The following is a 57,671-nucleotide window of genomic DNA, read 5'->3' on the forward strand; positions in this document are numbered from 1 at the left end:
TTTTAGTAGGCATTGACTTTTTCTAAATATCATCATATTATACTATGCAATATGCGTTTTAGATGCTGAACAGCTTATGTTTATAGATACCATAAAATATAATTTATGGCAATAGCCAAGACATTCTCCAGAATCAGTAGTAGTATATCCCAAATGGTTAGAATTGGGGGATATACCGCAAAAATATTGTTTAGTTAGTGTGAGTTTGAGTCTGCCTTGGCGGCCGGATGATTGGGAGGGAGATGACCATTGTTGGAAGTTGATTGCGGGCGTGATAGAGTTGCCGGAAAATCTGGTTCATGATGAAGTTTTGTTTTGACCAAAATGGGCTATCGATTATTTATTTATTTATTTTTATTTCCCGCACAAAGTCTGTTCGTGCTATAATTCTGCGGGACTATAGCAGAAAGGGGTGCTTTTTTATGAAAGCAGAATTTTATTTTGACTGTCACAAATATATTTGCAGTTTAGTTCAAGTGGATTTTGTCAAGGAATTAAAAATAAAAAATCATCAAGGTTTTGTTTTGGCTGTTAAGCAAGGAGAAAAAATTGGACTTTTGGGGAAAAGTCGCCATAATGCTAAACAAGTTGATGTATCTAAACCGCATTTTTATAATGTGATTAAAGCAGCTATGAGCGCTTTGGAATTAGAAACTAAAAATGAGGTGATCTTAGATAGAAATCGAACTATTGCTGATGCCGAAGAACTGATTCAGCAGCAAAACCGAGAAATTCGCGTTCTCAACGAACAGATTAGAATGCTTGGAACTAAGGTTGAGGAATTGTCAAGGGAAAAGCAGCAGTTATCAATGCAGCTAGTAGACAAGGAAATTAGAGAAACTGAAATTAGTCAAGAAATTGATAACTTTCCTGTTACCGAGGAAGATTTAGCGGCGGCGGAAATTGAGCAGCGGATTGGAGAAGCTGAAATTAGTCAAGAAATCGCACAATTGCCAGTTCAAGCTTCTGGGTTAGCCGTGCAGTTAATCGCAAATCAACAGAATGCGGAGGAGGCTGAGGAAGAGGAAGAAATCAGCGGGGGCGAGGTTGAAATTGGTGATTTAGAAATTATAGAAGAAGTAGAAGAAAATGTAAAAAAAGTAGAAGTCCAAGGAGGAGAAGGTGAAATTAAGCGACTGCCTAAAAGACCTTCCAACAGAAAAATGAGAAAGAAATCTTAATGCTTTAGTTATAGAGCAATTTTCGCATCATTTGTGAATTTATTACGGACTCCCAGCGGGTTCGGGGAGGGTTGGGGGGGGTAAAAATTTACGAGTCATTTAGGATTGCTATATAACTCGTTTAATTGTGGCGATCGCATTTGCGCAAAATAGGTCAGCAGTTAAGCGAAAAAATCCCTCGCAACTCGCCTGTTTTCCCCCCGCAGCCTCGCCCGCAACAGAATTTTGACAATTATCCAGGGCGATCGGTAAAATTACAGGTACGATCGAACTATTGTCAGCAGCATTAAATCCTTCAGTAATTAGTCGTTTGCCAACAGTCACATAATTGTTGACAATATTGCACAATAGATAAAATTGTAAATATATAGCACCAGCGTTTTTTTTGACCGCTTATGAATAGCAGATTCCTCGATCGACTCCACCACCCCTCACGCCCCGTCATCGTCTTCGACGGCGCCATGGGAACCAACCTGCAAGTCCAAAACCTCACCGCAGAAGACTTTGGCGGCAAAGAATACGAAGGCTGCAACGAATATCTCGTCCACACCAAGCCGGAAGCCGTCGCCAACGTGCACCGGGGATTCCTCGAAGCAGGGGCCGATGTCATCGAAACAGACACGTTTGGCGGGGCTTCCATCGTTCTCGCCGAGTACGATTTGGCAGACAAAGCATATTATCTCAACAAAACTGCCGCCGAACTTGCCAAGGGTATTGCCGCCGAATTTTCCACGCCAGAAAAACCTCGATTTGTCGCAGGATCGATCGGGCCAGGCACCAAATTGCCCACATTAGGACACATCGATTTCGACACACTCACCGCCGCTTTTACCGAACAAGCAGAAGGACTTTATGACGGCGGCGTTGACTTATTTATTGTCGAAACTTGTCAAGATGTGCTGCAAATTAAATCAGCATTAAATGCCATTGAAGAAGTATTTAAGAAAAAAGGTGCGCGGATTCCGTTAATGGTATCAGTCACAATGGAAGCCACCGGCACAATGTTAGTCGGTTCCGATATCAGCGCCGCCCTCGCAATTTTGCAGCCGTACCCGATCGACATTTTAGGCCTCAACTGCGCCACCGGGCCCGATCGCATGGCCGAACACGTCAAATACCTTTCCGAACATTCACCCTTCGTCGTTTCCTGCGTTCCCAACGCCGGTTTACCCGAAAACATCGGCGGCCACGCGCACTACAAACTCACGCCAATAGAATTAAAAATGGCCTTGATGCGCTTTGTCGAAGACTTAGGCGTGCAAGTCATCGGCGGCTGCTGCGGCACCCGCTACGATCACATCCGCGAACTATCAGAAATTGGCAAAACTCTTAAACCCAAAATCCGCGAATTTACTTGGGAACCTTCCGCCGCTTCAATTTATAGCGCCCAACCCTACGAACAAGAAAATTCCTTCTTAATTGTCGGCGAAAGACTCAACGCCAGCGGTTCCAAAAAATGCCGCGATTTGCTAAACGCCGAAGACTGGGACGGTTTAGTAGCAATGGCCCGGGAACAAGTGCGAGAAGGCGCGCACATTCTCGATGTCAACGTTGATTATGTCGGCCGCGACGGCGTGCGAGACATGAAAGAATTAGTTTCCCGCGTTGTGACTAATGCAACTCTCCCTTTAATGCTGGATTCCACCGAATGGGAAAAGATGGAAGCCGGCTTAAAAGTTGCGGGTGGCAAATGCTTGCTGAATTCCACTAACTACGAAGACGGAGAACCGCGTTTTTATCAAGTTTTGGAGTTGGCGAAAAAATACGGCGCGGGCATAGTTATCGGGACGATTGACGAAGACGGAATGGCGAGAACCGCAGACAAAAAATTTGCGATCGCCCAGCGCGCCTATAACGCCGCCGTCGCCTACGGCATTCCCGCCGAGGAAATCTTTTTTGACACCCTAGCATTGCCAATTTCGACCGGGATTGAAGAAGACAGAAAAAACGGCAAAGCTACCATCGAATCCATCCGCCGCATCCGCCAAGAATTACCAGGCTGTCACGTAATTTTAGGAGTTTCTAATATTTCCTTCGGCTTGAATCCGGCGGCGCGGCAAGTTTTGAATTCCATGTTTTTGCACGAAGCAATGCAAGCCGGGATGGACTCGGCCATTGTCAGCGCCAATAAGATTTTGCCCCTCGCCAAAATCGACCCCAAACACCAAGAAATCTGCCGTAAACTGATTTACGACGAACGGGAGTTTGACGGCGAAATTTGCGTTTACGACCCCTTGGGCGAGCTGACAACGGTGTTTGCGGGCAAAACCACCAAGCGCGATCGTACAGAAGACGCAAACCTCCCCGTCGAAGAACGCCTGAAGCAGCACATCATCGACGGCGAACGGATAGGGCTCGACATCCAACTCGCCAAAGCATTAGAAAGCTATCCGCCCCTCCACATTATCAATACCTTCTTGCTAGACGGCATGAAAGTAGTCGGAGAATTGTTCGGTTCGGGACAAATGCAACTGCCATTTGTATTGCAGTCAGCAGAAACCATGAAAGCGGCAGTTGCCTATTTAGAACCGCACATGGAAAAGTCCGAATCTGGGGACAACGCCAAAGGCACATTCATCATCGCTACTGTCAAAGGCGACGTTCACGACATCGGCAAAAACTTGGTTGATATTATCCTATCAAACAACGGCTACCGAGTGATTAACTTGGGTATTAAACAGTCGGTTGACAATATCATCGAAGCTTACGAGAAGCACAAAGCCGACTGTATAGCGATGAGTGGCTTGCTGGTAAAATCCACCGCATTCATGAAAGAAAATCTGGAAGTATTCAACCAGAAAGGAATCACCGTTCCAGTAATTTTGGGGGGCGCGGCTTTGACTCCCAAGTTTGTACATGAAGACTGCCAAAATACCTACAAAGGTAAAGTAGTTTACGGCAAAGATGCGTTTTCTGATTTGCACTTTATGGACAAACTGATGCCAGCAAAATCTGCTGGAAAATGGGAAGACTTGCAAGGATTTTTAGATGAACTAGAGGATGAGAATGGGGCGGTTAAAGAAGTTAAAGCTGTGCCAGAAACTTCTGTAGAAGATGCCAAGAAAGCAGACACTCCTGTGGTGATAGATACCAGGCGATCCGAGGCAGTTTCAGCAGATATCGATCGCCCGACTCCTCCGTTCTGGGGTACGAAACTGTTGCAGGGAGAAGACATCCCCTTTGAGGAGATTTTCTGGCACTTAGATTTGCAAGCCTTAGTTGCCGGCCAGTGGCAGTTCCGCAAGCCGAAAGACCAATCGCGGGAAGAATACGATGCTTTCTTAGCTGAGAAAGTTTATCCGGTATTGGAAGAATGGAAACACAAAATTATCGCCGAAAAGTTACTGCAGCCGCAAGCAATTTACGGGTATTTTCCCTCTCAAGCTGAAGGCAATTCTTTGCATTTGTACGACCCGGAAATTATGAAGGGCGGGCAAAATGTATCGACACCCGCTGCAACATTCACATTTCCCCGGCAAAAATCGGCGCGCCGGCTGTGCATTGCCGACTTCTTTGCGCCCAAAGAATCCGGTAAAATCGATGTATTTCCGATGCAAGTAGCGACAGTGGGAGAAATTGCTACAGAGTACGCGCAAAAGCTATTTGCTAACAATCAATATACCGACTATCTCTACTTTCACGGATTAGCGGTTCAAACAGCGGAAGCAATAGCAGAATGGACTCACGCGCGAATTCGGCGAGAATTGGGCTTTGGTAGCGAGGAACCGGACAACATTCGCGATATGCTAGCCCAAAGATATCGCGGTTCGCGGTACAGTTTCGGCTATCCCGCTTGTCCGAACATGGCGGATCAGTACAAGCAACTGGAATTGTTAAAGTGCGATCGTATCAACCTCTACATGGATGAAAGCGAACAACTTTATCCCGAACAATCAACAACCGCAATTATCACCTATCACCCAGCCGCCAAATACTTCAGCGCTTAATTTGTGGCTTAATTTGTAGGGTGCGCCTCGCACTTTTTTCAGTCGTTTTTCTCGTTCTTATACTCGTTACCAGGCTCTGCCTGGAAACAAAGATCCGGAGGCTCTGCCTCCATTTAAGATCAATTCCGGTTGCACTCATACATGATATAGAGGACACGGCACTGCCGTGTCCCTACCGCGATTAATTGTAGGGACACTCTTGCTCTCGCGGTCTCGAAAGCTGTGGAGAATATTAATTCTACCGCGATTAATTGTAGGGAAACGACAGTGCCGTCTCGAAAGCTGTGGGTAATATTAATTCCGATGCTACCGGATTCGATCTTCCCAAGTAGAACCTGGCAACGAGAAAAAAAATAGTTCGCGAATTAAACCAACAAAAAAGCACCTTAAAAATAGTGCTTTCATGAATGTGAACTTTCCTTGTCTTACCAAACTTTTACGAGTGATGGCGAGGGGTGCGCGCGCCCGCAGATGCTCCTACCATCGAAGCAACTAAACCCAATAGCGAGCCGAACAAAAATGACCAACCAGCTTTCGCAGCATTACCAGCAATATCGCGAGCGTTCTGAGCAGATACGTTAGGCGCTTGGTTCGGCAAATTCACCCCGCCCTGCTGCGCTTGATTAATCGCTTCTCCAGCATTAGCGGCGATTACGCCAAAAGTACCGGCCACGCCATTTGCTAACAGCCAAGAGCCAATAGTTAGCGTAGTTGCCCACAAAATTGCTCCATTTAAAAGCGCTGTGTTGCGGTTCATCGGGCCGCAAGCGCGAGCAGTTACCCAACCGCCAACAGCCAAGCTAATTAACAAACTAATAATTGACCAAATTCCGACGCCCGTACCCACGTCCCCTGCAATAGTGCGCGGAGCTCCTGAATTAGCAATATTGCTCAACCCGATCGCAGCGCCCAATGCACTTAACACCAGTTGTGTGCCGATCGCAATTACCAAACCCGAAAAAATCGGGCCCCAACGTACTCGATCGTGGTATTCCATCATTGAATTCACAACCACGGGTTCGTTAACAATGTTATCTACAGGTCTATTTACGTATGACATAGGTTTTTCTTTCCTCTTAGAGTTGCTTTAATTTTTAACAATCTTTCACCTAAGCATTGATTGTGGCTGAGATTGATAGAAACTATATCTGCCTGGGGAAATAACCAGTATCTATGTCTGAAGAAAGAAACGAAAAAGTCATCAGCCCTCAGCCAGCCGCTATTAACTAATGACTGATGACTGATGACTGATGACTGATAACTATTTTATCCCGTTAGAAAAGTTCCCGGATGTATACAGGAAATGCGGACGTATACAGAACATACAGCTTAACGCAATCTTACAGCCGTTCCAACGGCAGTAATCAGCAGCAAAGCTCCGCTCGAGTCTACATTAATCGTGCCGGTGTCAACTTCCACGCCGATTACGGCATTGGCGCCCAGGCGCTGAGCCCGTTTTTCGAGTTCCGCGAGGGCATCTCGCTGTCCTTTGAGAAACACTTCCTCGTAACTGCCCGTGCGCCCGCCGATGATGTCGCGAATGCCCGCGAAGAAATCTCGCAGGGCGTTGGTGCCGTAGACCACCTCAGCAGTTACTATTCCCAGGTAAGATTGAATTTCTGCTCCTTGGATGATATCAGTTGTTGTTACAATCATCAGTTGGCCTCAGTCGCGAAAATTTTGAGTGGGTCTTGTTCTGTAGATTTACTACATCTCGCCGTTCAAAGATTCCCGGCAAACCCTAAGCTGTCAGCTTGGCAGGCTGACAGTAACTCGCTCTTTCATTCCACACACTCTTTGAAACAAATGGCCGTATACAAACAAAGTCTCTTGGTATTCAGTACGCTTTTGGTAGCGGGATTCGCTGTCGCTACGCCGCAGATAGCGTTCTCAGCGGAAACGTCAGTTCAAGTCAATCCTCAAAATAATTCAAATTTAGATGCTCTGCTGCGACAAGGACGGGAATTTGTTGATTTAGGGGACTACAGTAAGGCGATCGCCATTTATCAGGAAGCGGCGCGTTTAGATACAGAAAACCCGCGCATTTTTTCTGGTATTGGCTATTTAGAAGCGCGTCAAGGCAACTATCAAGCCTCAGTGGAATTTTACCAACAAGCGATCGGTCTCGAACCGAATAATGCTGACTTCCAATACGCATTAGGATATGCTATGGCGAATTTACAAAACTATCCCGCTGCAGCCACAGCTTATCGCCGCGCCGCTGTGCTCGATCGCAAAAATGTCAATGCCCGAATCGGTCTGGGAGTGGTACTCTTTCAGCAAAAAGATTACAGCGGTGCTTTTAAAGCATATCAAGAGGCGATCGCCCTCGATCCGAAAAATTGGCAAGCTTATTCTTCAATGGGTTTAGTATTGATCCAGCAGGGAAGTTTTGCCAGTGCAGTCACCGTGCTCCAACAAGCAGCCGAACTCGCTCCCAAACAAGCAGGTGTACAGTTAAAATTAGGCACTGCTTTGCTGCGTGCCGGCTATACTTCCGAAGGGCTAGCAGCTTTTGAAGAAGCTGCCAAATTGGAACCCCGGAATCCAGAAGTGCAGTTAGAAATTGGCGAACTTCTCCAGGCTCAAAATGACTTAGACGGAGCGCTGGTAGCTTATCAGCGCGCTGTTGCGGTGCGACCGAATTTAGTGGAAGCGTACTCCGGGATCGGGGAAATTCAACTCGAAAAACAAGATTTTTTAGGAGCGATTACCACTTTTGGGCGAGTCATTAAGCTCGATCCAGACCGGGCTGAAGCTTATTACAATATGGGTACGGCACTCAAAGCGCGCGATCGCAAATCCGAAGCAATTGAAGCTTTTCAACAAGCCCTCAACACTTACCGCCAGCAAGGAAACAATGATGGTGCCCAAAAAGCTGAGGCGGCATTGCGGCAACTTAAGTAACGGGTAATTGGTAATGGGTAATGGGTAATTTGTAATTACATCGTTCCCATACAAGCCCGGAGAGGGCGGGTTTATGTGTTGTTTCAATTACCTCAAAGATGGCTGGTAAAACCCGCCCCTACATCTCTTGCAAACTGCCAAATGCCAATTCACAACTGACAACTGACTTATGAGTTCAAGTGATTCTAGACCGCCGCTTTACGAGATGAATCCGCTAGGTCGATTTGACGATCGCGCCGCCGATTATGTCAAGTACCGACCGAGTTATCCAGCCGCTGCGATTGATGCGATTTTAGAAGGACTTGGGGAACCTTCGCGGTTAGCAGCAGCGGATGTCGGTGCTGGAACGGGCATTTCTTCGCGTTTGTTAGCAGAAAGAGGCCTTCGAGTATTAGCAATCGAACCCAATGCCGAGATGAGACAAGCGGCTGAAATTCACCCTTTGGTAGAGTTTAGAGAAGCAACTTCCGAAGCAACTAATTTGTCTGAATCGTCAATCGATTTAGTAACTTGCTTCCAGTCTTTCCACTGGTTCAATCCTGTTTTAACTTTACCCGAATTTCGGCGAATTCTCAAGCCTTCGGGAAGGTTGGCTGTAGTTTGGAATTTGCGCGATCGCGCGGATGAATTGACACTATGCTACACCCAAATAGTCAAGACCGCTTCCAATAACCATCCTGCTGAAAGACGAGAGAGAGCGATAGAACCTCTGCTAACAAGTTCGGATTTTATTAATATCCAAAGCCGGGATTTTGTGAACAAACAAGATTTAGATTTACAAGGACTTATTGGACGGGCTCAGAGTTCATCGTACATTCCGAACTCTGGGCTGCAATTGCAGCAACTTATCTCGGATTTGACCGAACTTTATGAAGCTCACTGCGGCGATCGGGGCTTTGTTTCATTGGTTTACAAAACTAGGGTTTATCTGGCAGCTCGTTCTGATTATTAATATTTTTTACCGCAGATGAAGGCGGATTGACGCGGCTTTATGTGATATAATCTCGGGGCGAGTTGGCATAGGCGATCGCTCTGTAAATTCAAGAGGAAATAAGCGCGATCGTACAGTAGCATTTGGTAAAAACTCCATCTTTTGTAAGATGCTAAAACAGCTTCCTGAAGGTGAATCTATTTCTATTGGTAGAGTCGGCCAACTTGTTAACATTTGTAAAATGAGCAAAATATCCTATCCCCAGAGCTTCATCTATGCAAACGTATGATGTGATTATCATAGGAGCAGGTCACAACGGACTGGTCTGCGCCTCTTATCTCCTCAAAGCTGGATATACTGTCCTCTTGTTAGAAAAACGTTCGGTTCCCGGCGGTGCGGCCACTACCGAAGCTGCGATTCCCGAATTACCCGATTTTAAATTCAATTTGTGCGCGATCGACCATGAATTTATCCATTTAGGGCCTGTTGTAGAAGAATTAGAACTGGAAAAATACGGTTTAGAATATCTTTACTGCGATCCAGTTGCCTTTTGTCCGCATCCAGACGGTAAATATTTCTTAGCGCACAGTTCCGTAGAAAAAACTTGTGCAGAAATAGCCCGCTACAACGAGCGCGATGCTAAAAAATATGCCGAATATACAGACTTTTGGCAGCGGGCTTTAGGTGCAATGGTTCCGATGTTTAATGCGCCACCAAAATCTATCATAGATATCGCAGGAAACTACGATATTGCCAAACTAAAAGATTTATTTTCAGTTATCGGTTCACCCGACAAAACCCTGGACTTTATTCGCACGATGATCACCAGCGCTGAGGACATTCTCAACGAGTGGTTTGACGAGGAATTTATTAAAGCACCCCTGGCCAGATTGGCCTCCGAACTCGGCGCGCCTCCTTCGCAAAAAACCATTGCTGTAGGCGCAATTATGCTGGCAATGAGACACAATCCCGGCATGGCCAGGCCGCGGGGGGGGACGGGTGCATTAGTGCAAGCGCTTCTCAATTTAGTGAAAAGCTATTCGGGTGTGGTACTTACCGACCAGCACGTCGAAAAAATATTAGTTGATGACGGTCGCGCTGTGGGAGTTCGAGTTGCAGGTGGCACGGAATACCGCGCTACTAAAGGTGTCATTTCTAATATTGATGCTAAGCGCTTGTTTCTGCATTTAATGGATGACAGCGATGTCGATGCTGCTGACCAGAATTTGCGGGAAAGATTGGAGCGGAAAATTGTTAATAATAACGAGACTATTCTCAAAATAGACTTAGCTCTCAATGAAATGCCCAAGTTCGATCGCTGGAACCATCGAGACGAGTATTTAATGGGTTCTGTGTTGATTGCCGACTCGGTGAAACACGTTGAAATTGCTCACAGCGAGCCTTCTATCGGCAGAATTCCTGACTCCGATCCGTCGATGTATGTGGTGTTTCCGACGGTAAGAGACCCGTCAATGGCTCCCCCAGGACACCATACAGCTTGGATTGAATTCTTTGCTCCTTACCAGATCGAAAATGCTGAAGGAACCGGCCAGCACGGTACGGGGTGGACGGATGAGCTGAAAAACAAAGTTGCCGATCGCTGCATTGACAAATTAGCCGAATACGCGCCAAATATCAAGAAGTCAATTATCGGCCGCCGCGTGGAAAGTCCGGCGGAATTGGGAGAGCGTTTGGGGGCTTTGAAAGGAAATTATTATCACGTTGACATGACGTTGGATCAGATGATATTTTTCCGTCCTTTGCCGGAGTTGGCGAATTACAAAACGCCGATCGACGGTTTGTTTCTGACGGGGGCGGGAACTCATCCGGGCGGGTCGATTTCGGGTATGCCGGGACGCAATACCGCTCGCGTTTTCCTGCACTCGCAGCAGCCTTTCGTGCAGACTTTGGCAGATGCGGCTAATTCTCTGAAAGCGAAGGGTAAGTCGGTATTTCGGAGTAATGAGAAGTAAGATTTTTAGCAACCGCAGATGAAGGCAGATTAACGCAGATGAACGCAGATCAATTACATCTGCGTTTGTTTGTATTGATTTATCAGTGGGCGAGTGCGATAATTTTTTCTGGTTGATTTCCTGTGAAGGGAAAACGATTTGCGATCGCCCTCAATACCCTTTCTAAATCGGGAGCATCTTTCGCCAATGTTGGCTGCTCCTCCCGTTCTGTCAAATCTGTTAAAATATTCAGGATGATCGTTACTAAATGTTCATCAGCATTATCCAACAAACTCAATAGCTTTTCGATATCTTCTTTCGCGCCCAACCAGTACCTCGCTCCCAGCAATTCAGCTTTTACTGATAAAGGAAGCTCTAATTTTAGATACTCTTCCAGTTTTGGCAATAGCTGCGGCGTACCTAAAAGCCCGATCGAATTAGCAGCATACCCTCTCACGGCTTTATCTTCATCAAAATCAAGCAGTGAAAGCTCCAGAGTTTCTATAGCTGATGGTTCTTCTAAATATCCAAGAGTTTCTGCTGCTGAAGCGCGAACCAGTGCCGAAGGGTCGTGTCTGAGAATATATTCTATTGGTGCAACCGCAGGAGTATAACCAAGTTCTCCCAATGCCTCAACTGTTTCAGACCTAACCAGTTCTTCAGGATCGTTTAGCAAAGGCATTAATGCAAGGCCAACTGTCTCTACTTCCTCTGAACCGAGATAACCTAATGCCTCGGCTGCATCGGCTCTAATTGATTCATCGGCGGATTTTAGCAATCTTAATATTTTCGGTACAGCTTCATAAACTTCTGCATCTACAAGCTGTATCAATGCTTCTGTTTGCAGGGTATAATCATCTGAATCGCAATAATCTAGCAGTGTTTCAGTTGTCAGCTTATCCATAATTTTTGCACCTCCCTAAATTTTAGTGCTTCCAGCCTAGGTTATTTTCACACTTAGTCAGTTAGATTGAATGGCATTACGCAAGTATCAAAATGACTAAGTGTGAGTAATTCGACATCCCCCAAAACTCTCTGATTTTCGTGGTACTACACTAATTGCAGGCTAATTTTGGGAGAGGTTTCTTTGAACAGCTTACCTTTTGGCTTTCTTCTTTTTGCCGCTGGATCGGCTATGTCTCTCACCAAAGGCTTTCTGGGTTCTTTTAATTTTTTCCATTTTTTCTTTATCTTTATCGCGTTTAGCTTGCTGTTTCAATATTTCGAGTGCTTCAGGCATATTTGAGGCTTTTTTTTCGGCGATTAGTTCCTTAGATTCTTCTACAATACCTGTATCAGCTACATTACCTTCTGCTGTCATAGTGTTTAATTTGTGGTTTATTATACTGCTGTCATGGTGTTTGATTTTTGGTTTATTATAAGGGAGTATTAAAAATATTAGGTACTGTTCATATTCTTATAGTCTAACTCAGACATCCCAACCTTGTCAATACTTGGGTGGGGCTTTATTGAACTTGTCTGCAATTAGTTTGATTTATTGGTTTTCCCCACCCCTCTGGGGTTATGGACATTGGTGCAAGATATGAGTTATCACAAATTCATCCTTTGTGCAGATGCAAGTTATGCGCGAAAATATAGAAACTCAGATTAGCGTTACCCTTTTTTGAGCCATGGCAAACCGAGTTTTGATTGTCGGCGGGCGGGGACGAATTGGCAGCAGCGTTGCCCAAGACCTTGTTACCCACACCGACGCGGAAATTACTGTTACCGGACGCAATTCTGAAGCCTCTCTTGGATCGGGATTGCCACCGGATCGGGTGCAGTATCAAGCTTTAGATTTAGCAGACAGTGCAGCCCTGCACCAAGCGGTTTCATCCTCTAATCTCGTCGTTCACTGTGCCGGACCTTTTCATTACCGAGACGCTAGTGTATTGAAAACTTGCATAGAAGCAGGTGTTAATTATACTGATGTCAGCGACAGCCGCAGTTTTACTCGCAGAGCTTTAGCATTGCGCGAAACTGCTAACAATGCTGGGATTACGGCTATTATTAATACGGGCATTTTCCCCGGCGTTTCTAACAGCATGGTGCGCAGAGATGTGGAACAATTAGATGAAGCAGAACACATTCATTTGAGTTATGTTGTCGGAGGTTCGGGCGGCGCTGGCGTTACCGTCATGAGAACCACTTTTTTAGGTTTGCAAATACCTTTTGAGGTTTGGGAAAATCGCAAGTGGCAGCAAGTAAAACCCTACAGCGATCGCGAAACAATTGAATTTCCCGCGCCCTACGGCAACACAGGGGTTTACTGGTTCGATATGCCGGAAGCAATTACTTTGCCCGAAACTTTCCCCGTCAAATCAGTTGTGACTAAATTCGGTACGTCTCCCGACCTTTACAATCACCTTACCTGGTTTGTTGCCAAGTATTGGCCCGCTAGCTGGCTCAAAAATAACTCCGTGATTGAATTTCTCTCCTATGTCAGTTACGGGATGACCAGTGTTACTAATAGTTTTAGCGGGGTTGGCGTGGCAGTGCGATCGCAAGTGACAGGTCTCAAAAACGGTCAACCCGCTAAAGTTTGCTCGACAGCGGTACACCCCAATGCTGCCGCCGCTACTGGCATCGGTACTGGCAGCATAGCTCAATTAATGTTAGAAGGAGAACTCAAAAAACCGGGCGTTTGGTCGGTCGAACAAGCTCTTTCAACTGAGCTATTTGAACGAGCTATGCAGAACCGCAACCTCAACATAGAGCAGGTTTTTTTGTAGTTTTCTAGGTTATTTGTAGCAATTTTAGATGTGTGGTGAACGGGCTTTTTTTGATGAACCGCGAAGATGCGAAGGAAGAAAGGAGAAGAGTCAGGGTTCGCAATTGACGGGAGAACCCCTAGATAGGGTTCATCGCAGGAATTGCGATCGCGTCGCGGCTCATAGGAGATGAGTTGCGCTTGTCTAACGAATCTATCTTTTGGTAGAAGTAATAGTAACAAGCAGGCGCTTAAGATATTGGACATCACGGGAAACATCCCTTTTCGCTCGCTCTAGATGCGGTAGCTGCGACAAAGATTGCGCTTTAACCAAGGTTGTAAATGTGCGATCGCAGTGAAGGGGCGACAAACACCATAATTTTTGCGAAAAAATACCAGGAGAAGTTGACATGAAGCGGGTTTTAAAAGCTCTCGGACAAACATTGATTCAAAGCATTTTGCTGGTCTGTACGCTGGCTTTCATTAGTTTGGCAGGTCTAGCCTTAGCACCAAGTCAGGCTGCTCACGCTGCGGGTCAATACAGCACTCAGGCGCAGCCGGAAGCTAAAATTACTGACCCCGCAGAAAGTTTCGAGGATCTGAATCCCCAAGCAGCTTACGAATCAATAGTCAAAACTGCTCAAAATCCTGCAAAGGTCGAGAAAGTTTACGACGAAAGCTTAAAAGAGTACAAGGAAGAACACCCGCAAGAAAGCTTAGTTCAAAAAGCTGAAGATTTGATTGAAAAGGTAACTGGCAAGGAATAAATCAACCGATTTTTATCTAAATCAATTTGCTGGTGTAAATACAGAGCTTCTGCAAGTACACAATTGAGCATAGCTCTGGACTTACTTTAACCTAATTCTGTAGGGTGCGCAGTGCGCACCTTATCGCGTTAGAATAGGGCGTAAAACCACTTTTTCCGTTGAAATAATTTCCGGTTTCCCCTTCTTATTAAGCTAGCAGATTCATCCTGAAGGCAGATGAATAGAGAGCAATTTAAAAGGTAAATTGATTAATAGTTACAGTTAAATAAAAGGAAAAAAATATCATGAGCGATGACAAAAAAACGGTAAAGGAACCTGATGCTAACCTCGACCCGCTTTCTGGAGAAACGGGGGCTCATCCACTGGAAACGGGTATCGGTGCGGCGAGTGCCGGTGCTGCGGGTGCGGCGATCGGCGGTGCGATCGGCGGGCCTGTAGGAGCAGTTGTGGGCGCTGTTGTGGGTGCTTTTGGCGGCGGTTTGGCGGGCAAAGGTGTGGGCGAGGCGATCGACCCCACGGTAGAAGAGGCTTACTGGCAAAGCAACTACAGTTCCCGTCCTTACGCGGACACGAGCGCGACTTACGACGACTATCAGCCTGCATACCGCACCGGTTATGAGGGATACAGCCGCTATGGCGGTACTGGTAAGAGCTTCAACGAGCTCGAAAACGATTTGCAACGCGACTACGAAACAAATCGCGGTAAGTCTAATGTGGCTTGGGAAAAAGCGAAGCACGCCACGCGCGACGCTTGGGATCGGGTGGAACGCGCTGTTCCTGGCGACATTGACAAAGACGGCCGCTAAGTATTGGTGACAAGTTAAGACTTAATTGCATTTATCAATCAGTAATATTACTCAAAAAAACTGCTTTTTTAGGAGTGGAAAATTCACGATTTGAGAGGGAGTAAGTATAAATATCACCCTCGGCACGATCGCACGATCGCCCAAATCTCAGTTTTGGGCCCAAAATCCGAGTAAATCTCGAGCATAATTGCTGATTGACAAATGCTTTCTTAGCTTAACTTGTTACCAATGGCCGCTAAGGGCTGACAGCAAGTATTTCTCAGTCTGGGACGCACGCAAACTCCAGCGTTCCGGGTTTTTACCCCAGGTGGGGAATGCAGCGAAGTGTTTTGATAAAAAAACCCGGTTGCTGCGTCTTGGACTGTTATTGATATCTGGGACTATTTTTAACGCGAGTTTAGCTAAGTTTTTGGGGATTTTCAGCCCCTCTCTACATCGGAGAGGGTATTTTTATGCTCCGTTGAAATCGCGTTTTTCAGGAAGATTTTTATTTCACAGGAGTGTTTGCTGCGAGAGCACGAAGCCAGACGTAGGGGCTTTGCTGTGCGGGACGATCGCACTCCTAAAAAACGCTTTTTACAAAATCGGGATGCTTGCGTTTGAGATTAACATTTTTTTTTGACTGTTAGCCTTAAAATTAAACTAATTCAGGACTGAGGCATCGATCGCATATTTCTGTCCTTGTTCGCCATGCGCTTTCTTCAATCGCAGCCGCAGTGCGTCGGTTGCTTCAAGTCCGATAATTGTTAAAAATCTAAATCCTCTCATTCAAAATCGGTATAAATTGTGGATGAAATGTTGGAAAGAGCTTGGACACTCAAGCAAAATTTAATTGACTTTGTGCTGGATGCTGAAGGAGAGTTGGCGGTAGCTTTGGAAGCTTATGCTGCAGCTCGATCGACTGGCGAGCGCTACGATATTGCTCAGCAAAATCAAGTGATTGACAGTTTTACAGTTGAAGGCAAAGTCGGAGAGAAAACGCCGATCGACCTATTTGTCGAAAGTCAGCCGGATTTAACCCCGGGCGATCGCAGTTTGCTAGAAAGTTGGCAGCAAAGAAGCTTCACGGGCTTATTTGAAATCACTAAACTTTTCCCCGACAGGTTTGAACTGATGAACTGGCTGACGGCGAAGCACTACGTTGTCAAGCCCAACAGCCCTAATTTCCTGCAAGAAATGTCTCGCTTTAAGTTAGGAGAAATCTTGCGGGCTCGGATTGCTCCTCTCACCGATGACTGGTGGATACTCTCGGGTCCTCCGATAGCGATGGGGAAATTGGGCAAGCCGAAGTTGGCGGTGGCGATCGGCAATTTCAAGCAAAATCACAAACAGAATTTGTACAGCGATGCGCCGGAATTGTTAGAGCAAGCTTGGCATTCGGTAGAACAGTACCACGAAGATTTTACCGAATTTTTTGGCAGTGAGGAAGTGACGCTATCGGGATATCACCTGAATAAACAGTTGGCTGAATTTCAGGAATTTATCACTAAAAAACGCCTCGCTGATATCGGAATTCATGAAACTAAATCTCTCGCGGATATCGTTGAAGATGCGGGAGTCGATGCAGAAGAAATTAAAGCAGCAGCTATAGCAGCAGCCGGTGCAGATCCGTCTTCAGTTGAGGTAGGGATCGATAGCGATCCTCACTCAAAAATGGTAATGCCAAAAGTTGAATTGCCCGATCGCTTCAAGAAAGCCGAACAGGTGACAGCGCTTTCTCATCCTCGCTGGGGGCAAACCTTTTTGTCTACTTACGCTCAATTTACTGCAATGCTAGCAGCCGAAGACTTTTCAACGGTTCCCGGTTACGAGAAGCTGGTTCGCAATTATCTAGAAGATCCTGGAATTAATGCCTGGATTTGGCAGCGGTTAGCTAAAGTTAATCCAGCGAAATTATCACAAATTTTGCAAACTGTACTGCAGCGGACTAATTTTCAGATCGATCGCGATTTAGATGCCCTGCTGCAAGAGTTTAAAAAACCATTAGAACCAGAACTCCCGGAAATTGCCAGCGTTCCCTTGCACCTGCACAACTTATTTCAGGAAGCTTTAGGCGAAGTTCACAAATCAAAGTCCAAACCGCAGGAAAAAAAGAAAAGCTCTAAAGGCTTTAAATCCTAACCAGCTAAGTTCGTGGCATACTGCTGTGCGCTAACGCGCCGGCTTCGTCAAGGGATACTCGATGAGATTTTCGCAGCCAAAGGAAGGCAGAAACAGAGTGGCAATTGCAAGTACGAGTGCGATCGACCCTAGCCATTTTGGGCGCGTTAGTCGGCATCCCTCAGATAATAAACCATTAAACAAGCTCACAGCTAGCTGTGAGCTTATGGCCCGGTAATATTACTCAAATAGCTTTGCAGTCAGGACTTTAGTTTTTCTTCACCGCGATCGAAAGAACTGAAGTCCTCACTACAAACACCTTTTGTTAATCTTCAACTCGTCGGACAGCCATGCGTTGCAGCGGCAGGCTGAGTATGCTAGAAGCAGTCAACAAGTAAGAAAGAACAGTAGTCAGCTTCAAACTGAGCAATAACCAGCTATCCTCTGGTAGGTGAAGTTTCAGCCCGAAAAAAGAGATGCAGTACACTATCCAGTAAGTAAAGCTCATCTTGATTAGGATTTCTTCGCTCAAAGTGCGATCGTCCGTTGGCTGCGACTTGCGATTATCGCCCAGCAGGACTAGACCCGCAATAGAAGCCACAAAAGAAACCATAACGAGATAGTCATGCCAGTTAAGCTCAACCATTTCTAAACTCCGCTGTTATCCGAATTTTTGGAATAAGACATCAGTCTAAAGGATAAGTTTTCCCGGTCAAAGCAATAGTTACAAATTGAAACAGCCGCAGTTACAAATCGCAATGAAAATCAACCGCAACCACCACCCACAGGCTCGTTTAGTCAGCCGCCAAGGACAATTCCCCTTAAATATTGTCAAGTTGGGAGTACCGCGCCTGCATTTGGCCGACCTCTACCACAGGCTGCTAACTCTTTCTTGGCCGCGATTTTTCATCCTCATTTGTCTCTCCTATACAGTCACGAATTCTTTATTTGCCTTAGCTTACTTGGCGGGAGGAGATTGCATTGTTAACGCGCGGCCGGGTTCTTTCCCAGATGCCTTTTATTTCAGCGTGCAAACAATGGCGACGATCGGCTACGGCGCCATGTATCCGCGCACGGATTACGCTAATACTATAGTCGCGATCCAAGCGCTTTTTGCTCTGTGGGGAGTCGCGATGGTGACGGGACTGGCTTTTGCTAGATTTTCTAGACCAACAGCTAGAGTTATCTTCAGCCGCGTAGCTGTAATCGCTCCTTTCAACGGTGTTCCGACTCTGATGTACCGCACTGCAAATCAGCGTTTTAACCAGATTTTAGAAGCGCAGCAGCGAGCTACTTTGATCCGCGACGAGGTAACAGCGGAAGGAGAATTTATGCGGCGTTTTTACGATTTGCAATTGATGCGGAGTCACTCTCCGATTTTTGCCTTAACTTGGACGGTTATGCACGCAATTGATGAGACCAGTCCTTTGTACCAACTTACAGCCCAAGACTTGATGGAACAGCAAGCGGAAATTGTAATTACTTTAACAGGAATTGACGAAACAGTTTCGCAAACTATTCATGCGCGACATTCTTTTGTAGCCTCGGAGATTATCTGGGATATGCGATTTGTAGATATTCTTTTGAAATCGGCGACGGGAGGGCGGGTGGTTGATTATACTCGGTTTCATGATGTGAAGCCTGTGGAATGAAAGTTTAGATTGAGCCAGTGCTAGAATACCTGTATGGCAAAACAAATTAATATTCATGACCTCAATAATTGCAAAGATGACACTGAAAGAATTGCAACCGCAACTCTTGGCTTTAACTCCCGAAGAGAAGGCTCAAGCTATAGAATTACTAGCCCAAAGTTTAAGAAAATTTTGGTCGGGGATTCAAAAGACTCCGGGCGTGTGCGGCGGCGATGCTTGCATCAGAGAAACGCGAATTCCTGTTTGGCTACTGGTGAATGCTCGCCGTTTAGGTATTTCTGAAGCTGAACTCCTAGAAGACTATCCGACTCTGCGTGCCGCTGATTTGGCGAATGCTTGGGCTTATGCTGAGGCATATCCTGATGAGATTGAAACAGCAATTATAGAAAATGAGGAAGATTGAAAAGTGGCGCGTTTCTATGCAGATGAACAATTTCCGAAGCGGGTTGTGGAATTGTTGAGGACTTTAGGTCACGATGTCCTTACCGTACAGGAAGCAGGAAATGCTAATCAAAAAAATCCTGATGAAGAAGTGTTAGCTTTTGCAGTCAGTATTGACCGCGCTATTTTAACGCTCAATCGCCGTCATTTTATCAGGCTGCATACATTACAACCCGACCATGCTGGTATCATTGTTTGTAAAGATGATTCAAATAGGGATCTGTTGGCTTTACGCATTAATGAAGCTATTGCTAATCGAGAATCAGTGAGAAGTTTACTGATTCGAGTTAACCGTCCTTCGGAGTGAGTAGAAGTGATAGAATACCTTGGGTATGGAATTCAAAAGACTCCCGGTGTCATGGGCGGTAAAGCCTGTATTCGTAAAACGCGGATTCCTGTTTGGCTGTTAATAAGTTATCGCCGTCAAGATGCCACAGATGCTCATATTTTAGAAGGTCATCCCGATCTCTGTGCAGCAGATTTAGTGAGTGCTTTTAGTTATGCTGAGGCATATCCTGATGAGATTGAAAGAGCAATTAAAGAAAACGAGGAAGATTGAAAAGTTACAACTTTCTATTAAAATAAACAAAAAACTCCTCGTACTATGCGAATAATTCATACTGCTGACTGGCATTTAGGGCGACGTTTTCGAGGAATCGATCGCACTTTTGAAATTGCGATCGCCCTCGAACAGATTTTGAAGCAAGCAAAAGCCTTGGATGTCGATGCTGTGCTCGTCGCTGGTGACATTTTCGACGTGCCCAACCCTCCCGCTTACGCCGAACGCATTGCTTATAACTTTTTCTGCGAACTCCAAGCGGCAGGAATTCCCGCAATTGCGATCGCCGGTAATCACGATTCGGCATCCCGCATCGACAGCATCGCGCAATTGCTTTCCCTCGCCGGTGTGCGCGCTTTAGGCAAACCCAGGCTTTCTGCAGATGGCGGCACAATTACTCTTAATACAAAAAGCGGTAAACTTTGCGTGGGAGCGATGCCTTTTGCTTCCGAACAAAGACTGTTAGATGCTAATTCTCTATGGCAGTCGGGCGATGCCGATCGCCGAAAAGATTACCGCGAAATAGTAGCATATTTAATCGAAGATTTAACCAGCGATTTTAGAGACAATACTGTCAATTTTCTCATGGGACACATGAGTATTGACGGCGCTCGATTGGCAAAATCAGAAGTCGCTTATTACACGCGAGAAAAATACCTGCTCTCATCGCAAACTCTGCCCCCGGAAGCTCAGTATGTCGCCCTCGGACACATCCACATTCACCAGCGAATTTCTGAGACTTCCCCCGCTTATTATTCCGGTTCTTTGATTCAGTTAGATTTTGGAGAAGCGGAACAGGAAAAAGGATTTTGCTTGATAGAAGTTGAGCCGGGAAGTCAGGCAAAGGTGGAATTTAAGCCTGTGGCTTGCCACAAGCCGTTAAAAGTGCTTAAATGTCATAACGACAATCTTGATGAAACTTTACAAGCTCATCAGTATCATCCGGGTTTCTTGAAAGTAATTGTCGAACTGGAGAGTCCGCAAATCGGGCTGGCCGATCGAGTCCGCCAAATCTGTTCTCAAGCGCTGTTAATTGAACCGCGCTATCCAGATGCAGCGCTAGAAGCAACAGAAATAACTAATATCGATCCCAATAATTTCGATCCTGCAGCAGAGTTTTGCAACTATTATCAAAACCGATTGGGAACGACACCGAAGCCGGCAGTATTGGAGGAATTTAAAAATTTGTACAAGAAGTTTAAGGAAACAGTTAATAATTAAATGGGTAAAAAGATACAATCTACACTCTCAAATTTCACATAGTTTTAACTGGTTCCCAGGCTCGGTCTGGGAACCAATATCCAGAGGCTCTGCCTCGCGCTTAAATAGGAAAAGATACAATAACTGGTTCCCAGGCTCGGTCTGGGAACCAATATCCAGAAGCTCTGCCTCGCGCTTAAATAGGAAAATAGGAGGCAGAGCCTCCGGATCTGCTTTACCAGGCAGATCCTGGTAAAAAGAAATAGAAACCCTAAATCTAAAATCTAAAATCAGTATGCGTCCACTCGAACTTATTCTCGAAGGGTTTACCAGCTTCCACCGCGAACAGCGTTTAGATTTTTCTCAACTCGATTTGTTTGCAATTACTGGTGCTACAGGTGCGGGAAAATCTTCACTGCTAGATGCCATGACTTACGCTCTTTTTGGCACGACAACTCGCAGTGGAAAACAAGTCAGTGATTTGGCAAGTCAAGGTAGCGAAAATTTAAAAGTTCAGTTGCGTTTTGCTGTGGGTTCGGCACAGTACCGGGTGACGCGAAGGTGGCGTTTCCGTCCGAAATCTCCCGAAAATAAGGTAATTTTGGACAACTGGCAAAATGGCCAATGGGAAACTTTGGGGACGAGTATCGTTGCTGTTCAAAATACGATTGAACAGATTTTAGGGATGGATTTTGATACTTTTACGCGAGCAATTGTTCTGCCTCAAGGCAAGTTTGATGAGTTTATTAAAGGGGATACTTCAAAACGTCGGGAAATTTTGCGGCAGCTAGCGGGATTTGAGATTTTTGAGCAGATGCGGAAGGAAACAAACGAGCTCGCAAAGTTGCTGAAACAAGAACGGGAAATGGTGGAAAGGCAGCTAGCTGAGTTGAGTGCGCCGACGGCGGATGAGGTGGCTCAAAGACGATCGCAACTTTTGATTTTAGAGCAGCAGTTGCCCCAGTTCGATCGCGCCGTGATGAAAGCTCAGAAGGATCTAGATGAAGAGGAACAGTTATTTTCGCAAATCACTCGCTGGCAAGAGTTACAACAACAACTGGCTCAATTAAATGCTAATTCCGCCGAGGTGGCAATTTTAGCACAGCGTTTAGAAAGATCGCAAGCTGCTAATCATTTACAGGGAGATTGGGCTTTAGTGCGCTCGGCTCGCAGTCAGTATGAAACTGCCGAAAGTGCCTCGGTGGCAGCGCGAAAGCAGTTAATTAAAGCTCGCTCTGAGCTAGCAGTAGAGCAGCAGCAACTTGACGCGGCCAAAGCGAAAGAAGAGGTGCTAGCGCCACAAATTAAGGCTCGCGAAGATGCTCTAGCTGCTGCTAAAGTATATGAAGAACAGCGCGCTCAATTAGAAAAAGAAGTTGCGCTTGCCCAAAAAATTCAACAGGAAAAACTCCGCTTTTTTATGGCAGCAGATAAAGACCTGCAAGCTGCTAACACTAAAATTCAAGGTGCGGGTTTTCGAGTTACTCAAGCAGCGGCACAACTCGAACAGTATTCGCTCGGAGGAAAGCGTTTAGAGCAATTGCAGCAAATTTCACCCTTATTGATGGAACTTCAGCTAATTACTAAGCAACAAAAGGCTCAGGAAGAACAGTTGGAGAACTCTATTGCAGAGAAGGAAACCGCTCAACAAAATTATGTGAAGGCTACCACTAATTTAGAAGCTGTTGAAGTCAGGCTAAAAGAGTGCGATCGCGAGTTAGAAGCGGCCCAAACCGCTAATGCGGAAGCGGCACGTTTAGAGAGTGTTGCTGTTGTTAGAATGTCGCTGAATTCTGGCGATACTTGCCCGGTGTGCGGGGGGGTGCATCCTGATAGTGAGCAGCTCCCTCCTTTGCCGAATTCTAATATTGTCGATGTCGCTGGTTTGCGCCGGAAATTGGCGGATGCAAATCAGGTTTTTCAAGATGCTCAAAGGTTGGCTGCTGAGGGAAAAAGTGCAGTTTCAGCCTGCCGGCAAAAAGAGTCTGAAATTGCTCAAATGTTGGAATTAACGGCGAATAGAGTTGCCGAATTGCAGCAGGAAATCACTCATGTGCTGGAAAATCCTCAGTGGGAAAGCTTGGGGTTGCAGCAGGAGTTGGCACTCCTTAAAGAGAGCGATCGCCAATACCGCCAAACCGAACAGCAGTTCCAACTCGCATCATTGGAATATGATAATTTTCAACAAAAATTTAATTTTGCTGTGGCGACTCAAGCAGCTAAACAGCAGGAATATCAAGATGCGATCGCCGAATCCGACCGCCGCCAGCAGCAGTTGCAAAGTTGTGTAAATGCGCTTTATCAAATTACCGAATATCAACCTTATGCTAATTTAGCAAAAGTCTTAGAGCAAGACAAGCAAGACTTGGCAAATCTGCTGAAAGTTGCCGAAAAATCATATCAAACTGCTCAAAATAAGGTTATTCAAGCAGCAGAGAGAGAGCAACAAGCTGGAGAAGCTTTTGGACAAGCCCAGGCTCATAAACAGCAGTTAAACCTGGATTGGTCAGCAAAATTAACAGCGGCTGATTTCACAGAAGAGACATTTTTAGCAGCGGTTGCAACAGTTAAGGAACAATCAGAATGGGAAAATGCTATTCGCTCTCACCGCGAATCAAAAATTCAGTTAGAGACGCGGGCGAAAGATTTGAGCGAGGCGATCGCAGGCAGAACTACCGATGAGAATACTTTAGCACAAGTGCGATCGGCAAAACATACCGCCCAAGAAAACCTCAAACAAGCCAACAACAACCGCGCCGAACTGTTAGCTTGGATTCAAGTAGCAGCTCAAAATCTCGAACAAGCCGAAAGACTGTCACAGCAAATCACAAATTTCACAGAACAAGAGCAAACTTATCACACCTTAGCGCAGAATCTCAAATCCAACGAATTTCAATCCTACATTTTAGAACATTTAGAAGCAGAATTAGTCGGCAGCGCCACCTTAATTTTGCAAGAATTAACCGAAAATCGCTACAAATTAAGAAACCAAGACGGCGAATACTGGGTAGCAGATAATTGGAACGGTGGCGAAGCTAGACGAGTGCGTACTCTTTCCGGTGGCGAAACCTTTGCCACTTCCTTATCAATGGCTTTAGCTTTGTCAGAAAAACTGTCTCAAGGAACTCACTTGGGCAGCTTATTTCTAGATGAAGGATTTGGTACTTTAGATACCGAAACTCTCGAAAGTGTTACTCAAATTTTAGAATCTTTGCGGCAGCGAGACAGGCTGATTGGAGTGATTACCCACGTTCGAGAATTGGGGGAAAGATTGCCCGCACAAGTTAAAGTGTTTAAGTCGCCGCAAGGTTCTAAAATTGAATTACATAGATCCTGAAGTGGAGAGGCGTGTGCGTGAAATAGTAAACTTGCTTAAAGACATACATTATAAGTAAACCTGCCCCTAGACTTCCCTATAATATATGATGAAAAATCACCCGAATCGAATGCAATCGGTACAGTCGCCAATAATTCCAGTAGTTGGCGAACTGATCCGCCAAAATCCGGGAACAATATCTTTAGGACAAGGCGTAGTTTACTACAATCCGCCACAAGAATCATTTGAAAAAATCCCCGAATTCTTTTCAAATCCCGACAATCACAAATACAAAGCCGTGGAAGGAATTCCACAATTACAAGATGCTATCGCAGCCAAACTAAAAACAGATAACGACATAGAAATTAATAGCAAAAATTGCATTGTCGTTACCGCAGGCAGCAATATGGGATTTACCAACGCCATTCTCGCTATCACCTCGGCGGGAGACGAAGTTATTATCCAATCACCTTATTACTTCAACCACGAAATGGCGGCAATTATGGCAAGTTGCCGACCTGTGATAGTAGAAACTGACGCCCATTATCAACTTAATATCGATGCTATAAAAAAAGCAATTACCGACAAAACGCGAGCCATAGTTACCATTTCGCCAAATAATCCCACTGGTGTTGTTTATTCGGTCGAAGCACTCCGGGAAGTTAACGAAATTTGTCGCCAGCACAACATTTATCACATCAGCGATGAAGCTTATGAATATTTTACTTATAACGGCGTCAAACACTGTTCGCCCGCCGCTTTTCCCAATAGCAGCGAACATACAATTTCTCTATTTAGCCTCTCCAAAGCCTACGGTTTTGCGAGTTGGCGGATCGGGTATATGGTAATCCCAGAACATTTGCTCGTTTCAGTGAGAAAAATTCAAGATACAATCTTAATTTGTCCCCCAGTAATTTCTCAGTATGCAGCGCTGGGAGCCTTGCAAGTTGGTAGAGGTTACTGCGATAATTATGTAAGGGCGATCGCATCTGTGCGACAACTCGTATTAGACGAACTCAATACCATCCAAAACTTGTGTACAATTTCCCCAGCCGCCGGAGCTTTCTACTTTTTCTTGAAAATTGATACTGAACTCGATACAATGGAATTAGTAGAACAATTAATTCGCGAATATCGCATAGCAGTGCTTCCCGGTACAACCTTCGGCATGGATAGTGGCTGCTATCTGCGCGTTGCTTACGGTGCTTTGGAAAAAGCAACCGCCACCGCAGGTATTAGGAGATTAGTTAAAGGTTTGAAGACAATTTTAAACAAGTAAAACAGGAAATTTCCAAATGGTTGCCACGAACTTAAAAGCAAATACAAATACCCAAGATACCTCCGCTGCCAGACTGGCAGACTTGCGCGATTTGATGGCAGATTATGAATTAGATTGCTATTACATCCCAGCGGTTGACGAACACTTAAATTTATCAGTTCCAGCAACCAAGCAGCGACGGGCTTGGATGTGCGGTTTTACGGGTTCCGCCGGCGATTTGTTGGTTGGCAAAAAATGCGCTTGGTTGTTTGTGGATTCCCGCTATTACGAACAAGCAGAATTGCAAGTCGATACTGGAATTATTCAAATATCGAAACTCGGCTTAGAAGGAAATTTAACCTTAATTGAAACTTTAGAAAAACTGGCTGTAGAATCGGCAGAAAAATCAACTAAAATTCGCCTGGGTTTTGACCCGTTTACTGTAGCGACAGAGCAATATCAAAATTGGGTAAAAAAATTCGCGAATGCAGAGATTGAACTCATACCAATCAGGGAGAATTTGACAGACAAAGTGCGATCGCAAACTCCTTGGCAAACAGCAGAGACTTTACCCGCGATTGATGCAGAGCCCATATTTAGCTTACCTGCATCCCTGACAGGAGAAACCGCCGCCGAAAAATTAGCCAGAGTCAGGGAAGCCATGCAAAAAGCCAATATCGATGTGCTTCCGATTACCAACCTGAATCAAATCGCGTGGCTGTTCAACCTCCGAGGCTCTGATATTCCCCACATTCCCATTTTTATATCCTATGCCATTGTCACCACAGATTCAGCGTTTTTGTTTACAAATACCGAACGAATTTCACTAAAAATCAAGCAAGAATTGCGGGCAGATGTAACTTTGCTTCCCTACGCAGACTATCCGCATACCTTAGAAACTTGCGTAAATTTACCACATAAAGTCCGGGTACTTTTAGACCCGAAACACAGCACAGCAGGCACCTACCAGTTAATATTAAACCATCAACAAGCGCAGTTTTACAACATCGAAATAGTTTTTGAGACACATCCGGTAGAAGGGATGAAAGCTCGCAAAAATCCGGTTGAAATCGAGCAGATGAAATCAGCCAATTTCAAAGCAAGTCGAGCGAAAACTTTGACTTTAAAGTGGTTGACATATCAGCTAGAAAATGGTAATGTTTTGACAGAGTTTGATGTCAAAGAAACCATCGAAAGATTTTACCAGCAAGAAACAGATTTTCAGACTTTAACTTTTAGAACGATCGCAGGTGCGGGAGCCAATAGCTCGATCGTACATTACGGAACCCCCAGCCCAGAAGTCACCTTAAAACCCGGAGAATTGCTGCTGCTTGACTCAGGCGCGCAATATTTAGCAGGTACAACCGACGATACGAGAACAATAAGTATCGGAGAACCGACTGCGCTACAAATAGAACACTACACCACAGTTTTAATCGCGCACATCAACTGTGCAATGCAGCAATTTCCCAAAGGAACAACGGGAGCGCAATTAGATGCGATCGCCCGTGCGGTATTGTGGCAAGAACAGCTAGACTACGGACATGGCACCGGGCACGGAGTCGGCGCGTTTTTAGCCGGTCACGAAGGGCCAAACGGCATCAGCAAATCGGTGCAGTATCCCCTAGAAGCCGGAATGGTAACTAGCATCGAACCGGGATATTACGAACCGGGATGGGGCGGAATTCGCATCGAAAATCTCTATGTTGTCAGGGAAATGCCCTCCAAAAACGGTTCGGTTTGGTACGGATTTGAGTCTCTGACTTATATTCCGTTTGAGCGCAAATTGATAAATGTCGATCGGCTGTCAAAGACTCAACTAGCATGGTTGAATAATTATCACGCTTCGGTAGTGGAGAAACTGGAACCCGTACTTGATGCAGCAGCAATTGAATGGTTGAAAACAGCCTGCGCTGCGTTAGGTAAAATTGATGTTACTGTTAGCCAATAAGCCGATCGTACTCTGCGTGCGCGCCGATCCAAAACCACAAAATACCCTGCTCAATCCCTATACCCAAAGCTCGGTAGTCTTGTCCGGCTCTGACTGACCAATACTTGCCCACTTTTTTGAAATGCAGCGATGGATGAGTTGGATCGGCTTTGAGTAATTCGTAACATCGATCGGCTGAAAGCTTTACGGTTTCAGGTAAAGCGTTGTAGCATTCCCAAAATCGACGAGTCGTGTAGTGCATCAAATTTCCCGATAGCGCCCCGCCTCAAAATCTGCGATCGCCTCCTGGGCTAAATCTTCCAACTTACCGCCAGCAATATCTAGTTCTAACTGCACGTCCCAACGCCGATAATCCAACTCAAGAAACCATTCCAAAAGTTGATGAAACTTATCTGGTGGTAGATCGAGGATAGCGGCTTCAATTTGCTCGATCGTCAACATAGAGCTTGTGATTTGTAGATAGTTATATCTATCAAAATTATACTAATAAAGCTGGTGACAAGACTCGAACTTGCGACAGGCTGATTACAAATCAGCTACTCTACCAACTGAGTTACACCAGCAGTGAAACTTAATATAGCAAACTTATAGTCATCAGCGCAACCCCCCCAGCCAATTTTTTTTTCAAATTCGCTCAAAACCCCTCCCCGTAAGGGCAAAACCGAAATTGTCTGCCCGCTGCCAATTAACTAATCGCACCGCCAAATCTTAATCGTCCGATCCGCACTGCCGCTGGCGAGCAACTTGCCCGAAGGTGCGATCGCCACCGAGTACACCGTACCCGAATGTCCCTTAAGACTGCTCAACAGATCCCCGGTCTGCAAATTCCAAATATTAATCGTATTATCATCGCAGCCGCTAACCAAAGTCAAACCGTCCCCACTGATAGCAACCGAATCGCCCCGACTCACATAATTCTGCAAAATATGCAGCGCCTCATTCGTTCCTAAATTCGTTACACCCTTTCCCTTCGCATAATGAGTATTTAAAATCCGCAACAAACTGCCCGTGTGCAAATTCCGCAGCTTAATCGTATAATCATTGCTGACGCTAGCAAGAATCTGACCGTCCGGCGCGATCGCCACAGAATTCACCCCAACATTCAACCCCGAAAGAGTCCGCAGCAACTTGCCACTTTCCACATCCCAAACCTTGCTCGTTGCATCCGAACTGCCACTCGCCAATATTTTACCGTCCGGGCTAAAAACCACCGAATTCACATTGTCCGAATGACCCTTCAAAGTCCGCAGCAACTCACCACTCCGCAAATTCCACAGCTTAATCGTATTATCAGCCCCGCCGCAGCTAGCAATTACCAGGCGCTTCGGGTTAATCGCCACCGAATTCACCTCCATAGAATGTCCCGGAAAAGTACACAGCAAATCACCGCTTTGCAAATTCCAAAACTTAATTGTTTCGTCCGAACTGCCGCTGACCAACATTTTTCCGTCATAGCTAATAGCAACCGAATTTACGCGATCGGTATGTCCCGTCAGAGTGCCAATTAATTCGGCTGTTTCTAAATTCCAAATCTTAATAGTTTTATCCCAACTGCCGCTAGCCAAAATTTTGCCGTCAGGACTAATCGCCAGAGAATTCACAAACGATGAATGTCCCGGCAGCGTGTATACGCACCGCCATTTCAGATTTGTTAATTTGTGAGCTAATTCCTTCGCCCGCTTAGATGCAGCCTCAGCTTCCTCTCTGCGTTTGAGTTCAACCTCCTCCAAACGCTTGCGTTCAGCATTAGCTTTCGCCTCTCGCAGCGCCAGCCGCCGCATCTCTCCCTTATAGACTATTCGCTGCTGATCCTGAATTTCTTTAAGAGTTTCAATATAAGGTAGTGCCCAATCTTTAGAAAACCATTCCTGAGCAAATTCCGCCTCTAAATTAAATAGCTGAGGTTCGTGAGTAAAATCGATATTTAAATAATACAAATCAGCTAAAAAAGCCGCCAATAACTTGTGAATTGTCACAATTATTTGCCGAATAATCCGCAGGCTCAGTTTTTCATCTTTCCCCTCCGCCTCCAACTGGTGGTAAACCTCTTCCCAATTCCAAGGCTGCATCGCCACTAGAGAAACGCTCTGATTGATGATTCCCCAAAAACCGACATGAAAATTAACTTCATAATCGCTGATATCGCTGTACAGTATAGCTGTCGGTACGGGAGACAAAACAGTCTGCAACCGCTCCACATCAATATCAGAAATTGCCTTTTTGAAATAGTCTCCGTAAAACTGAACCGGAGACAAATCTCCGTGCTGGGGGTAGTGCTGGTTTAAAAAAGCTCTCAACTTAGCCGGCAGCTCGATATTCAGATTGTGGCGAAACGAATCAGGGCAATCTTGGCTAATTTTTGCGGGAGCAACTAACAGCAGCAATCGGTGCTGCTGCTGCTGCAAAATCTGTTCAGTTTCCTGCCTGCTCAAATTAGAAAACCAATTGTCTCTGTCCCAAATAGTTTGAATTTCGCTCAGCTTAACTCGAATTGCTTCTGATTGAAACTCCCGCATTAAGTCGCGGCAAAGCCGGCTAATTGCCCGCTTATCTCTCACTTCTTCTGCCTTAATTCGATTAGCGCGTTCTTGCTTTACCCATTCTTCTTCTGCACCCGCGATCGCGATTAATTCTTGTTCTCTGGCCTGCTGCCTCTGCAAATATCGCACTTGGGCTTTAATCCAGCGCGGGTCTTTTTTGATTTGCTGGTTCAAAGCACAAGAACCAGACGGCTCAATTTCTGCATACCGTTCGTTGACAGCGCTTGCGCCCAATCTTTCTCCCAATTCAGAGGCTACAGGCTTCAACAGTTCAATTAGGGTGTCTGAGACGGGGCGGGGTAAGGACATACCAGTTAAAAGTTTTTCTTACTTAAGGGCGATCGCGCGAGTCAGGCGTACCCCCTGGGGCTGGGCTCTTGCATTTGGGCGATCGGTCAGCGTATCCGTAAGGCGTATCGTGCAGCCGCGCCAGCTTAGCACCTTAACTCAATAATAATATTTATTTATGCACTTTACATTTTCCCTCGAATCTGGCTCGAAAGCACCGACGGAAAAGACTTCAGGATATTCGATCGACCCTGAGTTCCCCCAATTTGTTTTTTTTGTTGCCATTTGACTCGCTCTTGTCTATAATCATACTTCACAACCATATTTACGGTATTCCGACCTAATAACCGTACTTTTACTAGAGGAACAAATATAATGAGTCCGTGGCAACGCCTAACTCAACACCTTCAGTGGCAGCAACAGCCACCAGCCAGCACAAATCAATCATTTACTGCGCTCAAAAGATTTGTGTCGCTATTTTTAGTGGGAATAAGTTTAAGTCTCGCCGTTGCATCCTGCGGTCAGGGAACCAGCAACAACCCCGGATCCAGTCCAGGCGGTGCTGGCCCAGCAGCCAACAAAGGCAACGTAGAATTAACCCTAGTATCCTTCGCCGTCACCAAAGCCGCCCACGAAGCCATAATTCCCAAATTTGTAGAACAGTGGCAAAAAGAAAAAGGCCAAACCGTCACCTTCAACCAAAGCTACGGCGGTTCCGGTTCCCAAACTCGGGCCGTAATTGACGGTTTAGAAGCAGACATCGTACACCTCGCCCTCGCCCTCGACACTGCAAAAATCGAAAAAGCCGGACTCATTGAGCCCGGGTGGGAAAAAGAAGTCCCCAACGAAGGCATAGTCAGCAAATCTGTAGGAGCAATAGTTACCCGCGAAGGCAATCCCAAAGGCATCAAAACTTGGGAAGATTTAAGCAAAGACGGAGTAAAAGTGATTACTGCCGATCCCAAAACATCAGGCGTTGCCCGTTGGAATTTCCTCGCACTTTGGGGCTCGGTTGTTAAAACCGGAGGAGACGAAACCAAAGCATTAGACTTGACTACTAAAGTCTACAAAAACGTCCCGATTCTGACTAAAGATGCCCGCGAAGCCACTGATGTATTTTTCAAACAAGGGCAAGGCGACGCCTTAATTAACTACGAAAACGAGATTCTTCTGGCAGGTGAGAAAGGCGAAAAACCGACTTATAGTATTCCCGAAGTCAATGTTTCGATCGACAATCCGATTGCCATCGTCGATAAAAACGTTGATAAACACGGTACTCGCGAAGTCGCCGAAGCATTTGTCAAATTTCTCTACACCCCAGAAGCTCAGCGAGAATTTGCCAAAGTAGGCTTCCGCCCAGTAGATGCGACAGTAGCCGCAGAACCAGAATTTGTCAAAAAATATGCCCCCATCAAAACCCTATTTACAGCTCAAGACTTAGGAGGTTGGGGAGATATTCAGCAGAAATTCTTCGATGACGGAGCTGTTTTTGACAAAATCCAAGGTTCAATTAAACAGTAGTGGTCGGGGCGGGTTTACGAAATGATTGGTTTTAGGCAATTATTATTGGTAAAACCCGCCCCGACAGCAATTATTCTTTCCAACTTAAAACTATTGACTTATGGCTGAATCATCTGCAATCAGTAACCCTCAATCTCCGATCGAAAATATCAAAAAGGCGATCGGCAAAATCACATTACCTTGGGGCATCACCCTAGGCTACCTCAGCTTAATGCTCTTGCTTCCAGTTGCAGCAATGCTGCTGAAAGCCAGCACAGCCAACCCCGCTGAATTTTGGAAAATTGCCACCAGTCCGATCGCCCTTTCCGCCTACGATGTCACCTTCTTTACGGCCTTAATGGCCGCATTAATTAACGGAGTATTCGGCACATTAATTGCCTGGGTATTAGTCCGCTACGACTTTCCCTTAAAACGGGTTGTCGATGCAGCAGTCGATTTACCTTTTGCACTGCCCACCTCCGTCGCGGGTTTAACCCTCGCCACAGTTTACAGCGATAACGGCTGGATCGGCGGGCTGTTTGCACCCTTGGGAATCAAGATCTCATTTACTCGCTTGGGCGTAGGAATAGCCATGATATTTATTTCCTTGCCCTTTATAGTGCGGACTGTACAGCCAGTTTTAAACGAAATGGAAAAAGACATCGAAGAAGCAGCTTGGTGCTTGGGTGCTTCTCAATTTCAAACTTTCTGGCGAGTAGTTTTACCCCCGTTATTTCCGTCTATTTTAACCGGAGTTGCCCTCGGATTTTCGCGAGCCGTTGGCGAGTATGGCTCTACTGTAATTGTAGCTTCTAACATACCCTTCAAAGATTTAATCGCGCCAGTATTAATTTTTCAAAGATTGGAACAGTACGACTATGCAGGAGCAACAGTTATCGGCACTATCCTGTTAGCTATTTCCCTGGCAATGCTGTTCGCAATTAATTTATTACAAGCATGGAGAAGACGCTATGACGGCTAATATCAATTCACCCGCTGATTACAAATTTCCGCCCAGTGGTTCTAGTCGCAGTCAGGAGAAAGCCTGGGTAAAACCAACTTTAATCGGAATTGCGAGCGGCTATCTTGCTCTCGTCTTATTCATCCCCATGCTCAACGTTTTTTACCAAGCTTTCCGAAAAGGATTTGAGCCATTTATTTCTAACTTAACCTCGCCCGATTTTCTGCATGCAGCCCAACTTACCCTGATAATTTCTCTGATAGTTGTGCCTGTAAATACAGTCTTCGGTTTGTGTGCAGCCTGGGTAATTGGCCGCAATAAATTTCCCGGGCGCACGCTATTAATCAGCATTTTAGACGTGCCGTTTGCCATATCACCGGTAGTTGCAGGTTTAATGATTGTACTGCTTTACGGTCGGGTGGGATGGTTCGGACCGTGGCTGGAGGCGGCAAATATTAAGGTTATTTTTGCATTCCCTGGAATGGTACTGGCTACTGCTTTTGTTACCTTGCCTTTTGTGGCCCGCGAAGTGATTCCTGTTTTGGAAGAAGTGGGAACAGATCAAGAAGAAGCGGCGAAAACTTTAGGAGCAAATGACTGGCAAATTTTCTGGAATGTCACCCTTCCCAGTATTCGCTGGGGATTGCTTTACGGAGTAATTTTGACCAATGCTAGAGCAATGGGAGAATTTGGAGCCGTCTCTGTGGTATCGGGAAATATTGCTAAAAAAACGCAAACTTTGCCTTTGTTTGTAGAGGATGCTTACAAGCAGTATGCGACACAAGCCGCATTTTCAGCGGCGGTAATTCTAGGTTTTTTAGGAGTTATTACCCTTGTACTTAAGGAGATTTTAGAACGAAAAACTAGCATTAAAGAAGTTGAATAACAGTCATTTGTCATTTGTCATTAAGGCTGTAGGTATGCAGCTTACACCTCATCCCTGAAACCAGTAAATATTAGGAGGCCCAAATGTTAGCTCACAACAGTAGCGAATCTAAATTTGAGGGTATAAGTGATTTTCACAAAACCCAAGAATCAGACCTTCCCAAATCTGAGAATGGCGACAGCAGACAAACTCAAACCCGAATTCGGATTCGGATTCCTAAAGAATACCATCAGGAACCTGTCATTTCTCACCTGATTTCTGAATACGGTTTGACGGTTAATTTTAATGCTGCGTTTTTGGGTGTCAAAACTTTAGATGACGGTTGGTTTGATTTGGAACTTAACGGTACAAGTAAACAGATTGAAACCGCTCTGATGTATCTCAATGATTTAGATGTGGAAATCTGGAGCAATTCCAATAATCCCGATGAAGAAACTTGGTAATTAGTCACTTTAGGACGCAGAAACCGGGAATAGGAAAGAAAATTCTGCGTTTTCCAGAATTTTCTTTCCTATTCCCGGTTTATTGAGTCTAATATTGTCCGGGTATTTTAGTCATGAATCAGCATTCATCAGTCATATGTAGTCTTGTAAAATAACTGTTATCACGTTTGTACTAAGGAATGCAAGTCCTCTGAGTTTTATGAGGAATTGCATTCCTTACTACAAACCACTGTGATTGCGGTTGTTCGATCGCACATACATATCATTCAGCAGCTAACCACTACCAAATAATATCAGCTTACAGCTACAGTTAGGGACGCAAAAACCCGGTTGCTTCACGTAATTTGGTCATATACCCTCAAACGCCACAAGGAGAAACGGGGTTTTTTTGGGAAGCGTGGGTTCAAGACTTAGCTAATAACGGTGACTGAGGACTCTTGACTAATAAGACTTACGCAAGGAATCATTTTTTACACTATCTGTAGTGGTAAGGCGCGCAGTGCGCACCTACACGTAGATTCTGTGCGTCAGTCCTGACTAACAAAGATCGATCGCCATCCGTTTATTTGATTGACAATTTTTATAAAATCTGGTATTTTTTCTATCTCTGCTATATCAAAAAACAGCGCGCCAGTCTTCTCCAACATTGATTTGTAACAGTCGGAACAATATCCCCCTTTAAAACTTCTCAACAATCAAACTAACTCAGTTAGGCGAAGGGAGCATAAAAAAAGATTTTTGTCAATATTCAATTGAGGTGAAGGTTAAGGGCGATCGACTCTCCTCCGCACCGGAAAAAGAGCGATCGCTGCTGCGGTTGGTTTGTGCTATGAATTTGATGTGCGTGTACCAGGAGAATTTGATCGTGGAACTTTATAAAGAACCGAAACACCAGATAGTTTTTGCAGATTCACAAGTTACAGATTGCGAAAGTTTAACAGAAACGGCCAATCCCGATACAGAAATTGTTATTCTGAAAGCCGATCGCGACGGCATCGAGCAAATCGCCGAAACACTTAAACAGCGGAAAAACATTGCAGCCGTCCACATTTTGTCTCACGGCGCAGCAGCCAGCTTGCAACTGGGGGGAACAGAACTCAATCTCAGCAACATTGAAAGCTACCGCAATTATTTAGAAAAATGGTTTGCTTTGCCAGCAGCCGAAGCAAACTCGAACTCTCCAATTACAGCTAAACCCGAAATTCTGCTTTACGGTTGCAACGTCGCCGCCACAGAAGCAGGTGTGGCTTTCGTCCAAAGGCTGAGCCAGCTCACGGGGGCAAATATTGCCGCTTCAGACAACTTGACCGGGAGTGCCGCCTTGGGTGGAGACTGGGAACTCGAAGTAACTACCGGCAACATAGAAACACCTTTAGCATTTTCTGCTGACGCGAGGGAAGCCTACAGCGCAGTTTTAGTCGCCACATTTGGCGAATTGCAAGATGCGATAACTCTGGCTAACGCTTTGCCCAATGCAGACACGATTCCCATCACCGGCAACATCACCTTCGGGCCCGGACAGGTTCTGCCCAGGATTTCCACCCCCATCACCTTTACTGGTGGAGGTTTCACCCTAAATCTCGGCAATAACCGGGGCTTCTTCATCGACAGCGCCGGCAGCCCAGTCACATTTTCCAACCTGACAATTACCGGGGGCAGATCGACAGGTGCTGCCGGCACAGGCGGCGGCGGGGGTGCTGCCGGGATGGGCGGCGCACTATTTATCAACAGCGGCACTGTCACAGTTAACAGCGTGACCTTTACTGGCAACAGCGCTACAGGTGGCGCGGGCGGCGCGGCCCCCGTCGCTCCCGCCACCGCAGGGCCTGGTGGCAACACCGATTTTGCAGATCTCTTTCCCTTCGTGTCTGCAGGCGGCCCCGGTCAAACTGGGCTTACCGGGTTGCAAAGCATCGGCGGTAATGGCGGCCCCGGCGGTACGGGGGGTGATGGCGGCGCGGGCAGTGGCGGATTGCCCGGTACGGGTCTTAACGGCGGCCCCGGAGGCCCTGGCGGTACGGGCGGCGCTGGTACCGGGGGAACTAACGGCGGTACGGGCGGTGCTGGCGGCGCTGGCGGTACGGGCGGCTTCGGAGGAGGAGGCGGCGGCGGCGGCGCTGGCGGCGCTGGTGGCGTCGCCGGCAGTGGCACAGCAGGTGCAGCCGGCCCTGGGGGCATTGGCGGCGCTGCCGGTTTCGGAGGAGGCGGCGGCGGCGGCGGTGGCGGTGTTGGCGGCAACGGCGGTGTCGGGGGCTTCGGAGGTGGCGGCGGCTTCGGTACCGCAGGCGGAGCCAGCACGACAGTCGGAGCTTTCACCCCGGGCGGAGCAGGCAGCCCCGCCGGTGGCGGCGGCGGTGCTGGTTTGGGAGGCGCAATTTTTGTCAATACTGGCAGTTTGACCCTGAACAACAGCACTTTGTTCAGCAACACAGCAACGGGAGGTGCTGCTGGTGGTGCGGGGGCTGCACCGGGCCAGGGCGCGGGGGCCGCGATTTTTGTCAACAGCGGCGCTACTGCAACTCTGACTAACAACACCATCACTGCTAACACTGCTACTGCTACTGCTCCTGCTGTTGCTGTGGGCGGGGGTATTGCTACTAACGGCGGTACTGTGAATGTCAGAAATTCGATCGTCGCGGGGAATTTGGGCGGCGCGAATCCTGACGTGTTCGGGACATCCTTCGCTGCCACCAGTATCCGCAATTTGATCGGGAACGTTGCTGGTAGCAATTTACCTGTCGCCCAGCAACTGACGGTTCCTATAGGAAATGTCATCGCACCTGCTGCAGGATTGAACCAGGCTACAGGCGTTCCCCAGACTTATGCTTTGGCTGACAGCACTGCGACACTTAATCCGGCGATCGATGGCGGGGATGCCACGGCTGCGGCTGCTGCCGGCGCGACTGACCAACGGGGTACCGGCTTTCCGCGGACGATCGGCACTGCTGTTGATATCGGCGCTTACGAGTACGGCCCGATCGTCACTGGCCTTAAATATAACGACGTTAACGGTGACGGCGTTCGGCAGGTGGCAACTGAACCGGGCCTCCCGGGCTGGGTGATTTCTGTAGGTACCAAGAGCGCTACCACCGCAGCCGACGGCACTTATACCCTGCGCGACGTAAAAACAGCTACTCCGATTACAGAAGCCCCGCCCGCTGGAACCCCTGCGACTGCTTGGGTGCAGACTGTCGGCCCGATTCCGGCAAATACGGGTATTGTTAATGTCACGGGTGCCAACTTCGGTAATTTCCAGAAAACATCGATCGCAGGCAAAACCTACACCGATCTGGCGGGGAACGGCTTCACTCCCGACGACACTACACTAAACGGCGTCACCGTCAACTTATACAAAGACACCAACGGCAATGGCACGCTAGAAGTCGGCACAGATACTGTTGTCGGCACTGCCCAAACGACTGCAGGAGCCGGAGATTACACATTCTCCGATATCGGCCCCGGCAATTACCTGATACAAGCCACTCCTCCAGCCAACTCCAGCATCTCTTTCCCCGCTGCCGCAATTCTCGTTAGCGCCCAAAGCGGTAATGCTGTCACCGCTCAAAACTTCGGCGTTTTCCAAAACATCACTGTCAGCGGCACCAAATTCACCGACCTCACCGGCAACGGCTTCACTGCTGACGACACGCCCCTCAACGGTATTACCGTTCGCTTGTTCAAGGATACTAACAATAACAGCACTTTAGATACCGGCGACACCGAAGTCGCCAGTCAACTTACCGGGACAGCGCCAGCGGCGGCTGGGACGTATAGCTTTGCCAACGTTGGTTCCGGTCGGCACTTTGTGAGAGAAGACGTGCCGACAGATTTCTCACAAACCGCCGGTCCGGCTTTTTATACAATTAACCCGGTCAGCGGCACAAATATTACAGCTCAAAACTTCGGCAACTTCCAGCTAGGCAAAATCAGGGGGATCAAATTTAATGACCTCAACAAAAATGGCATCCAAGATGCGCCAGCAGAACAACCGCTAGGAGGCTGGACAATCTACGTGGATGCCAACAATAACGGCACCTTCGATGCTGATGAAGAAAGCGAAATCACCGATGCTACGGGTCAGTATGAGATCGACGACCTTACAGCCGGCACTTATACAGTGCGGGAAGTGCCACAAACCGGCTGGACGCAAACTGTGCCCCCCGTCAACCCAGCCACGCCTACTCTTTCAGGCGCGTTTACGATCGCCGTCACCAGCGGCACAGACTCCCAAAACAACAATTTCGGCAACTTCAAGCCCAACTCGATTAGCGGTCTGAAGTTCAATGACATCAACACAAATGGCATCCAAGATGCGCCAGCAGAAACAGGACTACCCAACTGGCAATTCTTCCTCGATACCAACAACAACGGTACTCTCGACACCGGGGAACCGAACACCCTCACCGATGTCGCGGGCAACTACAAATTCATCGATTTGTCAGCCGGAACCTATAAGGTGCGGGAAGTCTTGCAGCCTACTTGGACGCAAACTACCGCCAACCCCGCCGACATCACTGTCACCAGCGGCCAAGACATCGTTAACATCAACTTCGGCAACTTCCAGTCGAGCACCATCAGCGGTCAAAAATTTAATGACCTCAACAACAACGGCGTTAAGGATGCCGGAGAATTGGGGCTAGCTAACTGGCAAATATTCCTCGACAGTATCACTCCGGATGGATTGTTTCAGCAGGGCGAACCCACTACCATCACCGATGCCGCAGGCAACTACACTCTTAAGGACATACCCGCAGGTACTTTCCAGATCAGGGAAGTCCAGCAAAACGGCTGGACGCAGACGACCCCCAACCCCGCCCCCGTTACGGTAACAGGTGGAGATAACATCACGGGCATTGACTTCGGCAACTTCCTGCCCCAACCGGGTACGATCCGAGGTCTGAAGTTCCAAGACAGCAACAACAATGGCACTCAGGATGCTGGAGAACCGGGTTTGCCCAATTTCCAAATTCAGTTAACCAATGTCGTAGCTGGAACTGCTCCTGCTCCTGTTACTACTACCACAGACAACAGCGGCAACTACCTGTTCGCGAACCTAACGCCGGGAACCTACCGCGTCCGAGAAGTCAACCAAACTGGGTTTACCCAAAGCACTGCCGACCCCGCCGACATCCTCCTGACTTCGGGCGCTATTGTCAGCGGCATCAACTTCGGGAACTTCCCGACGCCTGTAACGACTCCGACGCCGACACCGCCTGAACCGACGCCGACACCGCCTGGAACGACACCGACGCCTGCACCTGTACCGACACCGACACCGACGCCTGAACCGACTCCGACGCCTGTACCGACGCCTGAACCGACACCTGCACCTGTACCGACGCCTGCACCGACGCCTGCACCGACACCGACGCCTGCACCGACACCGACGCCGACACCTGCACCTGTACCGACAGATTTGGTTTGCCCTCAGGACTTCCCCAGGATTGTCGCTCCCAATTTGCCCCCCGGTCGGACTGGGGGTAATGCGATCGACGGCCCTAACGGCGACGAGACGATCGTGGGTACTGCCGGCAGTGACTCTATCTTCGGATTGGGCGGCAACGATTTGATCTTTGGCTTACAGGGTGGCGACTATATCAATGGCAATACGGCCAACGATACTATCTACGGAGGCATCGATAACGATACTCTCTTCGGCGGCAAAGGCTTTGACCTGATTTTTGGCGATCGCGCTAACGATACAATTTATGGCAATCTTGGCAACGACTCGATCTCTGGCGACCAAGGCAATGACCTGTTGTACGGCGGCAAAGCCGATGACGTAATGTTGGGAGGCGCTGGGGATGACGTGCTAATTGGCGATCGAGGCAATGACACTCTCTGCGGCAACGACGGTAACAATACCTTAATTGGCGGCAGCGGCGATGATGTGCTCTTTGGTGGCCCCGGCGATGACTTGCTCTTTGGCGGCATTGGCAGCGATACTCTGATCGGCGGCAGCAGCAATGGCTTTATCTTGGCAGCGGGCGGGGGAATTGACACCATTATCAACTTCACGGAAGGAGTTGATGAGCTCGTCTTGGTGGGAGGCTTGGACTTCAATCAACTGTCATTTACCGAAACTAATGGCTCCACGGCGATCGGAATCGCGGGCAGCAACCAGATTTTGGCTGTAGTGACGGGCGTGCTGCCGAGCCAGTTATCGGCTCAGAGTTTTAGCTTGCTGGTTTAGTCGGCAGATAAAGCTCGGCAGTGGAAACCGATCCTACAGTTGCCTGTAGTCCCTGCTGAGAGAGACTACCGAGAAGCAGAGCCTCGAAGCACGGGTTTCGAGGCTCTGCCAAAGAAGGGGAACGAATTCCGTTCCCCTTCTTTGGTCAAATTTGTTCGAGGTATTTCAGCAAGTCGGCCATTTCTTGCGGACTCGGCTGAAACTGCGGCATTGGTGGGGTTTGCCCGCTCGTGACTTGCCGGATCAGATCGAATTCGGATTTGCGCTCGGAAACTCCGTGCAAGTTGGGCCCGACTTGACTGTCTGAAACGGATATGTGACACCCCGCACAGTTCATTTGAAAGATGGCGGAACCCTGAAATGGGTTGCCCGTGAGGGACAGTACGCTTTTGACGTAAGGATCGGCGACTTGAAACTGACGAATTGCGATCGTCGCCAAGATGATGGCAAGCAACACCGCTAGCGCAAATATGGCAAGTCGCTCGATCGGGTTTTTAATTTCATTCCTGGCAAATTGGTTATTCAAAGGAGTTCAATTAAAAATAGTATCTACAAGAAAATTTATTTCTCATAACATAGCTTAATCGTTCGCAGCGGGGAGAGCAAGGTCTGATACTCCCGGAAGGGCATTTTTGGGAAAATTCATCTGTGTAAGTGCTGGTAATATTAAAAATAGGTTGTTAAATCTTAACTTTAAGGAGATCTCATGGTAGAACCGCTGCTTTCAGGTATTGTTCTGGGTCTAATCTTTGTTACTCTGTCGGGGCTGTTTTTTGCTGCTTATCAGCAGTACAAGCGTGGCGATCAGTTGGGTATCAATAAGTAAAAGGGGCTACAGTCCCTAACTTAAGCCCTCCGTCAAGGGAAGAGGGAGAGTGGGGGAGTGGGAGAGTGGGGGAGTGGGAGAGTGGGAGATTGGAAAAATCTTTCTTCTTCCCTCTTCCCTCTTCCTTCTTCCTTCGTTAAAGATATCGATCGAGAATAGCAGCAGTTTCCAGGCCTGTTTTTTCCCAGCTAAATTGTTTTGCTCTGGCCAAACCGAGCTCCCGCAAGTGCGATCGAACTTTGGCATCCACTGCAAGCTGGTGCATAGCAGAGGCAATTTCCTCGACGCTGTAGGGGTTGACCAATAATGCTGCACCCCCAGCCACTTCTGGCATTGAAGACAGGTTAGAGGCGATCGCAGGAGTGCCGCAGGCCATTGCTTCGAGCACGGGGAGCCCGAATCCTTCCCAAAGACTGGGGAAAACCAGGGCGATCGCTTGGTTGATGACTTTGGGCAAGTCGGCTGCGGGGAGGTAATCTAGAAATTTTACTCGATCGACCAATCCCAATTCTTGAACCTGCGCCTTCAGCAGCGGGGTATAGCGTTTGTCTTCCGAACCTGCTATCCACAATTCGTACTCGGAATTATGATGCAAAGCAGCAAAGGCTGCTACAACTCGCTGCAAGTTTTTATAAGGATTGTGGCGACCGATATAAAGAAAATAATTGCTTGTTGGCAAGTCTAGAAAACGGAAAAAACTGGTATCGTATCCGGGGAAAATTGGCGTAATTAAATTAGTAGGAATCTTGCAAAAATTATTGATATCTTTAGCAGTTGCTTCCGAGTCGCAAATGACGTGTTCAGCCTGCCGCAGCACTTGGGGAATGTAGTAGCGGTGGTAAGGTGTCAGAGGATCGAAGCGGCGGGGAAATCGCAGCGCTATCAAGTCATGTACTGTAATTATATAGCGGCAACCTGCAAATAGAGGAGCTTCTGGAATTGGGGAAAATAACAGGTTAGATTTTAGCTGTTTGTAAATTTTTGGGAGTTGGGTTTGCGTCCACAGCAATCGGTTGATGTGTCCTTTGGTTCCTTGTTCGGGTGTTAAATTGGCGGGAATTTGGTAGCAGTTATTATTGGGAAATTTTTCGGCTGTTAGTAATGTTGGGTTGAGGGATTTTAGGTGGGGAAATAGGTTTTTGGCGTAGATGGCTAAGCCGGTTGGTTTGGAAATTAGGAAGGAGAGGTTGATGAGCAGGTTGGATTGGGAATTGGGCATGGGATAATATGTAGATTGCGGTTTTTGGTGGGAGTTTTTTTAACCGCAGAGGGCGCAGAGGACGCAGAGAGGAAGAGAGGGGAGATTTAAAGATATTGCTGTAATATGTTGGCGGTTGCTTTTCCGGTTTTGTTCCAGCTAAATTGAGACGATCGCGCTAAACTAGCTTTTTTTAAGTTCGATCGCACTTTTGAATCTGTGGCTACTGTTTGCATGGCTTCGGCTATTTCTGGGACGCTGTAAGGATTGACTAATAATCCGGCATCTCCGGCTACTTCTGGCATTGATGACAGGTTGGATGTGATGACGGGTGTGCCGCAAGCCATTGCTTCTAAAATTGGTAAGCCGAATCCTTCCCAAAGTGTAGGGAAAACTAGGGCGATCGCCTGATTCATCAGTACGGGCAATTGAGAATAGGGAACGTAACCGAGAAACTTTACCAAAGATTGTAAACCTAATTCTTCAACTTGTGCTGTCAACTGCGGCGTGTAGGCATTGGGAGGCCCAGCTAGCCACAATTCGCAATTTGCGCGATCGGGCAAACTCGCAAATGCAGCAATTAATCTTTCTAAGTTTTTGTAAGGATCGTGTCTGCCTGTATAAAGAAAATAATTTTTGGCGGGCAAGTCGAGATATCTAAAATTAATATTATCGCAAGCTAGGGGAATTGCGGTCATCTTTTTAGGCGGAATTTGGAAAAAGTTAGCAACATCTGCCGCCGTTGCTTGAGAATCGCAAATAATGTGTTCGGCTTGCCGCAAAACCTGCGGTATGTAGTAGCGGAAATAAGCTGTTAATCGAGAAAACCGTCGGGGAAAGCGCAAAGGAATTAAATCGTGAACTGTGACGATGTAGCGACAGCCAGAATACAAAGGTGCTTCTGGAATTGGGGAAAATATCAGGGTTGACTGCAATTTTTGGTAAATTTTTGGTAACTCAAACTGAGTCCACAGCAGCCTATTAACTTGTCCTTTCGGGCCGCGATCCGGTGTCAGAGTTTCCGGGAGTTGATAGCAGGTATAATTTTCAATTTGCTGAGAAACAAGTAATGTGGGTTCTAGTTGTTGCAGTTGCGGGAAAATATTGGCTGCGTAAGTCCCGATTCCGGTTGGTTCGGGAGTTAAAAAGGATAAATTGATTAACAGTGAATTAGACATGATTTTATGAAACAGAATTTATCCCAATTGTAGGGGCTGGTTTTCCAACAATAATTGCCTAAAACCATAATCTCCTAAACCCGCCCCACCCAACGAACAATCAAAATGTACATTTTTATGGTTGCACAGAAGTCAGATTTGATGTAATTTATTGGCGGTATATGGGCGGGTTTATATAAATTGTTTGTAATCATTAAATATTGTTGGTAAAACCCGCCCCTACGCAATTTATCGATCGCGATCGCGATCGAGCATTTGAGCTATATCGGCAGGATTTGGCAGCCGAATTGTAGCATATTCTTGGTGAATGATCTCAAAAAAACTCTTGACTTTTTTATCGAAACGTGCAAGTCTAAAGTTCTGACTGCGCTGCTGTGCACCAGCTTGAAGTTCTGCTAGCAAATCGGGATTAACAATTAGTTGATGTGAATGCTGGCATAGTTCCTCCACAGTATTGAACAAAAAGCCCGATCGCCCATGTTCCACAATTTCCGGTTGACCGCCGCCGTTGAAAACAATCGGAGCACAACTATTTTGCATGGCTTCTACAGTCGCCATCCCAAAATGCTCAAATCTTTGAGGATTGACTTCACCCAAACCGCAGCCGTGCCAAAATATGCTCGCTCTAGCATAAAGTGATTTTACCTCATCGAAGTCAGCATTCACTTTTAGCTCGATCGCCCTTGAATCTTGCTTCAATAAATTCTGAACCGTCTTTAAATAAGGATTTTTTGGAATGCTGCTGCCGGCTAAAACTAGCCGCCATTCTTGAAATTCTTCAGGATAATCTGCTAGCAAACTGCGGAAAGCTTTAATTAGTTCAATTTGTTTTTTTGTTCCCCCAGCTTCAAACTGTCCCACAGCCAAAATTATTTTTTCTTTCTGCACTTTAACTGTTGCCATTTCTATCGGCGGATAAAGCATAAAAGTTGGCTGTAGGTTCCAGCGTTTCTCCAACCACTTAACAGTAAATTGACTGTTGGCAATAATGAAAGTGTAATCATCGACAGCAAAGTGACGGTTGCGGAAGGTATTGGGAAAGTGGCAGAAAAATAGTGATATCGGCGACAGTGGTTTAACTTTTTCCAGTTGGTTGGCGTTGATAAAAATATCGTAATTTTTGCTTTCTCTGGCAATTTCATCAAAGGGATTTTCCATATCTTCCACGATGATGCTGGAATCGATGCACTGCATTCCGCGTTTCTCGTAAAACGCCAAGGGCATAATTTTAATTTTGCACTCTGAAAGGTTGAGTCCGTACCACGATTCTAAGTCGGAAACAGCAACTGGTTTGTTGGCGATAAAAGTAATTTCAAATTCATTTTGCAGCAGCGAGGCGAGAGTAGCGACGTATTTTTGACCGCCGCCGATAAAATTCAGTCCGTGATCGTAAATGGCGATCGACATTTTGCGATCGCCCCGAACCACCTGCAACCGAGATAAAATGCGATCGACCTTCATCCGACTGTAAATCACCGCCAACTTTTCCGACAACTGCGGAATTACAGTTTCGATGATTTCCGGTTTTTGATAATCTAGAAGTTTTTTAATAGCTACAAATAAACTCTCGAACAGCAAATCGTACTGCTTGTTAGTAAAAAAATCCGAAGTGTGAATTGCTTTGACTAATTGCAAAGGTTCGTGTTTCGCCAAATACAAAAACCGATTTCGGTTGCAGAAATACTCGGTAAGTTTGCTTCCTTTACTCGAACCCCGATACTCGTGATGGGCGATCGCTGCGGGAGTATAAAGCATTTTCCAACCGAGTTTGTGGCAGCGTTTGGCAAACTCTACATCTTCAAAATACATCACAAAATCTTCATCTATCGGCCCGACATCTTCCAGACATTCTCTGCGGAAAAGCACCGCCGCCCAACACAGCCCTTCGACTTCCCGTTCTGTATCGTACTGTCCCGAATCTTTCTCGCCAAAGCCGACATCTTGCCAATAAAAATTAGGTAATTGCTGAATGCCTGCGCTGTTAATTCGCCCGTCTTTAAACAGCAATTTGCCGCTAGTCGCACCGATTTTCTTATTAGTTTCTAGGATTTGGACAAGAATCTCTAACCAGCGACTGTCAAGGGTAGCATCGTTATTTAGAAAGCCGATATATTGCCCTTTTGCTTCGCTGATACCGAGGTTCAGGGCTTTCGCAAAGTTGTTGGCGGAGTTGACAAAAATGCGAACTTTCGGAAATAGTTCGCGCAGGGAGTTAACGGAATCATCTTGAGAACAATTATCAATTACAATTAAATCTAGCTGCTGTTCGGGATACGCAAGTTTTTGTAGAGATTTTAAGCAATCTTTCGTGTGGCGCAGACCGTTATAGTTGACTATAATTAACGAGCATATTGGCAGTGCAGTCATTCGATTTTAGATTTTAGATTTTAGATTTTAGATTGAGTAATTGAAGGATTGAAGAATTTTCGATTTGGGATTTGGAATTGAATAATTTTAGATTGAGTAATTGAAGGATTGAGGAATTTTCGATTTGGAATTTGGGATTTTCGCTTGATAAATTGAATAATTTTATATTTTTGATTGAAGCATTGCTCTCGCGAATAAATCTGGGGCATTGTGACCGAATTATTTTGGGTCATCTTTGATGCTTTATTTTTGTCGATCGAGCAATTGAGCGGTAATCTCCTCTAAAATAGCAGTATGTTGCTGCTGTACTGCTTTAATTTGCTCTATTTCCGACTGAAAGGCTGCGATCGCATTTTGTTGAGTCTCAAGCTGTGCTGTAACTTCGAGAGATCCGCTGCTGAATTCGGATTGAATTTTTTTCTCTAGGCTTTGTTGATTTTCTTGCAATTTTTGCAATTGAATGCTCAATGTTTGAACGACGCGGGTATTAGCGAAATTGTAAATTACTTGTCGTTCGAGTACGGGTCTGAGTAATTTTCGGACTATTTTTCTAACGGCTATGACTGCCGAACCCAGCCGTCTTTGGTAAGAGGTAATGGGGATGTTATAAATGTCGAAACCCGCCTTTAACAGGGCGATGTCTTCGTCATCTTCATTTTGGGCGATCGCACTATTTTCTGTTCCCGACAGCGGCGGCTCAGCAATACCAATTCGCGGCTCCAAAGTTTGTCGCAATTTATGTATTATCTGTTGAGTTGGTATTTCTTCGTACTGCAAACTTTCCTCTCCTTGAGATAACTTACTATGACTTATTATGGAACAGGCATCTTTGCTATTTCAATCCTTGTAACTAATTGTGAACAGGCATCTTTGCTGTGTGAATAATTGTAATTAATTGTGGAACAGGCCGGAAAGCCTGTTCAAGGGCGGGCAGGATGCCCACCCCACAAGAAAATTTATCTCTTGTTAAATCAAGATTATTGCTTCCGATATTGGCAATATCTCAATTTAAGCTAACTCAATTTGACTGTCATCACCAATCATAAACCGCAGAGCTTTTGGACGAGCCGGTGCATTGGTCAGTTGAGCTCGCTGCCCGATCACGCTGTCAACAATTCGCTGTTGAATGCCAAGTATTTTCGCACCTTGCAATATGACGCTGTGTTCGATATCAGCATCAATCATCGTCACGCGATCGGCAATACTGCTGTAAGGCCCGATAAAGCAATTTTCAATGCGGCAATTTTCCCCAATTACCACTGGCCCGCGAACTGTAGAATTAATTACCTCCGTTCCTTCCCCTATTTGCACTCGCCCGATAATTTGACTTTTGGCGTCTACTTTTAATTCTGTTGAAGCTACGATACGGCTATCTAAAATGATTTGGTTTGCACTCAGCAAATCGTCTTTTTTCCCCGTATCCAGCCACCAACCCTCTAAATTGCAGGCTTCTACGTGTTTTTCCTGATTGATGAGCTGTTGAATGGCATCGGTAATTTCGAGTTCGCCCCGGGGCGAAGGTTGAATTTGATCGATCGCCTCGTGGATAGTAGGAGCAAAAAAATAAATTCCCACCAGTGCTAAATTTGACGGCGGAACTTTTGGTTTTTCTACTAACTGCAAAACTCGCCCGTTATCATCAACTTTTGCAACACCGAAAGCAGAGGGATTGGGAACTGGACGCAGCAAAATCAGGGCGTCTAGTTTTTGCTTGTTAAAAATCTCTAAAAACGGATCTAGCTGATTTTGAATTAAGTTATCTCCCAAATACATAATAAACGGAGAATCGCCCAAAAACGGTCTGGCAATTTTCACGGCGTGAGCGAGTCCCGCCGGCTCTGCTTGCAAGATATAAGTAATTTTTGCACCGAAGCGAGATCCATCTCCTGTTTTCGTCTTCACCTCTTCCCCGGTTTCGGGACTAATAATAATCCCAATATCCGTAATCCCAGCCGCCACAATTCCTTCAATTCCGTACCACAGTATCGGCTTATTTGCTACAGGAACCAATTGCTTAGCACCCGTATAGGTGAGGGGACGCAAGCGTGTTCCTTTGCCGCCAGAGAGGATGAGTGCTTTCATGGGGTGAACTCTGAGTTATCCTTTAGGGTTTGCGGTGCTGGCTTGATTTGCCTGCACTTGTTCGCTCTTGTTGATTTTAAAACACTCCTACCCCGCTGGCAATAGTTGTCGTGTCTGATGATACAAATTATTTATGCCGATCGAGCTTTTATAGTCCGGGACGCATAGAGTGTCAGAAACCAGGTTTCTTGCCGAAGAAAGCACCTAAAAGCTGAGGTTTTTTGTCAATAAACCCGGTTTCTCAAGCTTGCGAGTGCGCCAGTCCAGATTTAATTGCGTACCGTTTTAATAGCGACCGTATCGAGCAATCAATTGATTACCACTATTGTTTTGATTTGTCAACCAAGCCCACATCTGATCGCCCAGACAAAAATGCCACCATTCGTTAGGATGCTGCTGAAAACCCGCATTTATCATCGCATTTTTTAAGATTTGCCTGCGGCGGTGATATTCCTGTTTTTGCGGCTCCTTGCTATTACAAAAATAATCGGGATAAGAACGTTCTGATATTTCATCAATCGGAGAACCCATATCAATTTGCCGATTATTTTCATCCACTAAAGTTACATCTAAAGCTGCGCCTGTACTGTGAGGGGGAGGTGTCGCGCCATCGAGGCTCGGCACTGCCCAAAATTGATATACGTGTTCTATAATCACTTGGCGTTTGTCTTCGGAAACCGGAAATTCGCAGCCTTGAGCTAGAGCAATTTGATTGAAAGTATAATCCACCATAAATTGCTGGACTTCCACCGGCCGATAAGCATCAAATATCAGAATTTTCCAATTTTGATAATTTTGCTTGAGCTCAGTTTGAGCTGCGATTAAACTATCTACAACTCCTTGCCGCAAATAGTAAGGCGAATCTGCTTTGCTGTTGTCATAGGGAGCACCCAACTTTTGATAGGGGTGCGGGATTTCAAAGGCAAAATGTTCTGGTGGAATCGGGACTAAAGGTTCGCCGCATTCGTCTATTGCTATTTGCTGATATGGTTTCATATCAAGGTTTTACTCTACTTTATTACTGATGAAGTACAATTGTATCGCAATTCATTTCTATCAATGAATGAATGTTCCTGAAATAGTTCAGCAAACTGCGGCAAATTCTTCATAAATAAGTCTATAAGTTAGTTATTATTTATGTTGCCTGTCGTCAATATCCACAGCTTGTAAGGTTGCTGATTAATCATAAATGAGTCGAGAAAATCTCTATCTTTGGTGACAACAATTCTGCTTTCTTGGATTTAAAGCAAGTTAATTTCTGAATCGGGAGTTGCGTTTCGTCGAGGTAAATCCTTAGTATGAATAGTATCGCAACCAGCAGATTGCAGCACACGCGCCAGACGTACTGGTAATTGTGCATCTACCAAAATCTTCATTACACTAATACTCGGTATATGCTTTTCACTTGAGTCAGCCGCGCGGCAAATAGCAAAGCAGCTAGAATATCCTCATGTTCTAAATCGTCATAGTCATCTATAATTTCTTTAGCATTCATGCCAGAACTGAGTAATTCAAGAATCAACTCTAAGTAAGTCTGTGGGAAAAAACACAACTGTGTTAAGAAAAATAAATGAGGCTGAAACCCTCTTCCCTCCTGCCTTCAGCATAGCTGCCTCCTGCCTCATTCCAACTACAAATATTTACGCCGTTCTACTTACTGGATATCGGAGACCGCGAATACAGGGTTTTCCGTGACAGATATTGGGATCGAGTGTGATGCGCTGCAAAAGTTGGTTTTCCATATTTTAGGAGCAAATATTAAATAGATCCTAACCTAAAAAGCGTAGCTTTCGATCGGTTTGTAGTAAGGACTTTAGTGCTTTCAATCTCCACCTAAAGTCCTAAAGTCCTTACTGCCAAAAAATCCTAACTTTGGCGGTAAGCAACTACCGCATAAAACGGATCGCCGCTTCCTATTCGCAGCATTTGCATAAAACTCGGCAAGTTAGGTTTGCGAACTATTACTTCCGGCTTGCTAAATCCGGGTATATTCGCTCCTTTAACAGAATCAAAGTAACTCTTGACTAATTCTACCCGATCGCCCTCCGAACCTTCCCGCCAAGCCGCGATCGCCTTTTGATAAAACATCCGGTTGGAAAAACTCATAATTGCTACGCCACCAGGCTTCAAAATTCGATGAATCTCTGCAAAAATCGCATCTGGGTATTGCAAATACTGTATCGAAACGCAGTTGACAACTGCGTCAAACTCTGCATCTGGCAGCGGCAATTTGGGATTTGCGTTCAAATTTTGCACAAAATAATGATTCAGCCTGCGATTTTTTGCCAACTCTTCTTCATTCATGCCGTGCCCTTCCACATGGGCAAATTCCATCTCGTCTGGCAAGTGAGAAACCCAACTGCTCATCATATCAAAAATCCGAGTATTCGGTTTCAGCCGTTCCCGATACAAATCGGTTAGTTGCTGAATGAATCCATCGTCTACGTGAGTCACAAACCGGGGATAGGAATAGAACAAATTGTCGTCGGTATCGTCTAACTTGGTACGCTGATTTCCTTGGAGTGGCATAACGTGCGATGTGCGATCGTAACTTTACTCTTCTTATTTTACTAATAATTAAGAAATGTAAATAGATTCCGCAGGATGGACTTCCGGCACTCGCCCGCTCCAATCTTAAATCATCCCCTTCATAGTCTACTCAGTATTTCTTTTATGCAAGACTCTGCTTCATTCAGCTTGTCACCACAGCATCCGGCTCGTTTATGCGTTGATGCAGGACTGAGAATAGCTGAACGAGCGGCTTCAAAATAAGGCATGAGCTGGCTCTTTATAGACGGATCGATCGACTCATCTTTTTTTAAATCATCACACAGGCTAGACAGTGCCCATTTGGCATCACTCATCATTGTTGTTTCGTAGGCTTCTTGCACCTCGGATTGGGCGTTGTTTAATTGCTGAAGGATTTGATGCAATTTTTTTCTTTGCTCTTCGGACATCACATTCATCACTCCTTGAGAGACTAACTTATATAGCAATAGAACAAATTATCGTCGGTATCATCTAACTTGGTGTGCTGATTTCCTGGGAGTAGCATAACGTGCGATCGCAAACGTAATTTTACTCTTCTTATTTTAGTAATAATTAAGAAATGTAAACACGTTTAAAAAAAATTTAGCTGGTTTTTGCGATCGAGCGTGGGCGATCGCCCTCATTATACCAATCCTGAAAAATAAAGCTACAGATAGTTTTGACCAAGTAAGGCCAAAATAACAGATATCCGACTTTTGAAAGAAGTCCGGGATCTGACAAGGGTGAAGAATTGGCATTTTACGTAAATCCGATCGCCGAAAATCTGTTGACGCCCCCTTGACAAAACCCAAAAAGTATCATACTCTAATAATACGAACACTAAGTAATAAACCGATGGTTACTACATCAACTGTCGATCGCATAAATCTAGCTCAGTGGCACGAAGTTCTCGCCCCCCAAAGCCTGGGCTACCGGATCAAACTGCTGGGGCAGCTAAGCAGCCGCCGACTGCAAGAGGTACTCGAACCCTTCGGGCTGACACCTTTTCACTGGCTGGTACTGTGCTGCTTGTGGCAAGAAGACGGTTTACCGACTTCCAGCATTGGCGACAAACTGCAACAGGTAGGCGGGACTCTGACAGGCGTGCTCGATCGCATGGAAGAAAGATGCCTAGTCCGCCGCGAGAGAGACACGCGCGATCGCCGGATCTGGCGCATTTGGCTGACAGACTCCGGCAGGGAACTGCAAGAGGTATTGCCCCCGCTGGTAGCTGCAATCAGAGATCGAGCTTTCGATGGCATTCCAGAGGCCGATCGAGAACTCTTTTCCCAACTGATCGATCGGGCGATCGTCAATCTCTCCTAAACCGACAAATCGCTCTTTTGAGTGAAGCGCAGCAGCATCTACCTCCACTAAATTACAAATAATCGCAAAATACTACGCATTCTTAAAACAAGCAGTCTTACTAAATAAAAACTACGTACCCTAAACAAACGACATCTTACTAAACTATCAGGAGTCAAATACCATGAAAGGCACAAACGAAATCAACCCAGCAGAATTCAACGGTAACGGCAAAGCAGTCGCCGTATTAGAAAAGCCGATCGACGACACCCAAGCTAAAAGCCTACCCGTAATCCCCGCCCCAGAGACAGAAATCAACGCCCCCGCCGAGGTCAAAACAGGCGCAGAAACAGAACTCCAAGCACCCCTGCCGGCGGCTGCAACACCCAAGAAAAAAGCCCCGAAAGCGTTGATATTAGCAGCGCTGGGCCTAGGGGCGATCGCCGCAGGCAGCTTCGGCTACCGCTACTGGCAATACGCCTCCATCCACCAAGAAACCGAAAACGCCACAGTAGCCGGACACATCCACCAAATCAGCAGCCGCGTCAACGGTACTGTCAGCGAAGTCTTGGTACAAGACAACCAACAAGTGAAACCCGGACAACTGCTGATTGAACTCGACCCCCGCGACTACCAAGTTAAAGTCCAACAAGCCCAAGCAGCCTTAGAAAACGCCCGCCGCCAAGCCGAAGCAGCCGAAGCCAATATTTCCCTAGCCTCTCAAACCAGCCAAGGCAAAACAGCCCAAGCCCAAGGAGATATCAGCGGTGCAAACGCTGCGATTTCCACCGCCCAAGCAGCACTCAGAGAAGCCCAGCAAGGCGTACCCGCAGCAGAAGCTACCGTTGCTGAAGCCGAAGCCGGCGTACCCGCCGCCCAAGCCAAAGTCGCCCAAGCCGAAGCCGGCATTCCTCAAGCCCAAGCCAAAGTGACGGAAGCCGAAGCTGGCATTGCCGCAGCGCAAGCTCAGCTAGTACAAGCCCAAGCCAACCTCGTCAAGACGCAAGCTGATTATAAACGGTACGAAAGCTTGCAGTCTGAAGGTGCGATCGCCCGCCAGCAGCTAGACGCAGCCAGAGCCGCCTACGAAGTAGCTCAAGGCCAAACCACCGCAGCCCAACAAGGAATTGCCCAAGCTAGAGCGCGGTTAGCCCAAGCCAAAGAAGGCGTAACCGCAGCCCAAGCAGCAGTAGCCCAAGCTCAAGAAGGGGTAAAACAAGCTCAGTCCCAAGTAGCGCGCGCCCAAGTCGGCGTCGCCAGCGCTCAAGCTAAAGTCACCTTAGCGCAAGAAGGTATCAGCACCGCCGAAGCCAAACTTGCTGCATCAAAGGGCGGATTGCAACAGGCGCAAGCTACGGGAGAGCAAACTAAAGTCAGCCGATCGCAGTATGATGCTGCTAAAGCTGCGATCGGGCAATCGGAAGCTGCCGTTAAAGACGCTCAACTGCAACTTTCCTACACGAATATCACCGCACCAGCCGCCGGACAAATCGGCCGCAAATCCGTTGAAGTCGGGCAGCGGGTGCAGCCGGGAACTCCGTTAATGGCTATAGTAAGTAACGATTTGTGGGTAATTGCTAACTTCAAAGAAACGCAACTGGCAAATATGAAACCAGGCCAAAAAGTAGAAATCAAATTAGATGCTTTTGGCGGCCGCAAATTTGAAGGTCATCTCGATAGTTTCTCTCCTGCTTCTGGCGCTCAATTCTCCTTATTGCCTCCCGATAATGCTACGGGCAATTTCACCAAAGTTGTGCAGCGGATTCCGGTAAAAGTTGTGTTTGATGCCGAAAGCATTAAAGGCTACGAATCGCGGATTGCACCGGGGATGTCTGCTACGGTAAATGTTGAACTGAAATAAACGAAGAACCCGGATGTTGACACGGAATTACGCAGTTTCTTGCTCGTCTTCCATCCCTGCGGATCTAAAGCTTCTTGAAGTATCTGGCGACTGGTAACACCTCGAAGCCCACCTTTTCGTAGGTACGACGTGCTCTTTCATGACCGGGATCGCCTCCGGTCTCAACCATAGCCACAGACATCCCAGCATCTTTCATCCAATCCAGAGCAAATTCTATCAGAGCGGTGCCAATCCCTTGACCTTGAAAGTCTGGATCGACAGCAACCATGTAAATTTCACCCATACTGTTCTCCGAGTGTAGTTTTACGGCTACAAAGCCCACGGTTGAACTAGCGTCGATGGCAACCCATACATTTGTGTCCTCCGCAGCGCAGACATCCTCGACAGCCTTTTGTTGGCTCACGCGCCAATGATCGGGATAGAATGCCCGGTAGACATCAGCGTTCAACACGTTCTGAATAGAATCAAAGACCGGAGCCCATGCTCGCAGCGAAAGACGAATGACTGCATCAAGTTGATGAGCGTCGTAAGGTTCAATTCGGATTTCCATATTAACTCCAGGTCGGAAGTCTTTGCTGATATTTTACCGGGTATTACGATCGTCCTTGCAATATCATCCGTGTCTCCGTGCTATCGGTGTCGTGCTGTTGTTCTGTTTTGTCTAATAGACATCTCGAGAAAAGCCAGCTTTGAACAGACAGGATGCCTGTTCCACAATAATTATTTGAGATGTCTAATAGATATGTTTACGGAATAAATAACCTACCTGCTCCCATATAGTCTTGGATATCGATCGCGATTTCTACAAGCTTTTCAACACAACGCTCTCGACAATCATATTCGTTAACGCGATCCGGAGCGCCAATGGTAATAATGGGAAATGAAGTTCGCTCATTTTCTTCCTGCATCACCTGTTCCAGAGATTCTTCACCCTCCCAAAACTACATCCATATTACTTTTTTCTGGGAATTACCCACAGGCTAAGAAACCCGATTTCTTCGATAATCTCAATTGGGATACGAAATATCTCCAAGGAAACCCGGTTTTTGGGAATTACCGACAAACTAATATCCTGAATTTAAAAATATTTGTAAACTGAACAACTGTATGGTAAACTAGAAGATTGTGAATATTAATCAAAAGTAAAGTAACAAGCCCGGAGAAATCAAAATGACACAGCAAACCCTGCACGGAACCAGCCGCAAAAGAAAAAGAACATCCGGTTTTCGCGCCAGAATGCGTACCGTAACCGGTCGATTGGTAATCAAAGCCCGCCGCAGCAAAGGTCGCCACCGCCTCGCAGTCTAGCACTGCATCAAGGTTGAGAGGCCTCAACGATCGCCCTACGCCATGTTGCCCGAGACAAACCGACTCAAGCACCGAAAAGACTTCAGCGCCGTATACCGCAAGGGAATGCGCCGCAATTCCGCTCATTTCAGCTTAAGAGCTCTGCGCAAACCCAAAAGCGCCGAATTTGCGAAACCGACAGCCGAAAAATCCTTGCATCCCACTCGCACAGGCATTTCTATCAGCCTGAAAGTCAGCAAGCGCGCTGTAGTCCGCAACCGGATTAAGCGTCAGATTCGGGCAGCTTTGCGGCATCTACTGCCCCGATTAAAATGCGGGTGGGATTTAGTAATTGTCGTGCGTCCGATCGCACAAGAGTGCAATTATGCAGAAATTCTGCAAGAATTAGAGCAGTTGTTGGTAGAAGCCGAGGTACTAAATGGGAATTCGAGAGGAAGTATATTATGAAGGCGGTCCTGCGGCGGGAGACTTGATCCTCAATTTACTCCTGGGGCTGACTGTGGTGGGAATCCCCCTAGCAGTAGGAGCAATTGTCCGGGCTCTGTGGCTGCGGTATCGGATCACGAGTCGCCGAGTGTCGGTAACTAGCGGTTGGATGGGGGGCGACCAGACAGACGTTATCTACTCAGATATAGTCAAAATCGTCACAGTACCTCGCGGTTTCGGGACTTACGGAGACATGGTGCTCACCATGAAAAATGGCAGTCGCTTGGAACTCAGAGCTATTCCGAAATTTCGAGCAATGTATGACTACATTAACGAAAAACTGCCGGCAGCAGCTCAACAAGCAAACGCGGCCAAAGCTAAATAACCGAACGGCTTTACCCTCAAATCAGGGTAAACTCAGTGCGAGTATTAGCCAACTAATTACCACAAACCCGCAGACCGGGCGGTCGATCGACGGGCAATGTCCTAAGATAGAGACAAAACCCGAAAATTTGAGGCGGCTCGCGTTCAGCGGGTAAAAATAGTTCTCAACAGTAAACATAGAGCACCTAAATTAACGAACAAGCGAATGGATTTTGGTATCTCGTTTCTCTCCAACAACCTCATGCTCCCGATCCTAGATTTTTTCTACGGGATCGTGCCAAGCTACGGTTTAGCGATCGTAGCTCTGACGCTCGTGATTCGCTTTGCTCTTTATCCTCTCAATGCAGGCTCTCTTCGCAATATGCGGCGCATGAAAGTAGCCCAGCCGTTGATGAAAGAGCGAGTAGATCAAATTCAAAAACTCTATAAAGACAATCCTGCAAAACAGCAGGAGGAAATGAGCAAAGTATACAAAGAATTTGGTAATCCTCTAGCAGGATGCTTCCCGTTATTGCTGCAAATGCCAGTGCTGTTTGCACTGTTTGCAACGCTCCGGGGTTCGCCGTTTTCTGACATAAATTACAGCGTCAACGTTCAAGTTTTGCCGAAAGAACAAATCGAAACAGTTCAACCGCAAGCTTTTGCTACACCGCCACAAAATATTTACGTCACAGGTACTTTTCATGCTCCAGTTGTGGGCGTAATTCCAGGCGGCGACAAACTCGCAGTCGGCGACACAACCAAGATTAATTTTCAAACCCCAGAGGGCAAACCGCTCAAAGTTTTAGCGGCAGAAAATAAGAGCGAAATCGACTTTGAACCGCGCTGGAAAGTCATCAAAGGGGAAGAACTGGTAGCGGTAGATGAACATGGCAACATCACTGCCTTAGCGCCCGGTGAAGCCACAGTTCAAGGCACAATCCCCGGATTGGCTAGTAACAAAGGATTCCTGTTTATTGAAGCTCTAGGCCGCGTTGGCGCGATCGACTCAGACGGTACAATCCACTGGGATATTTTGGTGATGATCCTGGGCTTCGGCATCAGTTTGTATATCAACCAAACTCTTTCGGGACAAGCACAAGGACCAAACGACAACCCTCAACAGGCTACAGTCAACAAACTGACGCCAGTCATATTTTCAGGGATGTTTTTGTTCTTCCCACTGCCCGCCGGCGTGTTGATGTATATGCTGATTGCTAACATCTTCCAGACAGTTCAGGCGTTTATTTTGTCGCGAGAACCGCTGCCCGAAAACCTCCAAAAAATAGTGGACGAAGCAGAGGCGAAAACCAAAAAAGAACAAGGATTAGATGCACTTCCCTTTGAGCCCAAGCGTTCTAAGAAAAAGGCTTGATTTTAACAAAAATGAAAGATTCTCAAATGCAGCGCGGACAGCAATGGTTAGAAGAATTGCTAAAACTGTCCGCAATTCCTTCAAAAGTGGTATGCGAACAACAAGAAGATTGCTATTGGATGACAATAGATGAAAGCAATCTGACTCGAGAACAAGTAGCAATCTTAGTCGGGCCAAACGGTAATGTAATAGATGCCATTCAGTACCTCTGCAACACGGTTCAGAATATAGGTCAGGAAGTAGAGGAGTCAATTCCTTATACAGTTGAACTAAATGGCTATCGGATCCGCCGCCAAGAAGAATTGCGATCTATGGCAGAGTACGCAGCAGATCAAGCGCGATCGACTGGAGTAGAATTTGAACT

General features: G+C 46.5%; 53 protein-coding genes, 1 tRNA gene and 1 pseudogene (1 of these 55 running past the window's edge). 30 read left to right on the forward strand and 25 right to left on the reverse strand.

The window, feature by feature from the left end; translation table 11 throughout:
• Nucleotides 1–422: 422 nt before the first annotated feature.
• Nucleotides 423–1,181, forward strand: coding sequence for a hypothetical protein (locus QUA99_RS18270; protein ID WP_333239665.1), 759 nt, complete (start codon nt 423–425; stop codon nt 1,179–1,181).
• A gap of 108 nt (nt 1,182–1,289) precedes the next feature.
• On the opposite strand, the gene QUA99_RS18275 is transcribed toward QUA99_RS18270, so the two are convergent.
• The gene (locus QUA99_RS18275) at nt 1,290–1,505 is read right to left on the reverse strand and encodes a hypothetical protein (protein WP_333239663.1); all 216 of its coding nucleotides are present in this window, start codon (nt 1,503–1,505) and stop codon (nt 1,290–1,292) included.
• A gap of 71 nt (nt 1,506–1,576) precedes the next feature.
• Between QUA99_RS18275 and metH the strand changes: the two genes are divergently transcribed.
• On the forward strand, nt 1,577–5,128 hold the full coding sequence (gene metH / locus QUA99_RS18280; RefSeq protein WP_333239661.1) for a methionine synthase: 3,552 nt from the start codon (nt 1,577–1,579) through the stop codon (nt 5,126–5,128).
• 436 nt (nt 5,129–5,564) lie between these two features.
• Here metH and QUA99_RS18285 read toward each other — a convergent pair whose 3' ends face one another.
• Nucleotides 5,565–6,188 (reverse strand): hypothetical protein, encoded by a 624-nt coding sequence (locus QUA99_RS18285; RefSeq protein WP_333239659.1) that lies wholly within the window; start codon nt 6,186–6,188, stop codon nt 5,565–5,567.
• Between the two features lie 269 nt (nt 6,189–6,457).
• The gene (locus tag QUA99_RS18290; protein WP_172184303.1) at nt 6,458–6,784 is read right to left on the reverse strand and encodes a YbjQ family protein; all 327 of its coding nucleotides are present in this window, start codon (nt 6,782–6,784) and stop codon (nt 6,458–6,460) included.
• Between the two features lie 150 nt (nt 6,785–6,934).
• Here QUA99_RS18290 and QUA99_RS18295 point away from each other — a divergent pair, with 150 nt between their 5' ends.
• The 3 genes from QUA99_RS18295 to crtO all read left to right on the forward strand — a co-directional run bounded on the left by QUA99_RS18295 (nt 6,935) and on the right by crtO (nt 10,939).
• Nucleotides 6,935–8,035, forward strand: a complete 1,101-nt coding sequence (locus tag QUA99_RS18295; RefSeq protein WP_333239657.1) for a tetratricopeptide repeat protein — start codon at nt 6,935–6,937, stop codon at nt 8,033–8,035.
• 169 nt (nt 8,036–8,204) lie between these two features.
• A complete protein-coding gene (locus tag QUA99_RS18300; RefSeq protein ID WP_333239655.1) occupies nt 8,205–8,987 on the forward strand; it encodes a class I SAM-dependent methyltransferase in 783 nt (260 codons plus the stop codon).
• Between the two features lie 254 nt (nt 8,988–9,241).
• Nucleotides 9,242–10,939 (forward strand): beta-carotene ketolase CrtO, encoded by a 1,698-nt coding sequence (crtO, locus tag QUA99_RS18305; protein ID WP_333239653.1) that lies wholly within the window; start codon nt 9,242–9,244, stop codon nt 10,937–10,939.
• An 82-nt stretch (nt 10,940–11,021) separates the two neighbouring features.
• Here the strand turns inward: crtO and QUA99_RS18310 are convergent, their stop codons facing one another.
• Together QUA99_RS18310 and QUA99_RS18315 are read right to left on the reverse strand one after the other, a co-directional pair.
• Nucleotides 11,022–11,822: a HEAT repeat domain-containing protein gene (locus tag QUA99_RS18310; protein WP_333239651.1), complete on the reverse strand. Its 801-nt coding sequence runs from the start codon at nt 11,820–11,822 to the stop codon at nt 11,022–11,024.
• Nucleotides 11,823–12,014: 192 nt separating this feature from the next.
• A complete protein-coding gene (locus tag QUA99_RS18315) occupies nt 12,015–12,239 on the reverse strand; it encodes a polymorphic toxin type 34 domain-containing protein (protein ID WP_333239649.1) in 225 nt (74 codons plus the stop codon).
• 310 nt (nt 12,240–12,549) lie between these two features.
• Here QUA99_RS18315 and QUA99_RS18320 point away from each other — a divergent pair, with 310 nt between their 5' ends.
• The 3 genes from QUA99_RS18320 to QUA99_RS18330 all read left to right on the forward strand — a co-directional run bounded on the left by QUA99_RS18320 (nt 12,550) and on the right by QUA99_RS18330 (nt 15,201).
• A complete protein-coding gene (locus QUA99_RS18320; protein ID WP_333239647.1) occupies nt 12,550–13,650 on the forward strand; it encodes a saccharopine dehydrogenase NADP-binding domain-containing protein in 1,101 nt (366 codons plus the stop codon).
• 388 nt (nt 13,651–14,038) lie between these two features.
• Nucleotides 14,039–14,395, forward strand: a complete 357-nt coding sequence (locus QUA99_RS18325) for a hypothetical protein (protein WP_333239645.1) — start codon at nt 14,039–14,041, stop codon at nt 14,393–14,395.
• A 284-nt stretch (nt 14,396–14,679) separates the two neighbouring features.
• Entirely contained in the window at nt 14,680–15,201 is a 522-nt protein-coding gene (locus QUA99_RS18330; protein WP_333239643.1) for a hypothetical protein, read from the forward strand.
• 642 nt (nt 15,202–15,843) lie between these two features.
• Here QUA99_RS18330 and QUA99_RS18335 read toward each other — a convergent pair.
• Entirely contained in the window at nt 15,844–15,969 is a 126-nt protein-coding gene (locus QUA99_RS18335) for a hypothetical protein (protein ID WP_333239641.1), read from the reverse strand.
• Between the two features lie 27 nt (nt 15,970–15,996).
• Between QUA99_RS18335 and QUA99_RS18340 the strand changes: the two genes are divergently transcribed.
• Nucleotides 15,997–17,322: a hypothetical protein gene (locus QUA99_RS18340; protein ID WP_333239669.1), complete on the forward strand. Its 1,326-nt coding sequence runs from the start codon at nt 15,997–15,999 to the stop codon at nt 17,320–17,322.
• Between the two features lie 304 nt (nt 17,323–17,626).
• Here the strand turns inward: QUA99_RS18340 and QUA99_RS18345 are convergent, their stop codons facing one another.
• Entirely contained in the window at nt 17,627–17,947 is a 321-nt protein-coding gene (locus tag QUA99_RS18345; RefSeq protein WP_333239639.1) for a hypothetical protein, read from the reverse strand.
• A gap of 112 nt (nt 17,948–18,059) precedes the next feature.
• Here QUA99_RS18345 and QUA99_RS18350 point away from each other — a divergent pair, with 112 nt between their 5' ends.
• The 8 genes from QUA99_RS18350 to QUA99_RS18385 all read left to right on the forward strand — a co-directional run bounded on the left by QUA99_RS18350 (nt 18,060) and on the right by QUA99_RS18385 (nt 27,678).
• Nucleotides 18,060–18,953: an ion channel gene (locus QUA99_RS18350; protein ID WP_333239637.1), complete on the forward strand. Its 894-nt coding sequence runs from the start codon at nt 18,060–18,062 to the stop codon at nt 18,951–18,953.
• A gap of 76 nt (nt 18,954–19,029) precedes the next feature.
• A complete protein-coding gene (locus QUA99_RS18355; protein ID WP_333239635.1) occupies nt 19,030–19,356 on the forward strand; it encodes a DUF433 domain-containing protein in 327 nt (108 codons plus the stop codon).
• 3 nt (nt 19,357–19,359) lie between these two features.
• A complete protein-coding gene (locus tag QUA99_RS18360; protein ID WP_333239633.1) occupies nt 19,360–19,701 on the forward strand; it encodes a DUF5615 family PIN-like protein in 342 nt (113 codons plus the stop codon).
• A gap of 6 nt (nt 19,702–19,707) precedes the next feature.
• Nucleotides 19,708–19,953: a DUF433 domain-containing protein gene (locus tag QUA99_RS18365; RefSeq protein WP_445251026.1), complete on the forward strand. Its 246-nt coding sequence runs from the start codon at nt 19,708–19,710 to the stop codon at nt 19,951–19,953.
• A 45-nt stretch (nt 19,954–19,998) separates the two neighbouring features.
• Nucleotides 19,999–21,174 (forward strand): exonuclease SbcCD subunit D, encoded by a 1,176-nt coding sequence (locus tag QUA99_RS18370; protein WP_333239631.1) that lies wholly within the window; start codon nt 19,999–20,001, stop codon nt 21,172–21,174.
• A gap of 274 nt (nt 21,175–21,448) precedes the next feature.
• The gene (locus tag QUA99_RS18375; RefSeq protein WP_333239629.1) at nt 21,449–24,490 is read left to right on the forward strand and encodes an SMC family ATPase; all 3,042 of its coding nucleotides are present in this window, start codon (nt 21,449–21,451) and stop codon (nt 24,488–24,490) included.
• 85 nt (nt 24,491–24,575) lie between these two features.
• Nucleotides 24,576–25,748 carry a pyridoxal phosphate-dependent aminotransferase gene (locus tag QUA99_RS18380; RefSeq protein WP_445251027.1) on the forward strand — a complete coding sequence of 391 codons (1,173 nt, stop codon included), beginning with the start codon at nt 24,576–24,578 and terminating at the stop codon, nt 25,746–25,748.
• A 16-nt stretch (nt 25,749–25,764) separates the two neighbouring features.
• On the forward strand, nt 25,765–27,678 hold the full coding sequence (locus QUA99_RS18385; protein WP_333239627.1) for an aminopeptidase P family protein: 1,914 nt from the start codon (nt 25,765–25,767) through the stop codon (nt 27,676–27,678).
• Here QUA99_RS18385 and QUA99_RS18390 read toward each other — a convergent pair.
• The 4 genes from QUA99_RS18390 to QUA99_RS18405 all read right to left on the reverse strand — a co-directional run bounded on the left by QUA99_RS18390 (nt 27,668) and on the right by QUA99_RS18405 (nt 30,527).
• Nucleotides 27,668–27,919, reverse strand: a complete 252-nt coding sequence (locus QUA99_RS18390) for a hypothetical protein (RefSeq protein WP_333103119.1) — start codon at nt 27,917–27,919, stop codon at nt 27,668–27,670. The genes QUA99_RS18385 and QUA99_RS18390 overlap by 11 nt on opposite strands.
• Nucleotides 27,919–28,119: a hypothetical protein gene (locus QUA99_RS18395; RefSeq protein WP_333165950.1), complete on the reverse strand. Its 201-nt coding sequence runs from the start codon at nt 28,117–28,119 to the stop codon at nt 27,919–27,921. Before QUA99_RS18395 ends, QUA99_RS18390 begins: the two co-directional genes overlap by 1 nt.
• A 49-nt stretch (nt 28,120–28,168) precedes the next feature.
• Nucleotides 28,169–28,241, reverse strand: a tRNA-Thr gene (locus tag QUA99_RS18400).
• 126 nt (nt 28,242–28,367) lie between these two features.
• Nucleotides 28,368–30,527 (reverse strand): WD40 domain-containing protein, encoded by a 2,160-nt coding sequence (locus QUA99_RS18405; RefSeq protein WP_333239625.1) that lies wholly within the window; start codon nt 30,525–30,527, stop codon nt 28,368–28,370.
• Between the two features lie 354 nt (nt 30,528–30,881).
• Here QUA99_RS18405 and QUA99_RS18410 point away from each other — a divergent pair, with 354 nt between their 5' ends.
• The 5 genes from QUA99_RS18410 to QUA99_RS18430 all read left to right on the forward strand — a co-directional run bounded on the left by QUA99_RS18410 (nt 30,882) and on the right by QUA99_RS18430 (nt 40,489).
• Entirely contained in the window at nt 30,882–32,027 is a 1,146-nt protein-coding gene (locus QUA99_RS18410) for a sulfate ABC transporter substrate-binding protein (RefSeq protein WP_333239623.1), read from the forward strand.
• Nucleotides 32,028–32,127: 100 nt separating this feature from the next.
• A complete protein-coding gene (gene cysT / locus QUA99_RS18415) occupies nt 32,128–32,988 on the forward strand; it encodes a sulfate ABC transporter permease subunit CysT (RefSeq protein ID WP_333239621.1) in 861 nt (286 codons plus the stop codon).
• Nucleotides 32,978–33,853: a sulfate ABC transporter permease subunit CysW gene (gene cysW / locus QUA99_RS18420; protein ID WP_333239619.1), complete on the forward strand. Its 876-nt coding sequence runs from the start codon at nt 32,978–32,980 to the stop codon at nt 33,851–33,853. The genes cysT and cysW overlap by 11 nt, the downstream gene beginning before the upstream one ends.
• Nucleotides 33,854–33,936: 83 nt before the next feature.
• A complete protein-coding gene (locus QUA99_RS18425) occupies nt 33,937–34,296 on the forward strand; it encodes an NIL domain-containing protein (protein WP_333239617.1) in 360 nt (119 codons plus the stop codon).
• A gap of 757 nt (nt 34,297–35,053) precedes the next feature.
• Nucleotides 35,054–40,489, forward strand: coding sequence for a DUF4347 domain-containing protein (locus QUA99_RS18430; protein ID WP_333239615.1), 5,436 nt, complete (start codon nt 35,054–35,056; stop codon nt 40,487–40,489).
• 145 nt (nt 40,490–40,634) lie between these two features.
• Here the strand turns inward: QUA99_RS18430 and QUA99_RS18435 are convergent, their stop codons facing one another.
• Nucleotides 40,635–41,015, reverse strand: coding sequence for a c-type cytochrome (locus QUA99_RS18435; protein ID WP_333239613.1), 381 nt, complete (start codon nt 41,013–41,015; stop codon nt 40,635–40,637).
• 180 nt (nt 41,016–41,195) lie between these two features.
• Between QUA99_RS18435 and petG the strand changes: the two genes are divergently transcribed.
• On the forward strand, nt 41,196–41,315 hold the full coding sequence (gene petG, locus QUA99_RS18440; protein ID WP_015174208.1) for a cytochrome b6-f complex subunit V: 120 nt from the start codon (nt 41,196–41,198) through the stop codon (nt 41,313–41,315).
• Nucleotides 41,316–41,451: 136 nt separating this feature from the next.
• On the opposite strand, the gene QUA99_RS18445 is transcribed toward petG, so the two are convergent.
• From QUA99_RS18445 to QUA99_RS18495, 11 genes and pseudogenes are all read right to left on the reverse strand, one after another.
• Complete coding sequence (locus QUA99_RS18445; RefSeq protein WP_333239612.1) at nt 41,452–42,534, reverse strand: glycosyltransferase family 1 protein; 1,083 nt, start codon at nt 42,532–42,534, stop codon at nt 41,452–41,454.
• Between the two features lie 86 nt (nt 42,535–42,620).
• Entirely contained in the window at nt 42,621–43,691 is a 1,071-nt protein-coding gene (locus QUA99_RS18450) for a glycosyltransferase family 1 protein (protein ID WP_333239610.1), read from the reverse strand.
• Between the two features lie 228 nt (nt 43,692–43,919).
• Entirely contained in the window at nt 43,920–46,058 is a 2,139-nt protein-coding gene (locus QUA99_RS18455; protein ID WP_333239608.1) for a glycosyltransferase, read from the reverse strand.
• 243 nt (nt 46,059–46,301) lie between these two features.
• Nucleotides 46,302–46,835: a hypothetical protein gene (locus tag QUA99_RS18460; protein ID WP_333239606.1), complete on the reverse strand. Its 534-nt coding sequence runs from the start codon at nt 46,833–46,835 to the stop codon at nt 46,302–46,304.
• 231 nt (nt 46,836–47,066) lie between these two features.
• A complete protein-coding gene (locus QUA99_RS18465) occupies nt 47,067–48,140 on the reverse strand; it encodes a glucose-1-phosphate thymidylyltransferase (protein WP_333239604.1) in 1,074 nt (357 codons plus the stop codon).
• Between the two features lie 285 nt (nt 48,141–48,425).
• Nucleotides 48,426–49,136: a M15 family metallopeptidase gene (locus QUA99_RS18470; protein WP_333239602.1), complete on the reverse strand. Its 711-nt coding sequence runs from the start codon at nt 49,134–49,136 to the stop codon at nt 48,426–48,428.
• Between the two features lie 128 nt (nt 49,137–49,264).
• Nucleotides 49,265–49,516: pseudogene (locus QUA99_RS18475) on the reverse strand (DUF5615 family PIN-like protein).
• Complete coding sequence (locus QUA99_RS18480) at nt 49,516–49,692, reverse strand: DUF433 domain-containing protein (protein WP_333343417.1); 177 nt, start codon at nt 49,690–49,692, stop codon at nt 49,516–49,518. The pseudogene QUA99_RS18475 and the gene QUA99_RS18480 overlap by 1 nt, the downstream one beginning before the upstream one ends.
• A gap of 88 nt (nt 49,693–49,780) precedes the next feature.
• Nucleotides 49,781–49,882: a DUF433 domain-containing protein gene (locus QUA99_RS18485; protein ID WP_333239598.1), complete on the reverse strand. Its 102-nt coding sequence runs from the start codon at nt 49,880–49,882 to the stop codon at nt 49,781–49,783.
• A gap of 124 nt (nt 49,883–50,006) precedes the next feature.
• Nucleotides 50,007–50,669: a class I SAM-dependent methyltransferase gene (locus QUA99_RS18490; protein WP_333239596.1), complete on the reverse strand. Its 663-nt coding sequence runs from the start codon at nt 50,667–50,669 to the stop codon at nt 50,007–50,009.
• 119 nt (nt 50,670–50,788) lie between these two features.
• Nucleotides 50,789–51,097 (reverse strand): hypothetical protein, encoded by a 309-nt coding sequence (locus QUA99_RS18495; protein ID WP_333239594.1) that lies wholly within the window; start codon nt 51,095–51,097, stop codon nt 50,789–50,791.
• A gap of 427 nt (nt 51,098–51,524) precedes the next feature.
• On the opposite strand from QUA99_RS18495, the gene QUA99_RS18500 reads away from it, so the two are divergent.
• A complete protein-coding gene (locus tag QUA99_RS18500; RefSeq protein ID WP_333239592.1) occupies nt 51,525–51,995 on the forward strand; it encodes a MarR family transcriptional regulator in 471 nt (156 codons plus the stop codon).
• A 163-nt stretch (nt 51,996–52,158) separates the two neighbouring features.
• A complete protein-coding gene (locus tag QUA99_RS18505; RefSeq protein WP_333239590.1) occupies nt 52,159–53,835 on the forward strand; it encodes an efflux RND transporter periplasmic adaptor subunit in 1,677 nt (558 codons plus the stop codon).
• Between the two features lie 64 nt (nt 53,836–53,899).
• Here QUA99_RS18505 and QUA99_RS18510 read toward each other — a convergent pair whose 3' ends face one another.
• Both QUA99_RS18510 and QUA99_RS18515 read right to left on the reverse strand, forming a co-directional pair.
• Nucleotides 53,900–54,385, reverse strand: coding sequence for a GNAT family N-acetyltransferase (locus QUA99_RS18510; protein WP_333239588.1), 486 nt, complete (start codon nt 54,383–54,385; stop codon nt 53,900–53,902).
• Between the two features lie 196 nt (nt 54,386–54,581).
• Entirely contained in the window at nt 54,582–54,743 is a 162-nt protein-coding gene (locus tag QUA99_RS18515) for a hypothetical protein (RefSeq protein ID WP_333239586.1), read from the reverse strand.
• A gap of 262 nt (nt 54,744–55,005) precedes the next feature.
• Here QUA99_RS18515 and rpmH point away from each other — a divergent pair, with 262 nt between their 5' ends.
• From rpmH to QUA99_RS18540, 5 genes are all read left to right on the forward strand, one after another.
• Complete coding sequence (gene rpmH, locus QUA99_RS18520; protein WP_015174196.1) at nt 55,006–55,143, forward strand: 50S ribosomal protein L34; 138 nt, start codon at nt 55,006–55,008, stop codon at nt 55,141–55,143.
• A 42-nt stretch (nt 55,144–55,185) separates the two neighbouring features.
• Complete coding sequence (gene rnpA / locus QUA99_RS18525) at nt 55,186–55,590, forward strand: ribonuclease P protein component (RefSeq protein WP_333239584.1); 405 nt, start codon at nt 55,186–55,188, stop codon at nt 55,588–55,590.
• Nucleotides 55,562–55,954 (forward strand): PH domain-containing protein, encoded by a 393-nt coding sequence (locus QUA99_RS18530; protein WP_333239582.1) that lies wholly within the window; start codon nt 55,562–55,564, stop codon nt 55,952–55,954. Before rnpA ends, QUA99_RS18530 begins: the two co-directional genes overlap by 29 nt.
• Before the next feature lie 204 nt (nt 55,955–56,158).
• Nucleotides 56,159–57,307, forward strand: coding sequence for a membrane protein insertase YidC (gene yidC, locus QUA99_RS18535; protein ID WP_333239581.1), 1,149 nt, complete (start codon nt 56,159–56,161; stop codon nt 57,305–57,307).
• A gap of 11 nt (nt 57,308–57,318) precedes the next feature.
• Nucleotides 57,319–57,671, forward strand: the 5' portion of a protein-coding gene (locus QUA99_RS18540; protein WP_333239579.1) for a R3H domain-containing nucleic acid-binding protein. Its footprint extends 121 nt past the window's final position; only the first 353 of its 474 coding nucleotides appear in the window; the start codon lies at nt 57,319–57,321; its stop codon lies off the right edge, out of view.

Source organism: Microcoleus sp. F10-B2 (genome assembly GCF_036704965.1).
In the GTDB taxonomy this organism is placed as follows: domain Bacteria; phylum Cyanobacteriota; class Cyanobacteriia; order Cyanobacteriales; family Microcoleaceae; genus Microcoleus.

Excerpts from the sequence above, each read along its gene's own strand:
- QUA99_RS18270 (WP_333239665.1), top strand. The coding sequence starts at position 423 with ATGAAAGCAGAATTTTATTTTGACTGTCACAAATATATTTGCAGTTTA.
- metH (WP_333239661.1), top strand. The coding sequence starts at position 1,577 with ATGAATAGCAGATTCCTCGATCGACTCCACCACCCCTCACGCCCCGTC.
- QUA99_RS18285 (WP_333239659.1), bottom strand. The coding sequence starts at position 6,188 with ATGTCATACGTAAATAGACCTGTAGATAACATTGTTAACGAACCCGTG.
- QUA99_RS18290 (WP_172184303.1), bottom strand. The coding sequence starts at position 6,784 with ATGATTGTAACAACAACTGATATCATCCAAGGAGCAGAAATTCAATCT.
- QUA99_RS18295 (WP_333239657.1), top strand. The coding sequence starts at position 6,935 with ATGGCCGTATACAAACAAAGTCTCTTGGTATTCAGTACGCTTTTGGTA.
- QUA99_RS18300 (WP_333239655.1), top strand. The coding sequence starts at position 8,205 with ATGAGTTCAAGTGATTCTAGACCGCCGCTTTACGAGATGAATCCGCTA.
- crtO (WP_333239653.1), top strand. The coding sequence starts at position 9,242 with ATGCAAACGTATGATGTGATTATCATAGGAGCAGGTCACAACGGACTG.
- QUA99_RS18310 (WP_333239651.1), bottom strand. The coding sequence starts at position 11,822 with ATGGATAAGCTGACAACTGAAACACTGCTAGATTATTGCGATTCAGAT.
- QUA99_RS18315 (WP_333239649.1), bottom strand. The coding sequence starts at position 12,239 with ATGACAGCAGAAGGTAATGTAGCTGATACAGGTATTGTAGAAGAATCT.
- QUA99_RS18320 (WP_333239647.1), top strand. The coding sequence starts at position 12,550 with ATGGCAAACCGAGTTTTGATTGTCGGCGGGCGGGGACGAATTGGCAGC.
- QUA99_RS18325 (WP_333239645.1), top strand. The coding sequence starts at position 14,039 with ATGAAGCGGGTTTTAAAAGCTCTCGGACAAACATTGATTCAAAGCATT.
- QUA99_RS18330 (WP_333239643.1), top strand. The coding sequence starts at position 14,680 with ATGAGCGATGACAAAAAAACGGTAAAGGAACCTGATGCTAACCTCGAC.
- QUA99_RS18335 (WP_333239641.1), bottom strand. The coding sequence starts at position 15,969 with ATGAGAGGATTTAGATTTTTAACAATTATCGGACTTGAAGCAACCGAC.
- QUA99_RS18340 (WP_333239669.1), top strand. The coding sequence starts at position 15,997 with ATGTTGGAAAGAGCTTGGACACTCAAGCAAAATTTAATTGACTTTGTG.
- QUA99_RS18345 (WP_333239639.1), bottom strand. The coding sequence starts at position 17,947 with ATGGTTGAGCTTAACTGGCATGACTATCTCGTTATGGTTTCTTTTGTG.
- QUA99_RS18350 (WP_333239637.1), top strand. The coding sequence starts at position 18,060 with ATGAAAATCAACCGCAACCACCACCCACAGGCTCGTTTAGTCAGCCGC.
- QUA99_RS18355 (WP_333239635.1), top strand. The coding sequence starts at position 19,030 with ATGACACTGAAAGAATTGCAACCGCAACTCTTGGCTTTAACTCCCGAA.
- QUA99_RS18370 (WP_333239631.1), top strand. The coding sequence starts at position 19,999 with ATGCGAATAATTCATACTGCTGACTGGCATTTAGGGCGACGTTTTCGA.
- QUA99_RS18375 (WP_333239629.1), top strand. The coding sequence starts at position 21,449 with ATGCGTCCACTCGAACTTATTCTCGAAGGGTTTACCAGCTTCCACCGC.
- QUA99_RS18380 (WP_445251027.1), top strand. The coding sequence starts at position 24,576 with ATGATGAAAAATCACCCGAATCGAATGCAATCGGTACAGTCGCCAATA.
- QUA99_RS18385 (WP_333239627.1), top strand. The coding sequence starts at position 25,765 with ATGGTTGCCACGAACTTAAAAGCAAATACAAATACCCAAGATACCTCC.
- QUA99_RS18390 (WP_333103119.1), bottom strand. The coding sequence starts at position 27,919 with ATGCACTACACGACTCGTCGATTTTGGGAATGCTACAACGCTTTACCT.
- QUA99_RS18395 (WP_333165950.1), bottom strand. The coding sequence starts at position 28,119 with ATGTTGACGATCGAGCAAATTGAAGCCGCTATCCTCGATCTACCACCA.
- QUA99_RS18405 (WP_333239625.1), bottom strand. The coding sequence starts at position 30,527 with ATGTCCTTACCCCGCCCCGTCTCAGACACCCTAATTGAACTGTTGAAG.
- QUA99_RS18410 (WP_333239623.1), top strand. The coding sequence starts at position 30,882 with ATGAGTCCGTGGCAACGCCTAACTCAACACCTTCAGTGGCAGCAACAG.
- cysT (WP_333239621.1), top strand. The coding sequence starts at position 32,128 with ATGGCTGAATCATCTGCAATCAGTAACCCTCAATCTCCGATCGAAAAT.
- cysW (WP_333239619.1), top strand. The coding sequence starts at position 32,978 with ATGACGGCTAATATCAATTCACCCGCTGATTACAAATTTCCGCCCAGT.
- QUA99_RS18425 (WP_333239617.1), top strand. The coding sequence starts at position 33,937 with ATGTTAGCTCACAACAGTAGCGAATCTAAATTTGAGGGTATAAGTGAT.
- petG (WP_015174208.1), top strand. The coding sequence starts at position 41,196 with ATGGTAGAACCGCTGCTTTCAGGTATTGTTCTGGGTCTAATCTTTGTT.
- QUA99_RS18445 (WP_333239612.1), bottom strand. The coding sequence starts at position 42,534 with ATGCCCAATTCCCAATCCAACCTGCTCATCAACCTCTCCTTCCTAATT.
- QUA99_RS18450 (WP_333239610.1), bottom strand. The coding sequence starts at position 43,691 with ATGTCTAATTCACTGTTAATCAATTTATCCTTTTTAACTCCCGAACCA.
- QUA99_RS18455 (WP_333239608.1), bottom strand. The coding sequence starts at position 46,058 with ATGACTGCACTGCCAATATGCTCGTTAATTATAGTCAACTATAACGGT.
- QUA99_RS18465 (WP_333239604.1), bottom strand. The coding sequence starts at position 48,140 with ATGAAAGCACTCATCCTCTCTGGCGGCAAAGGAACACGCTTGCGTCCC.
- QUA99_RS18470 (WP_333239602.1), bottom strand. The coding sequence starts at position 49,136 with ATGAAACCATATCAGCAAATAGCAATAGACGAATGCGGCGAACCTTTA.
- QUA99_RS18485 (WP_333239598.1), bottom strand. The coding sequence starts at position 49,882 with ATGGAAAACCAACTTTTGCAGCGCATCACACTCGATCCCAATATCTGT.
- QUA99_RS18490 (WP_333239596.1), bottom strand. The coding sequence starts at position 50,669 with ATGCCACTCCAAGGAAATCAGCGTACCAAGTTAGACGATACCGACGAC.
- QUA99_RS18495 (WP_333239594.1), bottom strand. The coding sequence starts at position 51,097 with ATGTCCGAAGAGCAAAGAAAAAAATTGCATCAAATCCTTCAGCAATTA.
- QUA99_RS18500 (WP_333239592.1), top strand. The coding sequence starts at position 51,525 with ATGGTTACTACATCAACTGTCGATCGCATAAATCTAGCTCAGTGGCAC.
- QUA99_RS18505 (WP_333239590.1), top strand. The coding sequence starts at position 52,159 with ATGAAAGGCACAAACGAAATCAACCCAGCAGAATTCAACGGTAACGGC.
- QUA99_RS18510 (WP_333239588.1), bottom strand. The coding sequence starts at position 54,385 with ATGGAAATCCGAATTGAACCTTACGACGCTCATCAACTTGATGCAGTC.
- QUA99_RS18515 (WP_333239586.1), bottom strand. The coding sequence starts at position 54,743 with ATGCAGGAAGAAAATGAGCGAACTTCATTTCCCATTATTACCATTGGC.
- rpmH (WP_015174196.1), top strand. The coding sequence starts at position 55,006 with ATGACACAGCAAACCCTGCACGGAACCAGCCGCAAAAGAAAAAGAACA.
- rnpA (WP_333239584.1), top strand. The coding sequence starts at position 55,186 with ATGTTGCCCGAGACAAACCGACTCAAGCACCGAAAAGACTTCAGCGCC.
- QUA99_RS18530 (WP_333239582.1), top strand. The coding sequence starts at position 55,562 with ATGGGAATTCGAGAGGAAGTATATTATGAAGGCGGTCCTGCGGCGGGA.
- yidC (WP_333239581.1), top strand. The coding sequence starts at position 56,159 with ATGGATTTTGGTATCTCGTTTCTCTCCAACAACCTCATGCTCCCGATC.